This is a genomic window from Pseudomonas sp. SMSB3 (assembly GCF_052041965.1).
Lineage (GTDB): Bacteria > Pseudomonadota > Gammaproteobacteria > Pseudomonadales > Pseudomonadaceae > Aquipseudomonas.
Map to the genome: position 1 here is coordinate 455,190 of NZ_JBKGGV010000002.1, position 56,620 is coordinate 511,809.

The 56,620-nt window shown below is 58.8% G+C and carries 55 protein-coding genes, 1 tRNA gene and 2 pseudogenes (2 of these 58 only partly in view); 38 read left to right on the forward strand and 20 right to left on the reverse strand.

The genetic code is table 11. The features are described 5' to 3' along the window. The 13 genes from ACLEJW_RS05350 to ACLEJW_RS05410 all read left to right on the forward strand — a co-directional run. Positions 1–582: the 3' end of a DNA topoisomerase III gene (locus tag ACLEJW_RS05350; protein WP_440777134.1), read on the forward strand. Its footprint begins 1,398 nt before the window's first position; 582 of the gene's 1,980 nt are visible here — the last part of the coding sequence; its start codon lies beyond the left edge, outside the window; the stop codon is at positions 580–582. 757 nt (positions 583–1,339) lie between these two features. Continuing rightward, complete coding sequence (locus ACLEJW_RS05355; protein WP_440777135.1) at positions 1,340–1,885, forward strand: STY4534 family ICE replication protein; 546 nt, start codon at positions 1,340–1,342, stop codon at positions 1,883–1,885. A gap of 67 nt (positions 1,886–1,952) precedes the next feature. Next, positions 1,953–2,210: a hypothetical protein gene (locus ACLEJW_RS05360; protein ID WP_440777136.1), complete on the forward strand. Its 258-nt coding sequence runs from the start codon at positions 1,953–1,955 to the stop codon at positions 2,208–2,210. Between the two features lie 66 nt (positions 2,211–2,276). Then, the gene (locus tag ACLEJW_RS05365) at positions 2,277–2,771 is read left to right on the forward strand and encodes a JAB domain-containing protein (RefSeq protein ID WP_440777137.1); all 495 of its coding nucleotides are present in this window, start codon (positions 2,277–2,279) and stop codon (positions 2,769–2,771) included. 64 nt (positions 2,772–2,835) lie between these two features. Continuing rightward, positions 2,836–3,549, forward strand: coding sequence for a hypothetical protein (locus ACLEJW_RS05370; protein ID WP_440777138.1), 714 nt, complete (start codon positions 2,836–2,838; stop codon positions 3,547–3,549). A gap of 130 nt (positions 3,550–3,679) precedes the next feature. Continuing rightward, a complete protein-coding gene (locus tag ACLEJW_RS05375; protein WP_440777139.1) occupies positions 3,680–4,189 on the forward strand; it encodes a PilL N-terminal domain-containing protein in 510 nt (169 codons plus the stop codon). Beyond that, a complete protein-coding gene (locus tag ACLEJW_RS05380; RefSeq protein WP_440777140.1) occupies positions 4,186–4,857 on the forward strand; it encodes a hypothetical protein in 672 nt (223 codons plus the stop codon). The genes ACLEJW_RS05375 and ACLEJW_RS05380 overlap by 4 nt, the downstream gene beginning before the upstream one ends. Next, positions 4,829–5,587 (forward strand): TIGR03759 family integrating conjugative element protein, encoded by a 759-nt coding sequence (locus tag ACLEJW_RS05385; protein ID WP_440777141.1) that lies wholly within the window; start codon positions 4,829–4,831, stop codon positions 5,585–5,587. Before ACLEJW_RS05380 ends, ACLEJW_RS05385 begins: the two co-directional genes overlap by 29 nt. After that, positions 5,569–6,123, forward strand: coding sequence for a transglycosylase (locus ACLEJW_RS05390; RefSeq protein WP_440777142.1), 555 nt, complete (start codon positions 5,569–5,571; stop codon positions 6,121–6,123). The genes ACLEJW_RS05385 and ACLEJW_RS05390 overlap by 19 nt, the downstream gene beginning before the upstream one ends. Next, positions 6,120–6,539, forward strand: coding sequence for an integrating conjugative element protein (locus ACLEJW_RS05395; protein WP_440777143.1), 420 nt, complete (start codon positions 6,120–6,122; stop codon positions 6,537–6,539). The genes ACLEJW_RS05390 and ACLEJW_RS05395 overlap by 4 nt, the downstream gene beginning before the upstream one ends. 9 nt (positions 6,540–6,548) lie before the next feature. After that, positions 6,549–8,675: a type IV conjugative transfer system coupling protein TraD gene (gene traD / locus ACLEJW_RS05400; protein ID WP_440777144.1), complete on the forward strand. Its 2,127-nt coding sequence runs from the start codon at positions 6,549–6,551 to the stop codon at positions 8,673–8,675. Between the two features lie 25 nt (positions 8,676–8,700). Further along, positions 8,701–9,429, forward strand: coding sequence for a TIGR03747 family integrating conjugative element membrane protein (locus ACLEJW_RS05405; protein ID WP_440777145.1), 729 nt, complete (start codon positions 8,701–8,703; stop codon positions 9,427–9,429). Between the two features lie 369 nt (positions 9,430–9,798). Next, positions 9,799–10,785, forward strand: a complete 987-nt coding sequence (locus ACLEJW_RS05410) for a LysR family transcriptional regulator (RefSeq protein ID WP_440777146.1) — start codon at positions 9,799–9,801, stop codon at positions 10,783–10,785. Between the two features lie 19 nt (positions 10,786–10,804). Here ACLEJW_RS05410 and ACLEJW_RS05415 read toward each other — a convergent pair whose 3' ends face one another. After that, the gene (locus ACLEJW_RS05415; RefSeq protein WP_196175772.1) at positions 10,805–11,266 is read right to left on the reverse strand and encodes a RidA family protein; all 462 of its coding nucleotides are present in this window, start codon (positions 11,264–11,266) and stop codon (positions 10,805–10,807) included. Positions 11,267–11,473: 207 nt separating this feature from the next. On the opposite strand from ACLEJW_RS05415, the pseudogene ACLEJW_RS05420 reads away from it, so the two are divergent. Together ACLEJW_RS05420 and ACLEJW_RS05425 are read left to right on the forward strand one after the other, a co-directional pair. After that, positions 11,474–12,156 (forward strand): annotated as a pseudogene (locus ACLEJW_RS05420) (hydrolase). Positions 12,157–12,315: 159 nt separating this feature from the next. Continuing rightward, positions 12,316–12,705, forward strand: a complete 390-nt coding sequence (locus ACLEJW_RS05425; protein ID WP_440777147.1) for a helix-turn-helix domain-containing protein — start codon at positions 12,316–12,318, stop codon at positions 12,703–12,705. Positions 12,706–12,712: 7 nt separating this feature from the next. On the opposite strand, the gene ACLEJW_RS05430 is transcribed toward ACLEJW_RS05425, so the two are convergent. Further along, on the reverse strand, positions 12,713–12,946 hold the full coding sequence (locus ACLEJW_RS05430; RefSeq protein ID WP_440777148.1) for a hypothetical protein: 234 nt from the start codon (positions 12,944–12,946) through the stop codon (positions 12,713–12,715). A gap of 160 nt (positions 12,947–13,106) precedes the next feature. Between ACLEJW_RS05430 and ACLEJW_RS05435 the strand changes: the two genes are divergently transcribed. Further along, entirely contained in the window at positions 13,107–13,385 is a 279-nt protein-coding gene (locus ACLEJW_RS05435; protein WP_440777149.1) for a hypothetical protein, read from the forward strand. A gap of 304 nt (positions 13,386–13,689) precedes the next feature. On the opposite strand, the gene ACLEJW_RS05440 is transcribed toward ACLEJW_RS05435, so the two are convergent. The 3 genes from ACLEJW_RS05440 to ligD form a co-directional block, all read right to left on the reverse strand. Further along, positions 13,690–13,980: a hypothetical protein gene (locus ACLEJW_RS05440; protein ID WP_409287291.1), complete on the reverse strand. Its 291-nt coding sequence runs from the start codon at positions 13,978–13,980 to the stop codon at positions 13,690–13,692. A 141-nt stretch (positions 13,981–14,121) separates the two neighbouring features. Continuing rightward, the gene (locus tag ACLEJW_RS05445) at positions 14,122–14,523 is read right to left on the reverse strand and encodes a hypothetical protein (protein ID WP_440777150.1); all 402 of its coding nucleotides are present in this window, start codon (positions 14,521–14,523) and stop codon (positions 14,122–14,124) included. A 62-nt stretch (positions 14,524–14,585) separates the two neighbouring features. Next, positions 14,586–17,366 (reverse strand): DNA ligase D, encoded by a 2,781-nt coding sequence (ligD, locus tag ACLEJW_RS05450; protein ID WP_440777151.1) that lies wholly within the window; start codon positions 17,364–17,366, stop codon positions 14,586–14,588. Between the two features lie 274 nt (positions 17,367–17,640). Here ligD and ACLEJW_RS05455 point away from each other — a divergent pair. After that, positions 17,641–17,835, forward strand: a pseudogene (locus ACLEJW_RS05455) (general stress protein); the annotation flags it as partial. A gap of 343 nt (positions 17,836–18,178) precedes the next feature. Here ACLEJW_RS05455 and ACLEJW_RS05460 read toward each other — a convergent pair. Continuing rightward, complete coding sequence (locus tag ACLEJW_RS05460) at positions 18,179–18,709, reverse strand: hypothetical protein (protein ID WP_440777152.1); 531 nt, start codon at positions 18,707–18,709, stop codon at positions 18,179–18,181. Between the two features lie 116 nt (positions 18,710–18,825). Beyond that, positions 18,826–20,373 (reverse strand): sensor histidine kinase, encoded by a 1,548-nt coding sequence (locus ACLEJW_RS05465; RefSeq protein WP_440777153.1) that lies wholly within the window; start codon positions 20,371–20,373, stop codon positions 18,826–18,828. Positions 20,374–20,555: 182 nt separating this feature from the next. Between ACLEJW_RS05465 and ACLEJW_RS05470 the strand changes: the two genes are divergently transcribed. The 15 genes from ACLEJW_RS05470 (at position 20,556) to ACLEJW_RS05540 (ending at position 33,793) form a co-directional block, all read left to right on the forward strand. Continuing rightward, complete coding sequence (locus tag ACLEJW_RS05470; protein ID WP_440777154.1) at positions 20,556–20,936, forward strand: response regulator; 381 nt, start codon at positions 20,556–20,558, stop codon at positions 20,934–20,936. A 158-nt stretch (positions 20,937–21,094) separates the two neighbouring features. After that, the gene (locus ACLEJW_RS05475; protein WP_440777155.1) at positions 21,095–21,517 is read left to right on the forward strand and encodes a response regulator; all 423 of its coding nucleotides are present in this window, start codon (positions 21,095–21,097) and stop codon (positions 21,515–21,517) included. A 447-nt stretch (positions 21,518–21,964) separates the two neighbouring features. Beyond that, on the forward strand, positions 21,965–22,297 hold the full coding sequence (locus tag ACLEJW_RS05480) for an RAQPRD family integrative conjugative element protein (protein WP_440777211.1): 333 nt from the start codon (positions 21,965–21,967) through the stop codon (positions 22,295–22,297). Further along, positions 22,284–22,523, forward strand: a complete 240-nt coding sequence (locus ACLEJW_RS05485; protein ID WP_440777156.1) for a TIGR03758 family integrating conjugative element protein — start codon at positions 22,284–22,286, stop codon at positions 22,521–22,523. The genes ACLEJW_RS05480 and ACLEJW_RS05485 overlap by 14 nt, the downstream gene beginning before the upstream one ends. 15 nt (positions 22,524–22,538) lie before the next feature. Next, a complete protein-coding gene (locus ACLEJW_RS05490; RefSeq protein ID WP_440777157.1) occupies positions 22,539–22,916 on the forward strand; it encodes a TIGR03745 family integrating conjugative element membrane protein in 378 nt (125 codons plus the stop codon). A gap of 7 nt (positions 22,917–22,923) precedes the next feature. Next, positions 22,924–23,325, forward strand: a complete 402-nt coding sequence (locus ACLEJW_RS05495; protein ID WP_440777158.1) for a TIGR03750 family conjugal transfer protein — start codon at positions 22,924–22,926, stop codon at positions 23,323–23,325. Continuing rightward, positions 23,322–23,960, forward strand: a complete 639-nt coding sequence (locus ACLEJW_RS05500) for a PFL_4703 family integrating conjugative element protein (RefSeq protein WP_440777159.1) — start codon at positions 23,322–23,324, stop codon at positions 23,958–23,960. The genes ACLEJW_RS05495 and ACLEJW_RS05500 overlap by 4 nt, the downstream gene beginning before the upstream one ends. Beyond that, positions 23,960–24,766, forward strand: a complete 807-nt coding sequence (locus ACLEJW_RS05505) for a TIGR03749 family integrating conjugative element protein (protein ID WP_440777160.1) — start codon at positions 23,960–23,962, stop codon at positions 24,764–24,766. Before ACLEJW_RS05500 ends, ACLEJW_RS05505 begins: the two co-directional genes overlap by 1 nt. Beyond that, positions 24,756–26,264, forward strand: a complete 1,509-nt coding sequence (locus ACLEJW_RS05510) for a TIGR03752 family integrating conjugative element protein (protein WP_440777161.1) — start codon at positions 24,756–24,758, stop codon at positions 26,262–26,264. Before ACLEJW_RS05505 ends, ACLEJW_RS05510 begins: the two co-directional genes overlap by 11 nt. Continuing rightward, entirely contained in the window at positions 26,227–26,646 is a 420-nt protein-coding gene (locus ACLEJW_RS05515) for a TIGR03751 family conjugal transfer lipoprotein (protein WP_440777162.1), read from the forward strand. The genes ACLEJW_RS05510 and ACLEJW_RS05515 overlap by 38 nt, the downstream gene beginning before the upstream one ends. Then, positions 26,646–29,387 carry a conjugative transfer ATPase gene (locus ACLEJW_RS05520; protein ID WP_440777163.1) on the forward strand — a complete coding sequence of 914 codons (2,742 nt, stop codon included), beginning with the start codon at positions 26,646–26,648 and terminating at the stop codon, positions 29,385–29,387. The genes ACLEJW_RS05515 and ACLEJW_RS05520 overlap by 1 nt, the downstream gene beginning before the upstream one ends. Before the next feature lie 223 nt (positions 29,388–29,610). After that, the gene (locus tag ACLEJW_RS05525; RefSeq protein ID WP_440777212.1) at positions 29,611–30,588 is read left to right on the forward strand and encodes a TIGR03756 family integrating conjugative element protein; all 978 of its coding nucleotides are present in this window, start codon (positions 29,611–29,613) and stop codon (positions 30,586–30,588) included. Beyond that, on the forward strand, positions 30,588–31,943 hold the full coding sequence (locus tag ACLEJW_RS05530; protein WP_440777164.1) for an integrating conjugative element protein: 1,356 nt from the start codon (positions 30,588–30,590) through the stop codon (positions 31,941–31,943). The genes ACLEJW_RS05525 and ACLEJW_RS05530 overlap by 1 nt, the downstream gene beginning before the upstream one ends. After that, the gene (locus ACLEJW_RS05535) at positions 31,940–32,245 is read left to right on the forward strand and encodes a hypothetical protein (RefSeq protein ID WP_440777165.1); all 306 of its coding nucleotides are present in this window, start codon (positions 31,940–31,942) and stop codon (positions 32,243–32,245) included. The genes ACLEJW_RS05530 and ACLEJW_RS05535 overlap by 4 nt, the downstream gene beginning before the upstream one ends. A 9-nt stretch (positions 32,246–32,254) precedes the next feature. Further along, complete coding sequence (locus ACLEJW_RS05540; RefSeq protein WP_440777166.1) at positions 32,255–33,793, forward strand: conjugal transfer protein TraG N-terminal domain-containing protein; 1,539 nt, start codon at positions 32,255–32,257, stop codon at positions 33,791–33,793. A gap of 4 nt (positions 33,794–33,797) precedes the next feature. Here ACLEJW_RS05540 and ACLEJW_RS05545 read toward each other — a convergent pair whose 3' ends face one another. Beyond that, positions 33,798–34,160 carry a hypothetical protein gene (locus ACLEJW_RS05545; protein ID WP_440777167.1) on the reverse strand — a complete coding sequence of 121 codons (363 nt, stop codon included), beginning with the start codon at positions 34,158–34,160 and terminating at the stop codon, positions 33,798–33,800. A gap of 463 nt (positions 34,161–34,623) precedes the next feature. On the opposite strand from ACLEJW_RS05545, the gene ACLEJW_RS05550 reads away from it, so the two are divergent. From ACLEJW_RS05550 to ACLEJW_RS05560, 3 genes are all read left to right on the forward strand, one after another. Next, the gene (locus tag ACLEJW_RS05550) at positions 34,624–34,989 is read left to right on the forward strand and encodes a DUF3085 domain-containing protein (protein WP_440777168.1); all 366 of its coding nucleotides are present in this window, start codon (positions 34,624–34,626) and stop codon (positions 34,987–34,989) included. A gap of 294 nt (positions 34,990–35,283) precedes the next feature. Continuing rightward, positions 35,284–35,604: a hypothetical protein gene (locus ACLEJW_RS05555; RefSeq protein WP_440777169.1), complete on the forward strand. Its 321-nt coding sequence runs from the start codon at positions 35,284–35,286 to the stop codon at positions 35,602–35,604. Positions 35,605–35,693: 89 nt separating this feature from the next. Next, a complete protein-coding gene (locus ACLEJW_RS05560) occupies positions 35,694–36,632 on the forward strand; it encodes an ArdC family protein (RefSeq protein WP_440777170.1) in 939 nt (312 codons plus the stop codon). A gap of 86 nt (positions 36,633–36,718) precedes the next feature. Here the strand turns inward: ACLEJW_RS05560 and ACLEJW_RS05565 are convergent, their stop codons facing one another. Together ACLEJW_RS05565 and ACLEJW_RS05570 are read right to left on the reverse strand one after the other, a co-directional pair. Then, positions 36,719–37,084, reverse strand: coding sequence for a histone-like nucleoid-structuring protein, MvaT/MvaU family (locus ACLEJW_RS05565; protein WP_440777171.1), 366 nt, complete (start codon positions 37,082–37,084; stop codon positions 36,719–36,721). A gap of 124 nt (positions 37,085–37,208) precedes the next feature. Further along, positions 37,209–37,403, reverse strand: a complete 195-nt coding sequence (locus ACLEJW_RS05570) for a DUF7740 domain-containing protein (RefSeq protein ID WP_440777172.1) — start codon at positions 37,401–37,403, stop codon at positions 37,209–37,211. 222 nt (positions 37,404–37,625) lie between these two features. Here ACLEJW_RS05570 and mobH point away from each other — a divergent pair, with 222 nt between their 5' ends. From mobH to ACLEJW_RS05585, 3 genes are all read left to right on the forward strand, one after another. Beyond that, positions 37,626–39,344, forward strand: coding sequence for a MobH family relaxase (gene mobH, locus ACLEJW_RS05575; RefSeq protein WP_440777173.1), 1,719 nt, complete (start codon positions 37,626–37,628; stop codon positions 39,342–39,344). 101 nt (positions 39,345–39,445) lie between these two features. Continuing rightward, positions 39,446–40,096, forward strand: a complete 651-nt coding sequence (locus ACLEJW_RS05580; RefSeq protein ID WP_440777174.1) for a hypothetical protein — start codon at positions 39,446–39,448, stop codon at positions 40,094–40,096. 3 nt (positions 40,097–40,099) lie between these two features. Beyond that, on the forward strand, positions 40,100–41,023 hold the full coding sequence (locus ACLEJW_RS05585; RefSeq protein WP_440777175.1) for a Kiwa anti-phage protein KwaB-like domain-containing protein: 924 nt from the start codon (positions 40,100–40,102) through the stop codon (positions 41,021–41,023). Between the two features lie 94 nt (positions 41,024–41,117). Here the strand turns inward: ACLEJW_RS05585 and ACLEJW_RS05590 are convergent, their stop codons facing one another. From ACLEJW_RS05590 to ACLEJW_RS05635, 10 genes are all read right to left on the reverse strand, one after another. Continuing rightward, on the reverse strand, positions 41,118–41,582 hold the full coding sequence (locus ACLEJW_RS05590) for an NUDIX hydrolase (RefSeq protein ID WP_440777176.1): 465 nt from the start codon (positions 41,580–41,582) through the stop codon (positions 41,118–41,120). Positions 41,583–41,642: 60 nt separating this feature from the next. Then, positions 41,643–42,293: a DUF7002 family protein gene (locus ACLEJW_RS05595; protein ID WP_440777177.1), complete on the reverse strand. Its 651-nt coding sequence runs from the start codon at positions 42,291–42,293 to the stop codon at positions 41,643–41,645. Between the two features lie 3 nt (positions 42,294–42,296). Beyond that, positions 42,297–43,976, reverse strand: a complete 1,680-nt coding sequence (locus ACLEJW_RS05600; RefSeq protein ID WP_440777178.1) for an adenylosuccinate synthetase — start codon at positions 43,974–43,976, stop codon at positions 42,297–42,299. Positions 43,977–44,786: 810 nt separating this feature from the next. Next, complete coding sequence (locus tag ACLEJW_RS05605; RefSeq protein ID WP_440777179.1) at positions 44,787–46,772, reverse strand: DUF3732 domain-containing protein; 1,986 nt, start codon at positions 46,770–46,772, stop codon at positions 44,787–44,789. Beyond that, positions 46,756–47,259 carry a three component ABC system middle component gene (locus tag ACLEJW_RS05610; protein ID WP_440777180.1) on the reverse strand — a complete coding sequence of 168 codons (504 nt, stop codon included), beginning with the start codon at positions 47,257–47,259 and terminating at the stop codon, positions 46,756–46,758. Before ACLEJW_RS05610 ends, ACLEJW_RS05605 begins: the two co-directional genes overlap by 17 nt. A gap of 281 nt (positions 47,260–47,540) precedes the next feature. Then, entirely contained in the window at positions 47,541–48,455 is a 915-nt protein-coding gene (locus ACLEJW_RS05615) for an ABC-three component system protein (protein WP_440777181.1), read from the reverse strand. A gap of 585 nt (positions 48,456–49,040) precedes the next feature. Further along, entirely contained in the window at positions 49,041–55,088 is a 6,048-nt protein-coding gene (locus ACLEJW_RS05620) for an ATP-binding protein (protein WP_440777182.1), read from the reverse strand. A gap of 533 nt (positions 55,089–55,621) precedes the next feature. Continuing rightward, complete coding sequence (locus tag ACLEJW_RS05625) at positions 55,622–55,831, reverse strand: hypothetical protein (RefSeq protein ID WP_440777183.1); 210 nt, start codon at positions 55,829–55,831, stop codon at positions 55,622–55,624. A gap of 658 nt (positions 55,832–56,489) precedes the next feature. Then, positions 56,490–56,580, reverse strand: a tRNA-Pro gene (locus tag ACLEJW_RS05630). A 16-nt stretch (positions 56,581–56,596) separates the two neighbouring features. Then, positions 56,597–56,620 carry the final stretch of a tyrosine-type recombinase/integrase gene (locus tag ACLEJW_RS05635; protein WP_440777184.1) on the reverse strand. Its footprint extends 1,776 nt past the window's final position, so only the last 24 of its 1,800 coding nucleotides appear in the window; the start codon falls outside the window, past its right edge — the gene reads right to left on this strand; its stop codon occupies positions 56,597–56,599.

Below are 56,620 nucleotides of genomic sequence, written 5' to 3' on the forward strand. Positions count from 1 at the left end.
ATCAGGCTGCTGGGCACCACGGTCTCGGCTCAGCGCACTCAACCGCCGAAAGCCTTTACCGAAGGTACCTTGGTCAAAGCGATGAAGACCATTGCCAATCAGGTGGACGATCCGCGGCTCAAGCAGAAACTCAAGGACAGCATCGGCATTGGTACCGAAGCCACCCGCGCGGCGATCATCCAGGGCTTGATCGATCACGGCTACTTGCAGAAAAAAAGACGCAGCCTGGCGGCAACGGCCGCCGCGCACACACTGATCGAGGCCGTACCGCGGGAGGTCGCCGATCCTGTGCTGACCGCACTCTGGGAGCAGGCGCTGGACCGCATCGAGTCTGGCCAGCTCAGTGTCGATACCTTTTTGGCCAAGCAGGCGGCATGGCTGACCCAACTGGTGCACAACCACCGCTCGCTTACGCTACCGCTACCGCTACCAGCGCCCAAAGGCCCAAGTTGCCCGGTGTGTCGCAGTGCCATGCGCCAACGCAAGGGCCGCACGGGAGACTTCTGGTCGTGCACGCGCTACCCGGACTGCAAGGGCACCAATCCCATCAAGATGAGCAAGCGCTCAGTCAAACCCAAATAGGCGATTGCCTGGATGCTTGACGTCGGCCGACAGCGCTGCTGTAGTGGGACTGCCCATCGCCCCTGGCGATCCCAGACCGATTCGCTCCGGGCAGCTCGGTCAGACTCAATGAGTTCGGAGCCCTCTCTTCCACCGCTCCCAGCGTCAATCTTACGTTATCAGCGTCGGACCGAGGCGGATGACCCGCGCGGCTTGCTCCAGGCCGCAGGGGTCATCCGCTTCGGCGGCCATGCTCAGCCCCGGTGCCCGCCGGCGAAAGACTGGGCGCCTTTTGTGCGCGGATGCGTGCCAGTTGGTTCCGACCCAGGCCACGACAAGGGTCGGTTGATTGCGATGAACGACAGCTCTAGGTTTGCGATGACTCGGCTGTCCGGAGACGAATCAAAGGTGGTCCCTCTCCTCCTAGCCCGATGACCGTCGGGCTATTTTTTCGCCGTCATAAATCCACTGAGAACCAACCACTTCCGCTCGCCCAGACCGCCTGCAATGCCCGGTTGACGCGCCTTTTGCAGCGTTTTATAGATGAGTTGCACTCCGCTGTCGTTGACAGCACCCAGGTAGCCAGGACCTTCAAGGCTACGCCCGCTTCGGGTGGTTCTCCCCAAGTGCGACTCGCGCTCGGCAGCTCGCACGGTCATCGACCCATCGATGATGAGCGCCCTCCACACCGATCACGTTTTTGCACCTCTCCCTTGCGGAACTTACCAGCCGCCAGGGCCGGTGAATGTCCGCGTTTCTGCTGAACAGGAGCTCCACCATGACTACTGCAAGCAATAACGCCCCCACAACCTACTTCAACCTGCACACCCAAGGCATCGGTTATCTGAACCGTGTTCGCGAAGTCCCGGTCCGCCGTGGACAAGCGTTCATGGCCTGTGACATTGCGGCCTTGCACGGTGCCTCGGACGACGTCGAGTACACCCGCTTCGATTGCAAGGTCGCCAGCGGTGAAGCCGACCGGCTGATCCGTGAGCACCTGGAAGACGTCCGTGCGGAACGCAAGGTACTCATCGCGTTTCGCATCGGCGATCTTTGGGTCGATCCGTTCCTGTACGAGAAAGGCGAACGCAAGGGGCAACCCGGCGCCAGCCTCAAAGGCCGCCTGATCTTCATCGAGTGGATCAAGGTCGATGGCCAGTTCAGCTACCGTGCGCCCGTCCGCACCGACGCTGCCGCCGCTGCTGAGGGAGCTGAGCACGCGGAGACGGATGGAGATAAGGCAGACACTGACGGTGACTCCGATCAAGGTCAGCCAACTCCGACCGCCGCGCGCAAACCCACCGCAGCCCGTCAGTCTGCTTGAGGCAGTTCGACCACCAGCAACAGGCGCTCCCAAGAGCGCTTGTTGCTCATTCACGTCGGAGGTCGCCATGGAAAGCTTCTGGCTCTGTGAGGACTGCCTGCAGGCGGTTGTCTACGACGACTTCAGCGCGCTGTCGCTCTACTACAGCGAGGCTGAAGTTGAACAACGCATCGCCCATATGCGCATCGAACTGCAGGCTTTGCTGCCCCTAAGCGCCGATTTCGATCCGCACACCGGCGCAGGCATTCAGGCCTTTTCCACCCACCCGTGCGAGGTCTGCCACAGCCCGCTGCACGGTGCGCGTCATCGTTTTACACGTCTATGACTCACCTCTCTCACCAGCCTGGGGCACTCCCCCAGGGGGCGCTCCGTCTCCCACGAGGAATTGCCCATGAACACTGCCCACAATCGGGTCGAGCGTCTCAACCCCGCATTGGCCCAGCGTGCCCGCGAGGATGCGCTGCTGACCGAAGCGCTGGAGTTGCTGGATCAACGATATTTCCAGCGCGGCGAGCAACTGATCTCACCGTGCGATGCAGCGTCCTATCTGAAACTGCAGCTCGCACCCTATCACCACGAGGTGTTTGCGCTGCTCTGCTTGGACTCGCAGAACCGCGTGCTGAGCTTCGACATCCTCTTCACCGGCAGCATCGACGGTGCCTCCGTGTACCCGCGCCAGGTCGTCGTCAAGGCTCTCGAGCACAACGCCGCTGCCGTGATTTTCAGCCACAACCACCCCTCCGGCTGCTCGGATCCGAGCGGCGCCGATCGGGTGCTCACCAACCGCCTGATCGAGGCCTTGGCCTTGGTTGAGGTGCGTGTGCTGGACCACATCATCGTGGGCGAAGGTACGCCGCTGTCGCTGGCCGATTACGGCTGGATCTGACAATCCCCACCACTTGAAGGGTCACCGCCTGTACGGGGTGACCTTCGCATTTAGGAGCGCCATCATGTCCACTCTTCACAATCCCTTCCTCCGCGGCTTCCAGGACCTGAGCTACGAACGCGTGGTGCAGATCAGCTACGCCGACGATTGCCCACCCTGCTACCGATCCCTTCACCCTGCGCTGCATGACCTGCCGGATGACGGCGTTAATTTCCAGCCGTGCCTGTTCGATGATGACTTCGCGGTGATCACCGACGGCGAAATCGTGCCCGAGTTTGTCCGTATGCAGTGCCCAGCAGACGGCACCGTCAGCCAGGTGCTCTACCAGGTCACAGGGCTGCACCATGGCCGCCGGCAACACGTCAGCGATCTCCCCAACGAGGAAGCTGCACAGCACTTGATTGAGCAGCTGTCCTTCGCCACCGGGCACTACAGCCGCAGCTGGGAGATTAGCAGTGCGCACCTGCCTGCAGAAGAGTTCGAGTACCTGCAGGTGTGCGCCTGGTGTCGTTCACCGTCGGGTTTCTTCGAGTGCTTCGAGCTGAGCAGCAACAACGCGGTGGGCTGCAAGCTGTACTCGACGCCCTGGCTCAAAAACATTGCCGCAGGCGGCAGCTTCTGCTGCACCGAGGAAGTGACTGCACGTCTGCGCGCAGATCACGTACCACCGGTGCTGCTGCGCCTGCTGTTGCTGGCCGGTGAGGCCGATACCCGCCTCCTGATCTTTGACCCCGATGCGGCGCCGTTGCCCGAGCTCTCATTGTTCACCGAAGATTGACTTCAAGGCGCCCCCGGGCGCCTTTTTCATGGTTGCGCCAGCATAATGCGGTCGGCGTGATTCGCTTTTTCAGTGGAGGCGTGTCGTGGATTTTCGACAAGGTGTCGGCATCTTTTGTCGAGACCTGGTCATGCATACCCCCACGCTCTTCACGTTCGGACTGATGCTCACGTTGCTGGGCTGCAGCACGCCGCCACCGGCGCCCGCCCCTGCACAACCCGCACCCGCCCCGGCCTCAGTGGCCAAGCCAAAGTCCCCGGTACCCGCCTGGGTCCGACAGAACCGCTACACCTTGGCCAGCACCCAGCCAACACTAGAGCAGCGCCAACCGCTGTATCAGCTGATCAACGTCCAGATCGCCCCTGCCCTGCACGCGACGGTCGGTGAAGCGTTGCACCACGTGCTGCAGCACTCGGGCTACTCCCTCTGTCCCAACCACCCTGCCGTGGCGCGGTTATTCCACCGCCCCTTGCCTGCCGTGCATCACGACCTCGGTCCGATCTCGCTGCTGGATGCCTTGACCATCATCGGTGGCCCCGCCTGGCGACTCGACATCGATCCGGTCGGGCGGAGCGTGTGCTACGCCCTGCGCCTGCCCACGCCCGAACCACCCTTCTCGACACTGGAGATCGCACCATGAAGGTTCACCATTTTCAGGCCTTGGTGATCGGCGCGCTGTGCCTGGGTGCTGCCGTCCTTGCTGCTGCAAGCTACAACCAGCATCAGCAACTGACTGAACTGCAGACTGCCGCACGCAATGCGCCGGCTGACCCTGGCCCGTCAGTGCGTCGCGACATCGGTGAATTGAGCACCACGCTCGCGGCGCTGTCGCCACAAGTCGCGGCCCTGGAAGACGCACAGCACCAGCAGACCACTGCACAAGCAACGCTCGGCCAGCAACTCGACGAGCTGGCGACCTCCGTCAGGGTCCTGCAAGCGCTACCGCCAGGACCGAGCAGCGCCGATCTGACCGCCCTAGCGCAACGCATGGGCGTGGCAGAAGCGGCACTCGAGAAGCTGTGGACCGCTCCTAAGGTGCCAGAAGCTACCGATGCATCCCAATCTGCCTCCATCCGCGAAAAATCAAAAGCCAAGGCGCTGCTGCCGCCTTTCACCCTGCAGGGTATCGAGACGCGCGGCACCATCAGGTTCGTGACCGCGTTGCCTGCCAGTACCCATGCACTGTCCACCGTGCACCTGCTCCAGCCCGGCGACAGCTTGAACGGCTGGCAACTGCGGGCGATTCACGAGGGCCAGGCCGTGTTCCATGTCCCGGGCCATGGCGATCGCACCCTGCCCATCCCGTGAGGAAGTGAACGTGTATAGGTTCTCCGCGGTTGCGCTCATCCTGTTGTCGGCTTACGTGTTCGCCGACCAGGGCTCGAGTGTCGCCAAGCATGTCGACGCTCAGGTGCAGTTTAGCGAGCAGTCGCCGCTGGCACGGCAGGCGTCTGCAGCAGACCAGGCCAAGGCCTGGGGTCTGACAGATGACGAATGGGCCACATTTCAGCGCCTGCAGACCGGCCCCCGCCATTACTGGTCGCCGCAACTTGACCCGCTCACCACCCTGGGTGTCGAGGCCAACTCGGATCAGGAGCGGCAGCGCTACGCCGAGCTGCAGGTCCGTCTGGAAGCCAGGCGTGCCGAGCGCGAACTGGCCTATCAGAAAGCCTACACCACGGCCTGGGCGCGGCTGTTCCCGGGTCTGCAGCCGGTGCAGGGGATGAGCGACGATGCCGGCCCCTCGAGCAGCAGCCGCACGGCGCTGTTCGTGGAAGACAAATGCGCCGCCTGCGTGACCAGCCTCCAACAGTGGCTGCAGGCCGGTGCGCGGTTGGATGTGTACCTGGTCGGCAGCCAAGGCAACGATGCGCGACTGCGCCAATGGGCGCAGAGCGCAGGCGTCACTGCCGCCCAAGTCAGCGGCGGCCAGGTCACCTTGAACCATGACCGCGGCCGCTGGTTTGCATTGGGTGCCAGCCGGCCCCTGCCAGCCCGCTATCAGCAGGTGGACGGAAAATGGCAGCGCATCGACTGATCCTAGCCCTGGCGATGGTCGGCGCCACCGCCGCTCACGCAGGTACCTTGCCGCCGCCAGCGTATCAATTGGCGGCCGCGCGTGCCGGTATCCCCGCCTCGGTGCTGTTCGCCATTGCCTTGCAAGAAAGTGGCACGCCGCTGCGCGGGCAGCTCATGCCTTGGCCCTGGACATTGAATGTTGCGGGGTCACCGCTGCGGTTTGCCCGACGCGATGAGGCGTGTACCGCACTGAGGGAGGCGCTCAGCCGCCACGATCCCAAGCGCATTGATGTCGGGCTGGGACAGACCAACCTGGGATATCACCCCGACCGCTACCCCAGCGCCTGCGATGCCCTCGATCCCCGCGCCAACCTCGCGGTCACCGCCGAGCTATTGCGCGCGCACTATGCCGACACCGGTGACTGGGTTGTCGCCGCCGGCCGCTATCATCGGCCTGCCGGTGGTCCCCCAGCGGCGCGCTATCGCCGTCTGTTCACCCGTCACTGGCAGCGCGTCCAGCCCGTCGCGACGGCCCCCGGACGGAAACAGCCATGAGCTGTTTGCGCTTGGTGGCCCTGGCCCTCTTTCCGTGGCTGTCGCTTGCCGCGAGCACTGAGTCCAGCAGCTCACCCGACCCCACCACGCTGAACTGGGTGCTGCCGGTGCACAGCGCTCGCCTCTCGCCAGGCGCCGTGCCACCTAGAGCGTTGAGCCTGCCCGGCATGCCCCCCCTGTTTCTGGTTGGGCAGGACACTACTTCTCTGGAGTGGCTGTCGCGGCACGCCCAGGCGCTACAAGACTTGGGCGCCAACGGATTAGCGGTCGAGGTAGACGATGTGCAGGCGCTGCGTCGCATCCAGACGGCAGCGCCCGGGCTGAATATCTGGCCAGTCAGTGGTGACGACATCGCCGAGCGGTTAGAGCTGGAGCACTACCCGGTGCTGATCACGCCCACCGGTCTGGAACAGTGAGGGCACTCCATGGGCGAACATGCGATGGAATCCTTGCTGCGCCCAGCGGTGGAGCTGTACACCGTGGGCATCTGCGCCGGCGCCGGTGCGCTGTGCCTGCACTCGCCCTGGGCTGTGGCACTGTCGCCCGAAGTAGGGACAGGTATGGCGCTGGCCTACACCGCGTTCGGCCTGAAGCGGCTCAATGAGGCGCGGATCGTCCTGCGCTACCGGCGCAATATCCGCCGCCTGCCACGCTACTCGCTGACCAGCCGGCAGATCCCGGTGAGCGGCAAGCGTCTGTTCATGGGCCGAGGCTTCCGCTGGACTCGCCTGCACACCCAGCGCCTACTCGAGGCTCAGGACCCGGCGCTGGCCCGCTATGTCAACCAGTCGGCTGCCCACCAGTGGGCGCGACGGATGGAACGGCTGTTGGAGAAGGCTCCGCCGGGGCTGTCGCAGCTGCCTCGCCTGACCGCCTGGGACAGCCCGTTCAACCCTGTACGTCCGCTGCCACCGGTGGGTGGCTCGCCATTGCTGCACGGCGTCGAACCGAAGGAACAGGAAGCCAGCCTGCCGCTCGGCGAGCGCGTTGGCCATACCCTGGTGCTGGGCACCACACGGGTGGGCAAGACGCGACTGGCCGAGGTGTATATCACCCAAGACATCCATCGATCGAGCCGGGAAGTGGTCATTGTCTTCGACCCCAAGGGCGATGCCGACCTGCTCAAGCGCATGTACGTCGAGGCGCGGCGCGCTGGCCGTGAGCACGAGTTCTATGTGTTCCACCTGGGCTGGCCGGAGATCTCCGCGCGCTACAACGCCATCGGCCGCTTCGGGCGGATTTCGGAAGTGGCCACCCGGATTGCCGGCCAGCTAAGTGGCGAGGGCAACTCGGCGGCATTTCGTGAGTTCGCCTGGCGTTTCGTCAACATCATCGCCCGGGCGCTGATCGAGCTCGGCCGCCGTCCGGACTACCTGCAGATCCAGCGCCATGTGGTGAACATCGACGCGCTGTTCATCGAGTACGCCCAGCACTTCTTCGCCCGCCATGATCCACTGGCCTGGGAAGCGATCGTGCAGATCGAAGGCCGCTTGAACGAGAAGAACATCCCGCGGCACATGGTTGGCCGGGAAAAGCGCGTCGTTGCCATCGAGCAGTACCTGACCGCCAAGCGCATTTTCGACCCCGTCATGGACGGCCTGCGCTCGGCCGTGCGCTACGACCGCACCTACTTCGACAAGATCGTGGCCTCACTGCTGCCACTGCTGGAAAAGCTCACCAGCGGCAAGACCGCGCAACTGCTCGCCCCGAACTATTCCGACCTGGACGATCCGCGGCCGATCTTCGACTGGCTGCAGGTCATCCGCAAACGCGGCATCGTCTATGTGGGCCTGGATGCGCTGTCCGATGCCGAAGTGGCCGCCGCCGTCGGCAACTCGATGTTCGCCGACCTGGTCTCCGTTGCCGGCCACATCTACAAGCACGGCATCGATCACGGCCTGCCCGGTTCCTCCAGCGCCGCGGACAAGGTGCCGATCAACCTGCACGCCGACGAGTTCAACGAACTGATGGGCGACGAGTTCATCCCGCTGATCAACAAGGGCGGTGGTGCCGGTATTCAGGTCACGGCCTACACCCAGACCTTGAGCGACATCGAGGCACGTATCGGCAACCGGGCCAAGGCCGGCCAGGTTATCGGCAACTTCAACACCCTACAGATGCTGCGCGTACGGGAAACCGCCACGGCAGAACTGCTGACCAATCAGTTGCCCAAGGTCAACGTGCAGACACGCACCTTGGTCTCCGGCGCGACGGACACCGCCGATCCTGATGCCCATACCGACTTCACCTCGTCCTCGCAGGATCGCGTCACCACCACTGCGGTACCGCTGATCGAACCGGCGCACATCATCGCCTTGCCCAAGGGGCAGATGTTCTCGTTCCAGGAAGGCGGCCAATTGTGGAAGGTGCGCATGCCACTACCGAAGCCGGCTAGCGATGATGCGATGCCTGCGGATCTGCAGACCTTAGCCGCGCGCATGCGTGAGTCGTACAGTGCAAACGCGGGAAGTTGGTGGAGTAGCGCGGGAGGTGCACCCACGGCCGACTTCGATCCCGAGATGCCTCCACCAGGGCGCAGGCACGCGCCGTAAGCCAGCGATTACTGTGGAGCCCCCTATGCCGACCACTCCAGCCAGCCCACCTCCAGCACCACGACGCTCGGGGCTCATCTTCGGCACGCTTGAGCTTTGTCGGCGGCTGCTCGGTTTGCTGTTCGCTTCGCTGATCTTCTCCATCGTCCTGGAGTTCGTGGGCATGCTGTGGTTCTGGCCCGATCAAGGCTGGCATCACAGCCATGCCATGTGGCTCACTGAGCTGGGGTGGCTCAGCGATCACTTCAAGAACTCGCTGCTCGTGGAGGAACCCGCGCAAGCCACCGCCAGAGTCCTTCAGCACCTGAGCGATTGGGTCGTGGTCCGCTCTGGCTGGGCACAATCAGATACTCAGCTGAAGCTCCTGAGTCACGAAATGTCAGTACAAGGCCAGTTTGCTCGAGCCTATGTCGTGCTGCAGGACTACCTATTGGCCGCCTTATTTACTGTTTTCACCTTCGTCGTGCGCCTGGCCGTCCTCACCCTGGCCATGCCCTTATTCCTGATCGCCGTGATCACCGGCGCCGTCGATGGCTTGATGCGCCGCGATCTTCGTAAATTCAGCGCCGACCGCGAGAGCAGCTTTGTCTACCACCGAGCGAAACGGACATTGTTGCCGTTGATGGTAAGCCCTTGGGTGATCTACCTCTCCCTTCCCACCTCAGTGAATCCCATTTGGGTGCTATTACCGTGCGCTGCGTTGCTGGGGTGGATGGTGGCAATCACGACTACAACCTTCAAAAAATATCTTTAACTATCCGCTCTCGACCCAAGCGCACATACGTCTTGGCTCGAATGCCCGCATGACTGTTGGGCACTCCGCTTGAACATGACAACCTCTATTGGTCATCACCATTCAAACTCCACGCCGGTCACATCGTGAGGACTTTTCCTTCACCCAATTTTCACAACGGATCAGCCACACTTAGGCTATGCCTACGTGATAGTACTTGCCCGCCTAGCAGCGGGCTTTCTTTTGCCTTCAAAAAGTTGAGCCTCTGTTCGAGGTGCAATACCTCGTTCTAGCGGCAACAGTACATCAGCACCTTAGTGAGGGCTTCGCGACGAACACTACCTTGGTTGACCCTTTCGCTTCTCGTATCATTACTTAACCTAAGATGGAATGATTTTAGTGAAGCCGTCACCTGGAAGTGCCAACCCCATCCCTGCAACTGCTAACGGCCCAAAGTGGGATGTCGGCGAAGCGGTCAGCCAGCTGTCTTGGGACGACTTGCGGATCATCAAAACGTTGAGTGACTGTAGCAACCGCGCCGCCACGGCCAAGAAGCTCGGCATCAATGTCTCCACGGTCTCGCGCCGGGTCGCGCAGGTGGAGAAGACGCTTGGCGTCGCGCTGTTCGATCATCGCAAGGCGGGGTATCTGTTGACAGCCGAAGGTGCAGAGCTCCGTGCCTTGGCAGAGCGCGTTGAACTGGACATCGTCAGTGTTACTCGCAGGGTTTCTCGTGCCGGACAAGGCCCGCTGGGGAAACTGCGAATCACCACCAGCGACTCGCTGCTGCTGTACTTTCTCACGCCGATCATCGCGGACTTCAAAGCCCTCAATGAGGGGATCACGATTGAAGTGTTGGTCGGCAACCAGACGTTGAGCCTGGCCCGGGATGAATCTGACATCGCGGTACGCGCAACGAAAAAACCCGCAGATACCCTTGTAGGTCGCAAGCTCGCCAACATTGCTTGGGCGCCATATGGCAGCGTCAAGCAGGCGGCGAGTGCCGATCCCTTCGCTGAGGGGCAGTCGTGGGTGTCCTACTCAGGAGGCCTGTGCGGGTTGAAGGCAACGAGCTACGTCGAATGTCGGGTGCCCCCGGAGCACATTTCTTACCGCACCGATTCTGTGGCGGCAGCCAGCGCTGCTATTGCGGCAGGCCTCGGTTTTGGCTTCCTCCCCTGCATGCTGGGGGACATCACCCCAGGGTTGGTTAGGGCCGGCCCAGTGGTGCAGGAGCTTCAGGATGAGCTGTGGCTGCTTACTCACCAGGACATCAGGAAGTCTTGGCGAGTGAAAGCATTCATGACGTTTTGCGCGGCTGCCGTGGCCGACCTCAAACCGCTGGTCGAAGGTCAGCAGACCATCCCGGCTTACTAGTTGAAACCGGGAGCGCCGGTCACTTGGATTGGGCGCCGATCACAGCACGGCACACGATCTCGATCAGCTGGGGACGTTGGGCAAGCCGCGATACACCGATGATATTGCTGGCCGCCTGCGGGCGTTCTGTGCCGTAGGCTGCCTTACGCACCTTGCCGACGACGGCAAAAGCAGCGTCCATGTCCAGCACATACAGCGTTTCCTCAACGACATCCTGCATCGTGGCGCCATACAGGGCGAGCAACTTGGCAATGTTGTCGTAGGAAACCCGCATCTGTTCACCCATTGACGAGAAATCGCTCGGGCGACCGTCAGCATCCAGTGGCGCCGGCGCTACCAGGTTGCCTTCTTCGTCATGGTTGAACTGTCCCGAGATGAAGATCTCGTTCCCGACTCGCCGCGCCTGCGGATAGCCGTAGCCCTCTTCCCATGAAACGCCCCAGTAGGCGGTGTCGTCGTTGAAAGGTCGTGAAGCGGCCATTGGATTCTCCTTGGCGAAAAATGGATCGAAGTGATCCGACTGGCCGAGATCCTAGCACCGGATTGGACACTACCAGCGGCGCATTAATACGCCCTCAAGAGCGCAAAAGTGCGCCACCGTTTCGCTGAGTGTTTCGCTATCTTGTGCTGGCACTCGGCGACGACTCGCCGAGGAAACTCTCGCCACCGTTCAACAAAGGGAAGAACAATGAGCCATCCACACACTGAAGTCCTGACCCCGCTCAACAGCCAACTGATCTTCATCGATCAGCAACCGCAAATGGCCTTTGGCGTGCAGAGCATTGACCGGCAGACGCTGAAGAACAACACCGTAGGCCTGGCCAAAGCAGCCAAGATCTTCAATGTGCCCACCGTGTTCACCACTGTAGAAACCGAGAGTTTCTCCGGGCATACGTATCCCGAACTGCTCGCGGTATTCCCTGATGCGCCGTTGCTGGAGCGCACCTCCATGAACTCCTGGGACGATCAGAAGGTTCGCGACGCGCTGAAGAAGAACGGTCGAAACAAGATCATCGTTTCGGGTCTGTGGACTGAGGTCTGCAACACCACCTTTGCACTGTCCGCCATGCATGATGCAGGCTATGAGATCTACATGGTTGCCGACGCTTCCGGTGGCACGACCAAGGAAGCACACGACTACGCCTTGCAGCGCATGATCCAGGCCGGTGTGGTGCCGGTGACCTGGCAACAGGTGCTGCTGGAGTGGCAGCGCGACTGGAAAAACCGCGACACGATGCGGTCATGGAACTGGTCAAAGAGCATTCGGGTGCCTACGGCATGGGCGTCGACTACGCCTACACCATGGTGCACAAAGCGCCAGAGCGCGTTCAGCACGGCCCCACCCTGGCACCTGTGGCCGCATCTATCTGAGGCATCGGCCCAGCCTTGGTTTCTGACCAACAATCGGGGGCTGGCACAATCCGGGCTACCAATCGTGACGGGAACGTCCTGAAGCCTCAGAAGAGGCTTCAGCGAACCGTGCTGCCCGGATCAAACTATCTGCAGGTTTTTCAGGATGAATTGATCCCCATGAACAGTGCTAACGGCATCGTTATAGCCACCGTCGCAATTCAGTCGACGGGGCGGCTCAAACCCTGGCAAGTCACCACGGCCAAGCAGATGATGCTGGATCATCTGGATACCGGTATATCTGTCACCGCACTTGCCGAAGCATGCGGTCTGTCACGGAGTCATTTCTCGCGAATGTTCAAAGAATCCACTCAGGTCTCTCCGCAACAGTGGTTGCGTGAGCAGCGGCTCAGGAAGAGTAAAGAACTGCTGGAGGCATCGACGATGATGCTCGCAGAGATCGCCCTTGAGTGCGGCTTCTACGATCAGCCACATTTCTGCCGGACGTTTATGAGATCCGAAGGAACGACGCCCCAGGCATGGCAACAGCAGGCCAATTTAACTGGTTGAGCGGATCCTAGCCTTGCCCTACCAAGCAGCCACCACCTGCACCTTCCTGATTATTCCGACTTGCACATTCGTACTCGGCCTCAGCCCGCGTAGGATAGTTGAAAGCTAGCCGTGTTTTGCCATGGGTATCATAGAGATCGTACCCAGCACCTAGGGCAGCCGGGACGCCAATACGCCGAGGAAATTGCTCTTTCTCTTGTGGCATGGCGGGGATTACAACAAAGCGTGTCTGCATGACCATCCCTCTTCGTAGCAGTCCTTTAGTATTAGTCCGGCTCTGTGAAAGCATCAAGGCAACTGGTAGCTGCTACGACCTTGAAATGCCCCGAGATGATTGAGAGCCCCGATACAGACGAAACGGGCTAGGCTGTTCCTGATGGAGATGTAATCAGGAGGCAAGGATGCGACATCGTGGAACAGTATTTTGGGCTTGGGCCGATCCGAGCCTGCAGCACCATTCCCATGAAGAAATGCTCGTGGACGGAGCGAGACTGGATGTCCAAGGGAGGCTTTCCCGCACCGGCGACACACAGTTGTTCATTGGGATTTATGAGCGCTCTGGCCTTGCCCGGATTGAAGAAGCCTATGCCAAGCGGCCTGGCGAGACAGTTACGCGGGCGATGGTATGGGGCACAGGCAGAGGACGAGCCTTGGCTGAGATTGGGATGGAGTGCAGTTGAGCAAGCTCCCGCCAGAAGGTGAAAGAGGTGGATGCCCATGGCAAATCAGATAGCAAAGCTTGATGCGCACTTAGTGCTTCTTACCCAGGTAGCCGACGAGCTTGAACGGCAAGTAGCACCCTGCCCCACTACTCGACCGATGCTGATCGCCTGGCTCACGGAGTGGATTCGAAGCCCTGAAGCGTTGAGCGAGATCAGACGTGAGCTTCCCCGCCTTCCACAAGTGCTGAAGTCGGCGTATAGCGACTGGAATCATCTGGGTGGCGACCATTAGGTTGCCGCCACCACCTCTTCCACCCGAGCCTTACGCGACCTGCCGTTCAGCAGCTTGCTGATTGGTTGCAAGGCATCGTGCTCGCCCCACACCCCAAGCCAACGACCTTGTCATCGATTCACCTGGCCGCGAGTCGAAGGCTTCTTCATGAAGCGCCATGCCCGTCCCGGCATATACCCCGATAAACAATTGGGTGTTGCCCGTGCGCGACAGTCGCACCTGGATGTCCATGGTCGTACCGTCGTCAAGTGTCTCGTCGTGAGACCTGTGATGAAGCGTTGGGTCTGCCCAGTTCCAGAAAACATCACCGCGAATTCGCATGCCGCCCTCCTACGACTTTAGTCTTATATGTGGGGTGCCTTCACGATAGCGCAGCGAAGCGGCAACGCAATCACCGGCTAGCAGATAATGCCTTGGCATTATGACGACATGTGACGAGTTGCAAATTGACAGAGGGTGGCCTCAGCACAGCGCAGGCTGACCAAGGAGTTTGAAGGCCTTAGAAAGATTGCTTCTGAGCGCCGACTTGGCCCACTTATCCACGCGAAGAATCCCTGCGAGGGAGCGGAGCCGGGTCAGATCAAGCACTACCTGTCGTCCACGTTTTCTCATCACTATTTTTCGAAGGTCAACGAGATCGAAATCATGATCATCGGCACTCGTGAACTGCATTTCTTGGATTGCGCCCACCTCTGCATAGACAGATATCTGCTGTAGACACAGAGCCTCATCGGCCTGTTGCCTCAGCCGCCTTACGAGGTGCCGGTCTTGCTTAGAGGCAGCATTTCCCTCAGCCACCAGGCATGCTGCTGCCAGTACCTCGGCTATCAGGAGCTCGGCTTGGTCTTTGTTCTGTCCTGGCATGGTACTCCCTTACGATTTTTATAAGACTGCGGGCCCTGCATTACACTGAGCCTTGTCGGGGGCTAAGATTTCATTCCGATTATGCGTTTCATCTCCAGCGTGATCAGCTGTGAGGCGTTATCCATACCCTCCCAGGGATCATCACCACCCAGTTCATCCAGCCGCTTCTGAACACTCTTAATGTTCCACTTGGCCGCCGACTGCAGCTCGCCGATCTCCTCCCTGAAGATCGGCACCGATACCGGCAGCCCCTCCCTGGCCCTGACAGAGAAAACATTGGCGGTAGTCGCCCCTTTCCCGTTGCGCAGGTAGTCGATGAAGATCTTGCCGATACGATTCTTTGGGCCTAACACGGCGGAGAACCGATCCGGGATCAGCTTGGCGATGTACTTCACGATGGCTTGGCTGAAGTCCTTCACTTCTTCCCAAGAAGCTTTAGGGGTGAGCGGCACCATGATGTGGATGCCCTTGCCGCCACTGGTTTTAAGAAACGAATGCAGGCCCAATTCATCGAGAACAACCAACGTCAGCTGAGTGGCTTCGACCATAGCCTTCCAAGGCAGTGCCGGATCCGGATCGAGATCCAGCACGAAGCGGTCTGGCTGCTCGATATGTTCGGTCGTGCCGTTCCAGGAGTGCAGTTCGATGGAGCTCATCTGCACTGCACCGACTAGGGCCTCGACGCTGTTGATGACCATGCCCGCTTTGCCGGCCTCGGCCTTGGGCACCATGGTGATATTCGGGATGGCCAGACGGTCAGCGTTCTTCTGGAAAAACAGATCTCCGCTAATCCCTTCGGGCGCCCTGACTAGAGCGATGGGCCGGTTTTTCAGGTGAGGCAGAAGCCAAGGTGAGACCTGCGCGTAGTATTCGGCCAGGTCTCGTTTGGTGAGGCCGCTGGTGGGATCAATCACACGCTCCGGGTGGGTGATCCGAACCTTGGTAGCGGAGCCCTTGTCGTCCGATTTCGCCTTGACTGACCTTCGCTCCTTCTGCGCAGGCGCCGGCTTCTCCTCCGTAATGTCCTGGACAGGCTTGTCCGTTCGGACACCCTGGAACACCGCGTGCCTGACCACACCGTCCGAGGTGATCTCAGCGAAGGTGACCTCGGCCAGCAGGGTCGGCTGCAACCAGTGAATGCCTTTGCCGTCGACACCTTTCGGTGGGTTCATCACCGGCACCTGTCTCTGCTCCAGCGGCAATAGCGTTTCCAGGATGGTGGCGAGGGTCGACTCGGTAAAGCCAGTGCCGACCTTGCCGGCGTATCGCAGCTTTCCGCTGTCTTCGTCAGTGAGGGCCAAGACGAGAGCCCCGAAGCCGCTCCTCGCACCTTTCGGGTCGGTGTAGCCGACAATGACGAACTCCTGGCGATGTTTGCACTTGAGCTTGATCCATGTATCGCTGCGGCGCGATACGTAAGGACTGCCCAAGCGTTTGCCGATGAGCCCCTCCATACGCATCTGGCAGGCACTGTTCATCAAAGCGTCGACGTCTTCGGTGAAGTCTTCGGAGAACCTCAGCAGCGGCTCGGTCGAGTCAGCGAGAAGCTGCTTCAGCAGCGCCCGACGGCTCTCAACCGGCACCTGTCGAAGATCGGCGCCATTGAGGTATGGCAGGTCGAACAGGTAGTAGACGATACCCTGGCTCTTACCGGCGTCGAATGCATTCTGTAGCAGCTGGAAATTGGGCACGCCGTTTTCATCCGGGATGACGATCTCGCCGTCCAGCCAAGCTGATTCAAGCCCGAGCGAGGCGATTGCAGCCGCCTGCTTGGGTAACTTTGCAGTCCAATCATGACCATTGCGAGTGAATAGCCGGAGGTCATCTCCATCGACGCGGCACAGCATGCGGTAACCATCGAACTTGATTTCGTAGCGCCACTCTTCGCTTCGAGGGCTGGAGTCGACCAGGGTCGCTAGCTGCGGAGAGAGCTTCTCTGGCAGTGCTGCAGCCACAGCCCCCTCAGTGCTCGGCGCCGTGACGGTAGTGGAAGATTTGGGCTTGGATGACGATGCCGTCTCCCGACCGCGCTTCTTGGGGATGATGGTACGGTCACTGAGGACACTATTGGGCATCTCGACCACTACGTCGAAATCAGCCAGCGGCTTGGCGACCTCGTCCTGATGCTTGATCAGAAACCACTGCTCCTGTTTACCCTCGATGTTCGTCCGGACAAGGTTCCACAGGCCGGAGAGCTTCTCACCCTGCAGCTCGAACTTCATACGACCTTTCTTGTAGGCCTCAGCCGGGTCGCCTTGAGGAAGCCATACTCCACGATCCCAGACGATGACATCCCCGGCACCATAGTGCCCTTCCGGAATCGTGCCTTCGAAGGAGGCGTAATCAAGCGGGTGATCTTCAACATGCACCGAAAGCCGCTTCACCTTCGGATCCAGGCATGGGCCCTTGGGAATCGCCCAGCTCTTGAGCGTGCCGTCGAGTTCCAGGCGGAAGTCGTAGTGCAGTCGAGTGGCATCGTGTTTTTGAACGCAAAATTGCAAGGCGTGAGCGGATGAACGCTTCGAACGTTTTGGGGATTTCTCCGCACCCGATGGTTCCGGTGAGGCGTGAAAATCACGCATGCGGTTGTACTTTTCCAAGCCTGGAACGCTCGGATCCTCCTCCACGTCGTGCCTGCGGATCAAGGACTGAACCAGGTTATCGAGGGAGACGCCTCGCTTGTTAGCTTCAGCCGTGAGGTTCTGGACAACCATGGTGTCCCTCAAGGCCGACAACGGCTCTCCAGCTTCCAACGCTTCCGCTTCGCTCAAGGCCCGCACTTGGGCGAGTACCTCTGGATGATCAGCCGAGAAAATCATGAATGCCAAACTCGTGTCGTCCATGCGCCGAATCTCGGTTATGACGGTGTTCAATTACGAGGTAGCCAAACAGGCGCCAGTTCAGTGGATCAGCCGAATGACACGCCCTTGAAGCGTTCGCTTAGGATTCCAAGAGTCAGCGCGCCACTAACAGGGGAGCCCTTTTCTTAGCGCAGCCCGTCGGGCAAAACCCAACTCAGGGGAGCGAACTAGCCGCTTTCACCCCTCCGAGTTGAACACAGACTTTCCTGTGTGCCACATGAGGTGAAAGATCATGGCTAACAATCAAGGTAATCGCGGCAATCAAGGTGGGACTTCGCAAACCAACTCCGGCAATTTTGCCAATGACCGCGAGAAGGCGTCCGAAGCAGGTCGTAAAGGGGGTCAGTCGTCGGGTGGCAATTTCGCCAACGACCGGGAGCGGGCTTCCGAGGTTGGGCGCAAAGGCGGGCAAAACAGTCATGGTGGAGGCCGCAACAGCGAAAATCGCTGAGCCGGCATGTGCGCTGCCAGGGTGAATCACACCTTGGCAGCTCCCTACTCGTCTGATTGCTAGAGCGCAATTGGCAGAAGCGGTTTGCTTTTAAACCGGACGCGTCCACCGGCCAAAATCAACAATGCCGATATGGCCCCGCCTACCAGACTTAAAACACCCGCTTGGCCAGGCTGGTCTAGTACGCCGAACACTGCAGCACCGAACAAAATGAGTGATACGAGAAGTCCTGTGCAGCCCACCGCAGTCATCAGCCATCCCCAAACACGCATCGCTCGTTACTCCTCGGTTAACGCTAAAACTGAAGTTCCACCCTCCCCCGTCGCCTTGGGGAGGGGTCGACCTACCATCCGAGACGCTCTGCGAACATCCGTCGGTAAGCGGTGCCGATCTGCGCGGGCACATTCTCTATGTATTGCCTGGCATGCTCTTGGGTGATTGTGTCCAGCGACTCCAGGTACATCAGCGCCTCACGCGCATTGGGTATGCGATTCTCCAAATTCATGAAGCGAGGCGGAAGTGCCGTCCAGATCAACGCGTCCAGCCCTTGGCTAAGCGCCCATCGATTGAGACTGTCATAGCCGTCATCGTCGTGAACCATCAGAACACCGATACCATCCGTGCGATGCGTAGGGACACCCTCTCGGTGAGCTAATTCGTTGTAGGCGTGTTCCAGCGAATGAGTGGCCAGCGCTGCCCAGAATACCCGTACCGGCTCAGCTCCCAGGTAAATTGCAGTAGCAAGCTCACCACCATCTGACACCCTTGAAAACTCGACGGGTACTCTTGGGCCTTCATCCGACCAATCACCGCCTAGGCGCAGTTGGCCTGGCCTCCAAATCAGTGAACCCCACCCCAGACAGCCGATTTTCACGCATCCCTCCCCCGCCCTAGGCGCTATCGAAATCAATGCCGTTCAACACGGCTTGTTTTACGAGACCCTTGCCGCAGGGCAAAGTGCTATCGGCAAAGAGGGAAAGCTAGAGATGGCTAGAGCCTGAAACGGACATGAATGCAGCTTTTGCTGTCTTGGCGATCAATGCTCACTGCCGCGCCACCGTAGCCGGAGTAGCTTTTGACTAGGCGCATGCCCAGGCCTGTACCTGTTGGCTTAGGATAATTGTTGGGGAAGCCATCGCCCTCATCCCGCACCGTGAGTAGCGCATGGTCGCCGGCATGTTTAACGAGCACGTCAATCGTGCCCTTTCCGTACTTGAGAGCATTGGTGATCAGCTCAGAGATGACCAGCCCCAATGGCGCCATCCGCTCCGGCGGTAGGACGAAATCATCTGTCTCCAGCAGGATTCTTCGGTCAGCCAACGCCTTGCCCAGATCCCCCAGCAGTGCATGGAGATAATCTGGAGCACGCACGTCTTGATCTTCAGCAGTCTGGTAGAGGCGCTCGTGGACACTGGCGATGGTCACTACCCGGCCAGCTGCTGTTTCAAGCTGCAGTTTAACGGCTGCATCGGGTGCGAGGTTTGCCTGCAACAGCAATAGCGTGTTCACCAGATGCAGGCTGTTTTTGACCCGATGATGGATTTCTTCGAGATACAGGTCGCTTCGGCTTTGCCTAGAATTCTGTGCCTCAATAAGTGAAAGCAGTTGGGCTTCGTACTGATGTCGCTCGGTGATATCTCGCGAGACGGCGATCACTCGATCAACCTGGCCGTTTACGCCCATGATCGGCGCGACCGTCACATCCCACCATTTGGGTTCATCAGGTGAAACAGGGCAGTAGGCCTCGAACCGCATCGTTTCCCCCGCCCCTACCTTGCCCAGAGCCTCCCAGACAAGTGATCTGGACTCCTCCGGCCATAGGTCATGCCATCGCTGCCCGACGACGTTTGAGGCCTGAGCATTCATGAAGGTCAACCCAGCCTCATTCATGAACTCGATCTCACCGCCAGGGGACATGATCTCCACCCAGTCAGGGCTGGCGTTCAAGATAGTTTCGGAATAGGGATCGGGATGAGTGGCCTCAACGCCGGCGTTGATTCTTTCTACAGCGAGTGAAATGACGGTGGCTATACCTTCGAGGAACACCAGATCGCTTTCAACGAAATCATCCCCGTTACTGCTGTCTGCTTCAAGGACACCGAACGGGCCAAGGACGCCGCGAATCGGGACGTTGATCGCTCGCTCGATTCCATACTGTTTCAGCAGTTCCGGTGTCCGAAAGCGGTTCTCCATCCCCAAATGGTTGGACAGCACTGGCCTGTAGGTGGCCATCGCATACCCAGCCGGGCTGGCCTCATCGCCACCAACCGTGGCTTTTCCTATGTCCGAAGCGTCCCAGCCAACGCCATGCGAGAGGATGAAGCCCTCTCCATCCAGCTCAGGCTGCAGCACCTTGGCATACTGAGTATTCATCCCTTCGGCAACCACTTCGCAGGCTCGCGTCAGCAACTGATCGAGGACTGTGGCCTGAAGCGACATTACCCCAAATTCGACCACCAGTTCGTGTTGGCGGTGCAAGCGAGCATGGGTTCGCTTCAGGGCTGTGCGAATGGTTTCGTCGGTAGGTAGCTGCTGCATAGTGTTCCCTTTGAAGTGTGCAGGAACGCGCCCTACTCCCTTCTGAGCAAAGACGGTTCGCTTACCGCCTTCCTACGATAGCCGCTAATCCATTCAAGCGTCTAAGGGCTCCACTCATCGTTTCAGAGCAACGTAAAAAACACGGGGTGCCCTAATGCATATGAGAAGCGAGTACACCGCTTATGCCAAAAAGCATTCTGATTGTAGAAGACGACGATTTACTGCGAGACCTCACCGCCGAGAGCCTCTCGTCACTCTACGCCGTAAATATAGTGGTCTGTGCAAGCGCTGACGAGGCGTTGCATCGGCTGGCTCATTATCAAACGCCCGCGCTGGTGGTTACGGATATCCATATGCCTGGACAATTGGACGGCCTTGCTCTAGCCCAGGAAATCTGGCGCAGATGGCCATCGCTACCCGTGATCATAACGTCAGGCGATGCAGTTGTTGATGCCTCACAGCTTCCTCCTCATCACACGTTTCTTGCGAAGCCGTGGGCAATTTCAGACCTCGCCACGATGATCGACAAGATAGTGACGCTACCTCGCCAAGGCGGTTGGTGACCGCTGTTGCCGTCAGGCGATTACAAAATTCGGTCATTAGCTTACCTGAATGAATTTTCTCCGAGGCAACGATGTCGTAGTGATATCGCACGTCACCATGCCGCTAGCGGATCAAGGATGGATGGTTTTTCGGACGTGCGCATCTCGCGAGTTCCTTGATGATTGATTTATCTACTGTTGCAGCACACAACGCTGCATCATCTCCCGCTGTCTTGCTGGTTGAAGACGAACCAGCCCTTCGGGATCTGATTACGTTCATGCTGGAAGACCTTGGCGCCACGGTAACCGCAGTGGCTACTGCCGATGAAGGGATTGCCCTGCTTGAGCAAGAGCCGCCATGGGCCGTAGTCATGACAGATGTGCGCACACCCGGGCGAGCTTCGGGGCTCCAGCTCGCTGCCCTGGCTCGTCCGAGACTGCCGAGGGCAGGCATCATCGTCACCAGTGGTTATCATTCGGCAATAAACGACGCGCTCCCCGAAGGAATAAGCTTCTTACCTAAGCCCTGGAGGGTGGAAGCGCTATTGGCGCTGGTGGTACCTCATCTTACTTCCGAGGCCAATCGGCGCCCTGCCGCCTGAATGTGACGGCTGGGTTTGGCTTCGTTGATTGCAGCCGTCAGCTCATCAGCCCAGTGTGATAGAGACCATGGCGATTGATTAGACTCATGCAAGCCACCATGCGACGAGAAGAATTCTCTTCCCGCTAAAAACCGCGAGCAGCCACTTGCATAATGCGTGGCTGGGCAGATCCAATTTGATGCTAACGTCTGCTGCGCTGACCTAGTTCACCGCTTTGTACGCTTCGGGTCCGGAGAACCATTTGCAACCGGTTCAATGGATTCGAAGCGGCAATCTACTCCTCTAGCAACTCCATACCTTCAAGACTCCGCTGTAAAGCAAGCGCACCCCATGAGGACCCAAGCGCCAGTTCGTTAAAATCGAACGCTGTGCATTCCCTTTAGCCCATGCCAATGCCAGCGTAACGGGTCAAGGTGAACACCAGTTACTCAGCTGGATTTCGCCATGATGCTTTCTCCCTATCCCTTACTCATAACCTGCTTGGTTGCGCTCACGGCCGCCGCTCAGGACGAGCGCGAGCGCTCGGATCTCGGCCTGATGCAACGGCAGATCAATGCCATCGAACTGTTGGCCGATCGAGCACGTAGCAGCGCTACAGGCAATGACCAAGTTCGTTATCGCTTCGACTACCCCAGGTTAACGGCGGACTTGGAGCGCATCCGGCACGGTATCAGCAACTACCGATCGCCCTCACGTGCGCAGCCGGCCGATCTGGTCGAACTGGCTGGTGATTATCGTGCTGACGCGCACCACTCGAGCACTTCTGATGAGCATGACTGATGCCCAACTCAGCGCGTTCTCTGCCGTGGCCGGGTTCACCCCGCAGCTCAGTTCAGTGCTCTGGCGCTCATCGGTGCTAGTGCTCGCATTGCTCTGGTGCGCCTGGGCCCTGTGGACCGGCTACCGCGGCTGGGCGGCCGGCAACCTCAATTTTGGCAGTCTCGGCGGCAGCACACTGCGCTTGGCCCTCGTCCTGATCGTACTGATGTTTTTCATGCTGTCGTAACCCGGAGACCTTGCCATGAAACTCTTCCGCCACTGCCTTCGCCCGTTTCTCCTGCTGGGGAATACCTGTTCCAAAGCCCTGTTCGGCGGTCTAGTTTTGCTGAGTTCGACGTTCGCCATGGCCGACCTACCGACTATGGAAGCCCCCTCTCGCGGCGAGGGTTCGGGGCTGATCGATACTATCAAGAACTACGCCTACGACGGCGGCATCCTGCTCGGCCTGTTGATCGCCACCCTCGCCTTTCTGGGCGTGGCCTGGCATTCGCTCACGGTCTACGCCGACGTGCAGAACCAGCGCAAAACCTGGAAGGACCTCGGGGCCGTGGTCGGGGTCGGCGCGCTGCTGGTGGTGGTGATCCTGTGGTTCCTCACCAAAGCCGCGACAATTCTGTGAGGTCTTTATGTCCGACACCCCTGCCACGCTGCCTGACGGCACACTGACCTTCCTCCCGGAACGCCTCAACCGTGACCCGGCCGTCCTGCGCGGCCTCACCAACGACGAGATGTGGGTCGCCCTGATCGTCGGTGCCGCGCTGGGCGTGATTCTCGGTTCACCGCTGGCGGTGGCCACCGCCTCCATCGCGACTTTACCCACCTGCATGTTGTTGTGCATGGCGTTGGTGTTGCTCGGCGGCGGCAAGCTGCTGCGCCGGGCCAAGCGTGCCCGCCCCGAAACCTGGTTGTACCGGCGCCTACAGTGGCACCTGGCGGTGCACTGGGGCATCGGTACCCACCAACTGATCCTGCATTCGGGGCCGTGGACCGTGCGCCGTACGCGCCGGCATAGGAGAGCCAACCCATGAGCCGCTTCCGCAACAAGGTGGATGCGCAGCAGGCGCATATTTTCAGTCTGCGCCTTGCCGTGGCCATCCTAGCGCTGCTCTGCGGCGGGCTGTGGTACGGCTGGCAGGCCGCGCCCTCCGAACTCACCATTCACGTACCGCCTGACCTGCGCTCAGGCAGCACGCGCAAGTGGTGGGATGTGCCGCCCGAGAACATCTACGCCTTCGCCCTGTACATCTTCGGCCAACTCAACCGCTGGCCTACCGACGGTGAGGCCGACTACCACCGCGCCATCTTTGCGCTGCAGCCCTACCTGACGCCCGCGTGCAAGACGTTCTTCGACGGCGACTTTGAATTTCGCAAGGTCGCCGGCGAACTGCGGGGCCGGGTGCGTGGGGTGTATGAGGTGCTGGGCCGCGGCTACAGCGACGACCCCGACCTGCGCGTGAAGCAGCTGGATAAGCACAGCTGGCTGGTCAAGCTCGACCTCAACGCCGACGAGTACTACGCCGCCGAGCCGGTAAAACGCGTGGTGGTGCGCTATCCGCTGCGGGTGGTGCGCTTCGACGTCGATCCCGAGCGCAATAAGTGGGGCCTGGCGCTGGACTGCTACGAAGGCACACCGCAGAAGCTGACACTGCCGGGAGGTGCGTGATGATGCGTGTCTTGATACTGATTCTGGTGATGGCCGGCGGCTGGTGTTCAGCGGTCGGCGCCATCGAGGTCAAATACTGGGAACGCTTACCCTTGGCCGTTCCGCTCACGGTGGGCCAGGAGCGGGTCCTGATGCTCGATGAAGATGTTCGCGTTGGACTGCCCAGTGCGATCGCCAGCAAGCTGCGCGTGCAATCCATCGCTGGCACAGTGTATCTGCGCGCCGCCGAAGCACTCCCCCCTACCCGGCTGCAGCTGCAGTCAGTGAAGACGGGCGGCATCATCCTGATCGATATTGAGGCGCTCGAGGGCAGCGAGGCGCTGGAACCCGTCAAGATCGTGGCCCAGGTTCAGGTGCCGAATGCGGAGACCGAGAAGGGTGCTGCACCCGTGGCAACGCCGGTACCAGTGGTGCTTACCCGCTATGCCGCACAAAACCTTTATGCACCTCTGCGTACCGTGGCGCCATTGCCGGGTGTACGGCGCGTGCCGCTGACCGACTCCATCGCATTCAGCTCCTTGCTGCCCACCGAGCGGGTTTCGATCAAGGCGCTTGCTGCGTGGCGGTTGGGTGATTACTGGGTAACTGCGATAAAGATTGTGAACCGCGGACCCGGCAAGGTCGCGCTGGACCCGCGGCACCTGCAGGCCACGCTGTACGCTGCGACCTTCCAGCACGCAGACCTCGGTCTCGCCGGGACGCCCGAAGATACCACCGTGGCCTACCTCGTCACCCGCGGCGCGGACTTGATGCACGCGATGCTACTGCCGCCACCAACGCCGGAGGCTGCCGATCATGAAAGCTAACGGTCTGCTGAAATGGCTAGTGCCCGTAGTCCTGCTGGGTATCGTGCTGATCATCGGCAGATCCTGGATGGCTGCTCCGGACGGCCAGCCCGCTCATGATCCAGACAAGACCACGCTCAGCGCGGAACAGGCCAAGGCCCTGGGGATCGCGGGCGACACCCCGCGCGACACCGTGGCCACACTGATCGGCCAGGTCAAGGCTATGCGCAGCGAGATGCAGACGCTGAAGAAAGGCAACGATGCGCTGCAGACCGAAAACAATCGGCTGCGCTCGCGCGAAGGCAATATCGACACGCGCATCCAGAGCACCTTGAGCAGCGTCACCCAGCAGGTCACCGAGCAGCGCCAGCAAGCCAACGATGCCCGGCAGAAGGCCGAACAGCAGCACCGCGAAACCCAGAGCCTGCTGTCCAGGCTCAAGGACCAGCTCACCAACAAGCCGGCCGCGAAGTCGGATCTCCCCGCAGGCTTTGGCCTTGAGCCCGGCGACGAACAACAGTTTTCGGGTGCGCAATCAGCGCCTGATGCAGTGCAGTGGATCGAGCCGTCGAATGCGCGCACCGGGCAGGATGGCATCGGCAAGGCCGACGGTCCGTTGTCGTCCCTGACGTCGACGTTCAAGGACCTGCACGGCCTGGACAACAACGTCATTGATCGTGGCCAGGACAGTTTGCGTGCCGTCGCCAAAGGCGAGCGAGACATGGAGAGCGCCCAGGACCGCGCCGAGGGCGCCAAGCCCGTTTACACCCTCCCTGAAAACTCCACACTGATGGGCTCGATCGCCATGACGGCGCTGATTGGCCGGGTGCCGGTGGACGGTACCGTGAATGACCCTTATCCATTCAAGGTGCTGGTGGGGCCGGACAACCTCACCGCCAACGGCATTGACCTGCCGGATTTGGTCGGCGCGGTCATGAGCGGCACCGCCGCCGGCGACTGGACACTGTCCTGCGTGCGCGGCCAGGTCGAGTCGATTACCTTTGTCTTCAGCGACGGGACCGTCCGCACGGTGCCACAGCCGCAGAAGGTCGTCAGCCGCAATCGCAGCAGCGCCCAGACCTCGGACACCGAGAAGATCCGCGGCGGGCTGGGCTACATCTCCGATCCCTACGGCATTCCCTGCATCTCCGGGGAGCGCCGTTCCAACGCCCAGCAGTACCTGGGCAGCCAGAGTCTGATCACCGCGGCCGGCGCGGGCTTCGCTGCGGCCCTGGGCAGCGAGCAGACCAACACCTCGTTCATCAACTCGGCGAGCGGCAGCCTGGGCTTGACCCAGAACAGCGGCAACAGCGCGCTGAACTCGGTCATCAGCGGTGGCATTGGCGATATCCGTGAGTGGATCAACAAGCTCTATGGTGAAGCCTTTGCTGCCATCTACGTGCCGCCTGGGGCCAAGGTGGCCCTGCACCTGGATCACGAGATCACCATCGACTACGAGCCGAAAGGCCGGAGAGTGAACCATGAAAGCCCATCCGTTTCGACACTGGATCTGGATTAGTCTGCTGCTCGCTCTGCACCTGGCCGGCTGCTCTACCAGCAAGGAGGAAATGCTGCCCCACGGCGATCAAACCATGTTGGACATCTGGAACGGCGGTGGCTCAGTGGGCTCACAGCAGCAGTTGCAGGAAGCGCGCGGTGAACTGCGCCGTCCCGTGCTCGACCCTGAGCGCCTGATAGGCGACCAAAGCGCTTACACGCGCACTGCCGCCAACGAAATCCGCGCCCAGTTCCCGCGCCTGCCCAATCCGGACCTGGTCATGTACGTGTACCCGCACCTGGCCGGTACCCAGCAGACACCTGTACCTGGCTACTCGACGGTATTTCCGCTGTACGAGAAGGTCCAGTACGCACTGCCCGGCGAACGCCTGGACGATCTGTGATGGCCGATGACGCAAGTCGCGACTCGCCACACTGGAAGCCCTGGCGCGTTGCTCAGCGCCGGCGTGCGACGCTTGCCGACGAGGCCGCCCAGTATGCGTACCATCCTAGCTTTGCCGATCACCTGCCCTGGGTCGAATACCTCGAGGAGGAGCAGTGCTTTCTGCTCGACGACAACCGCTCGGTGGGCGCGGTGTTCGAGCTGCAGCCGATTGGGACTGAGGGTCGTGAGCCCGAATGGTTGATGGCGGCCCGCGACGCCCTGGAAGATGCGCTGCAGGACAGCTTCGACGAACTGGACCAGGCGCCCTGGGTGGTGCAGTTCTTCTGCCAGGACGACAGTGACTTTGCCCCCTACCTCGAACGCCTGGAGCGCTATATCGCGCCCCGCGCCCGCGGCACACCATTCACCCAGGCCTTCTTCACGTCGATGCAGCGTCACCTCGACGCCATTGCTAAACCGGGTGGGCTGTTCGACGACCATGTCGTGTCCCACCTGCCCTGGCGCGGCAGCAATCGACGGATTCGACTGGTGGCCTACCGCTGGCTCGGGGAGCAGGCCGATAATGATGGGCAGAGCCCGACTCAGCTGCTGAACCGCACCTGCGACCGCTTGGTGGCCTCGCTGCAGGCTTGCGGGGTCTGTCCTCGCCGGTTGACCGGACGCGACTTCTACGCCTGGTTGCTGCCCTGGTTCAACCCGTCCCCTGCCTTAACCGACGAATCCCCCGCGGCGTTCTATCGACGCGTGCCCTATCCGGAGACGGATGACGGCGAGGACCTGCCGCTGCCATTCGACCACGATTTTGCCGAGCGGCTGTTCTTCCAGGAACCGCGCTCCGATAGCGAACAAGGTCTCTGGTACTTCGATCAACAACCACATGCGGTTATGGTGGTCGACAAGCTGCGTAGGCCGCCGCATATCGGCCAGCTGACCGGCGAAACGCGTAAAGGCGAGGCGTTGAACGCCTTGTTCGATCAGTTGCCCGAGCAGGCGGTCATGAGCCTGACCCTGGTGATCACGCCTCAGGATGTACTCGAGGAGCAGCTCAACCGTCTGGCGCGCAAAGCCATCGGCGAAAACCTCGCCTCAACCCAGACCCGCCAGGACGTGGAGGAAGCGCGCGCGCTGATTGGGCGCCAGCACAAGCTGTACCGCGGCACGCTGGCGTTGTACCTGCGCGGTGCGGATGAACAGCAGCTGCGCCAGCGCTCTATTCAGGCCGCCAACGTGCTGCTCGGCGCCGGCCTGCAGCCGGTACGTGAGGGCGACGAAGTGGCAGCCTGCAACAGCTACCTGCGCTGGCTGCCGATGATCTACAACCCGCTCCGAGACACGCGCAATTGGTACACGCGGCTGTTGTTTGCCCAGCATGTCGCCAACCTGCTGCCACTCTGGGGCCGCAGCATCGGTACAGGCAACCCGGGCATCACGTTCTTCAACCGTGGGGGTACACCGCTGTCGTTTGACCCATTGTCACGTTTCGACCGCTCGATGAATGGCCACCTGCTGCTGTTCGGGCCGACCGGCGCTGGCAAGTCAGCTACCTTGGTCTCGATCCTGATGCAGGTCATGGCGGTGTACCGGCCGCGGCTGTTCATCGTCGAAGCAGGCAACTCCTTTGGCCTCCAGGGCGACTATTTCGCCACGCTCGGATTATCCGTTAACAAGGTCCAGCTCAAACCTGGCAGTGGCCTGAGTCTGGCGCCGTTCGCCGATGCTCGTCGGCTGATCGAGCACCCGGATAAGGTGGCCAGCCTGTCGACCGAAGACCTGGATGAAAACGCGCCGGACAGTGATGAGCAGCGCGACGTGCTGGGCGAATTGGAGATTACCGCGCGACTGATGATCACCGGTGGTGAAGCCAAGGAAGAGGCGCGCCTGACCCGCGCAGACCGCAGCCTGATCCGCGAGTGCATCCTCGATGCCGCCCAGCACTGCGCAGCGACCGAACAACAGGTGCTGACGCGCCATGTGCGCGATGCCCTACGCCAAGTCGCCAGCGACGCCCATTTGCCTGACAAACGCCGGGAGCGCGCCCAGGAGATGGCCGAGTCCATCGACCTGTTCTGCCAGGGTTTTGAGGGCGCGCTGTTTGACCGGCCCGGCACGCCCTGGCCAGAGAGCGATGTGACGATCGTCGACCTCGCCACCTACGCCCGTGAGGGTTACGAGGCGCAGATGTCGATCAGCTACATCAGCCTGATGAACACGGTGAACAACCTTGCCGAGCGTGACCAATACCTCGGCCGGCCGATCATCATGGTTACCGACGAAGGCCACATCATCACCAAGAACCCGCTGCTCGCCCCCTTTGTAGTCAAGGGCACGAAGATGTGGCGCAAGCTGGGCGCCTGGTTCTGGCTGGCCACACAGAACCTGGCCGACTTTCCCGACGCGGCACAGACCATGCTCAACATGATCGAGTGGTGGATCTGCCTGAACATGCCACCGGCGGAAATCGAGGAAATCGCCCGCTTCAAGAAACTCACGCTGGCGCAAAAGGCGCTGCTGCTCTCCGCGAGCAAGGCCTCGGGCAAGTACACCGAGGGCGTAGTCCTGTCGAAGAACCTGGAAACACTGTTCCGCGCGGTACCGCCGAGCCTGTACCTCGCCCTGGCCATGACCGAACCCGAGGAAAAAGCCCAGCGCTGGCGATTGATGGAGGAGCACCAGCAGTCCGAGCTGGAGGCCGCCCTGCAGGTCGCAGCGGAGATCGATCGCCTGCGTGGGATGGTGTGAGCGATACCGCCAGGACTGTTCGCAAGCCCTTAGTTCAGCAAAAACTCGACAAGAGCACATTTGTACTCTTTCGGTAATTTGCCTGACTCGCTCTGCGAAATCAGCCCGCCAGCCGAAATCGATAAACCCGGGCTCAGTTTGTCTTCCCTCCTCCGGTGCCGGATACGGGATGCTGAAACTTGGCGCATGGATGCACACCGCTGCCACCTGCCGAGCGTTGCCCATGAACGTGACCGCCTCTACCGCCTGCAGATCACCGAAGCCCAGCAAGACCGGCCGAAGTCGTGCGCTCACTGCGGCGATTCTGCTCATCGCCACCCAGCAATGCCTGGCACTGACCACCCCGACCATCATCGCCTCCGTCACTTCGCTGCAGTGCCTGGAGTACCGGGTCGTCGGCATCTGCTACTGGCTGCTGTGCACGCCGTTCGGCTGCACGGTGCGCACCTCGCCGAAGATCCGTCACTTCATTCCCGAACTGGTGGTGTCGAGCTACACCGACACCGGGGGCAATCCCTGGAGTGAGATGTCTGCACTGTCGACGCCGACGTCAGCATCACAAGGGGGTGGCAACCTGATTACGCCTTCGCCGCAGCGCGATAACCTGCCACGGTTCAAGAATGTCGATGGTATCGGGCACCCCGGCGGGGCTGCACTTACCGCCTTGGCGCATACGTTCGGCTATGCGTGCCCAAGCGGTGCAGTGCCGTTTGCGCCCTACTACCTCAGTACCCTCGACCCGCTGGCTTGGCGCCATGCCATTCCCGAATCTGTCTACCCGCAAGCACTGGTTTCGGGCATGCGCGAGATCGGTAACCAGGCACTCGGCGACATGTGGGGTAGCGTCTACCCACGCCACGGTTTTCTGGTGCAGCCCGACGATTTCAAGGCGGCTGCCGTAATGGCCCAGCGCGCCAGTGACTTCATCACCCGCGCTGGCCAGCCGCATGTCTACCTGCCGTTGCAGCCAATGCCTGCGCCCGGCTACTGGCCGCCGCCGCCGGTGATTGAGAACAACGTCAACAACCACCGCTGGCAATTGCTCGCTCCGGTGATCCAGAACACCTGCGCCATCTTCCCTAGCCCGACGATCCAGAGCGCCGACGGCGCCTACGCCTGGTCGCTGTGGCGGCCCTACCGCTGCTGCCAGCGCATGGGCCAGACCTTCCTGTTCAGCATCGATTTTGACGGAGGCCAATGATGAAGACCCTCTTGCTCGGTCTGCTGTGCTTCCTCGTCTATGCCGTGGGCCACACCGCCGAGAACGGCTACCACCTTGGTGACCAGGCCCAGGTCCTGGACGACCGGGTGATGTACACCATCGGCGGCGGTTCAGCGGCAGGAGCGCCCTCCTCGCTCTACCGACCCAATGGCCTTGGCGTGGGCATGTCTTGGCGCGCCAACATGATGTGCGGAAACATGAACCTCTCGAACACCCTGCAGAACCAGCTCAATGGCGCCACCCAGGGCTTCCAGCAGATCATGGGCAACGTCATTCAGAACGCCACACAGGCGGTGATGTCGCTGCCGGCCATGATCATCCAGCGGGCCAACCCCGGGCTGTATGAGCTGCTCAGCAATGGTGTTCTGCAGGGACGGATCGACTTCGACCGATCCAAGCTCACCTGCCAGGCAATGGCGGCGAAGATGGCCGACAAGGTCGACCAGGCCGGCTGGGGCGCGCTGGCGCAGAACCAGGAGATGCAGCACAACCTCGAGCAATCCGGCGGTGATGCCGTGACGGCAGTGAAGGACACCGAATCCAATAACGGCAACAACGGCGTCAGCTGGGTCGGCGGGCAAAAAGCCGGTGGTAACGGCCAGCAACCCATCCGGGTGACGTCGGACGTCGTCAAAGCCGGCTACAACCTGCTGCACAACCGGGCGGTCGAGGATACCTCAGCTCTGGGTTCGGGTTGCCAAAATGGCGCCATCTGCCAAGCCTGGTCGAGTCCCGAAGAGGCCTCCGAGTGGGCGACGCGTGTGCTCGGGGAAACCGAGGTGCAGACCTGCGACGACTGCGAGACGCTGCGCGTGACTGCCGGTACCGGCCTGTCACCGCTGATCCAGGAAACCTACACGGAAAACCTTGAAGGCTTGCAACGCATGGTCTCGGGTGCCGAGCAGCCGACACCGGAGCACCTGGGCAAAGTCTCCAGCCCGTTGCTGCAGGTCTCCCGAGGTGTCATCGAAGGGCTACGCGACGACCCCGACCAGGACCTGCTGGCCCGACGCCTAGCCAGCGAAACCGCGCTATCGAGCGTGATCTACAAGGCGATGCTGCTGCAGCGCACGCTGTTTGCCGGCAGCCATGAGCCCAATGTGGCCTCGGCGCAGCCCGCTACCACTGCCCTCAACGGCAACGTCGAAACCCTCGAGCGCGAGATCCGCCTGCTGCAAACCGAGCTGCAGGTACGCCAGGCGCTGGCCACCAATACCGCCAGCCTTGTCCTCGATCGCCACGCCGGCGGTGCAGACGCCTCGCGTAGCATCGATCAGCGCGATCCGGAGCCGGATCGCCTGCGCCGAGCCGAACAGGAGAGGAGCACGCCATGATCTCGTTTGGGGTGAGGTCCACGCTCGGGCGTGCACTGATGATACTCGGCGCCATGCTGGGCATTTTGTTGATTGCTTGGATGGCGCTGCATCTGTCCGTGACTCAGTTGCATTGGCTCGAACCAGGGCGAGGGACAGCGTATTACTTCGCGTGCTGGCGCGCGCTCTTGTACACCCTGATGTTCGCCGGTTGGGCCGCAGCGTTGCGCAGACGACCTTCGCCCGCAGATCAGCAACGGCTGAAGCGCCTGGGCTTAATCGGCTTCAGCTCGATCATCCTGGTCGAACTGTCTCGCGTGTGAGGTGCAGACATGAACATGAGCACCAACAGCTACCTCGAGTACTACCTGTCGCTGCTGGCCTGGATCATCAACAACGGCATCTGGAACACGCTGGCAGACACCGGGCTGTTCGCCGCGCCCTTCGGTGCAATCATCCTGCAGGAATGGCTGTCGGCCCGCCAACAGGGTGCCGACGAGGGCAACAAGGGGCTGTTGTCGATCCCTCGCGTCGAGAACCGGCTGTGGATAAGCTACGTGGTCATTCTGTTTGGCTGCATGCCGTTCTTTCCGCTGAACCTGTCCTCCGTGAGCTTTGACGATGCGGCGAGCCAGCGCTGCGGGATTTCCATGGCCAAACCTGCGGATACGGCCTGGGGCACAACCTTCAACACTATCGGCGAGAAATCCGCGAACGTGCCCGTGTGGTGGTTCCTGGTGCATGCCATGAGCAAAGGCATCACCGCCGCGGCGACGGCGTCGATCCCGTGTGCACCCGACATCCGTGCAATGCGGATGGAGATCGACAGCTCGCGGATCAACGACCAGGTGCTGCTGCAGGAAGTTGCCGACTTCACCCGGGACTGCTACGGCTTTTCGCGCTCCCGGCTGTTTACCAATCGGCCCGATTTGGACGAATCCCAGAGCTACGACGCGTCCTGGATCGGCTCGACCTACCTGCTCAGCACACCGGGCTACTACGATACCGATCGCTCGCGAATGCCCAGGGTCGATTGGCCATACGACGAGACGAGAGATACCTCTCTGCCCCAGCTCGACAACGGTGCTGGTTATCCCACCTGCAAGCAGTGGTGGAGCGATGGCACCATCGGATTACGTGATCGTTTGGTGGCCGAGGTCGATCCATCGCTGATGTCGCAGTTGCGGGGCTGGCTGACTGGGCGCACCACCACCGAGATCGAAGACGCTACCTTGCGAGAGCTGGTGAGCCCGCGGCAACAGTCATTGAGCATGGCACCCGGGCAAGTGTTCCTGGACTACGGCAGCAGTGCCAGGGGCGGCTCGCTGACGCAAGGGCTCAACAACCTGGCCACCAACACCGGCCTGGCCCTGGGTTCTTTCAGCAATTTCCCAGCGATGAATGCCTTGCGTGCAGCTTTACCCATGGTTCAGGCCTTCCTGATCATGGGCACCATCATCAGCTTGCCCCTGGTGCTGCTGATCAGCACCTACCAGTTGAAGGCGCTCATGACGATCACGTTTGCGCTGTTCACCCTGCACATGCTGACGTTCTGGTGGGAGCTTGCGCGCTGGATCGATTCGAGCATGCTGGAAACGCTATACAACCAGGTATCAGCCACAGACCAGGCAGTGTTGTCGTTGCCGATAGCAGGATTCATGGATGGGACGGTCACTGCACAGGTCATCGAATACGTGATGGGGGCGATGTTTGTATTACTACCAATGATTTTCATTGGTGCGATGAGTTGGGCGGGATATAACGTTGGTAGCGGTATTCAAACACTTCTTACTCGTGGAACAGAGGCTGCTCAGACACAAGCAGCAAAAGGCACCTCACAGATTATGAGCGGTGTCCAGAAGTTTAAATAAGACATTATCTTAGCGACCCATGCTCGTCATACAGCTCTGGATATTTTTGCTGATGTTGAGGGTGACTAACTTCATGCACTCCGGGCTCATCGTTATCGGGTGCACTGATAGGCAGCGCCGCCATGATCCACAGAGCAACGATTCCCATCGCTAGGACAAGCGCGACAGACGCAACTCCAAGGACGAAGGCTAGCTTGAAGAGTCGCATACCAACCAGGCGATACTTGAGCGGGACAGATGCCAGAATTCTGGATTCTAAAATTTTCGTTTCGAGTCGGCGCACCATTCGCCCGGCTCCTACCGCAGCGTAAATAAAAAACTTGCCGATGCGGATCCGGCCGGAACTGGAAGAAGCTAGAGTCGACATGTGATCACCTCCCTAGCCGTAACTTCGCTCGAAACAGAGCCGCTACAGCTAATTTGGATCCAAGCCTTAGCTTACTCCTTTGCCGCTGATATCAATGACCGTTGATCACTTGGAAGTCGCCGATTATCGCCAGTAGCGCTCAGTGGACCTGCATCTGAAACTCATACGAATAGCACCATTGACGCCATGTCGGTTCGCTTGTTAAACCATTTGTGCAATCGCTGGTTTTCCAGCATCCCAGGTAGCCATAACCTTTGAGGCTACGTCACGCACGTGATGGTTATCCCCAAATGCGATTCGCGTTCGGCAGCTCGCATGGTCACCGTTCCCCGGTGATGAACGCCTTCTAATCCCCATAGCTCTCTGAGCCCGCGTCTTCGACGCACCCAACCCAATCAATTCCAGTGCTGGGAATTCTCCCGCATGGGTGGCATTTCCTCCGCACCTTCTGGAGGATCTCATCATGATGCGTTTCACAGGCACTGAACTTCACGCCGTGTTAGCAGAGGCCGGTATCAACGGTTGCAGAGTGATATTGGTCAAAGACCACGGCGTCTACCTCATGTCAGAGGTTGGCGAAAGCGAGCCGGATGGAGGTGGGCGCAAACGCGTGGCCTATGCCACCGGTTGCAACCCTACCGTCGACGACTTCGACGCCTGGTGGAATCGCGCCCGCGATGAATTTGGCGGCGATGATTTTGCCGAGTACTTTGACATCAATGATCCCGTTCTCGCCAGCCTTCGCGGCACCGCAGGATCGCTGGTGGTGGAGGCCACCTCCACCCACCTTTACCTGGCCGCCGAGGTTGATCCTGCGGGAAAAGCTTGAACGTAAAAGCGAGCACTTCGCGCTTCCCGAGAGGCACCTAGCGGGCCTTTCGGGAGGCATTACACACTACGTTCAGGCTGAGTGGAGATCGCCGCTGGTCAGGAACTCAAGGCCGATAGTCTTCCTTGGAACGCCCTGGATAGACCCGTTCAAAAGAGGTCATGACCGGAGATTGACCCCACGTTCAGGCGCGTTTTAATGGACGGACGCTCCCTGCTCGGTGGGTTGATCGGATCGGGCAATCCACACCAAACCTCAGAAAGGTGACGCGGAATCTGCTAACCGGAGGCCACCATGTCCAGGATGAACCACCTCTCAACTGCCATTGTGCTGAGCCCAGGTGTCTGGCAGCAGTTCATTGAACCTGCCGCAGGCGAGGAGCCGGTTGGACAGTACGCACTGCGCTTGGCTGGCCTACTCAATAGCGCGCTGACTTCTGCACCGCTTGCCCTGCACCGTCCCGTAGCACTGCAACTCGACCTGCTGAGCAACGGCACTTCAGAAATTGCCCATCTGCCGCAGCTTCAGCTGGCTCGTGTAATACCACGCAGCGGCCCGGCTTTTTTACTCGTCCGACTGCCTAATGAGAGCGCGGTAGACATCGCCGCCCTCTGACCCACTCAGCACCGTCACCATCCCCTCTACCCCCACCGGGAACCCTTCCCGGCCGGGCAGCGTTCCCCCCTTCACGACCGGAGAACGCCATGTCCGATATCTACCTGGACGTCACCAACAAGATCGTCAGTGCCCTGAGCCAGGGCGTGATCCCTTGGATCAAACCTTGGACCACAGCAGGTTCGAGCGCTGACTCCCCATTCCCTATCAACGCCATTACCCGGCGCCCCTACGCCGGCATCAACGTTCCACTCTTGTGGGCTGAGGCCCGCCTGCGAGGGTTCACCCATGATCGCTGGCTGACCTTCAATCAGGCACGCAAGGCTGGCGGCCATGTGCGCAAGGGCGAGCAATCCACCCTCGCGGTGCTGTACAAACCGATGAGCAAGGAGGCGCATGACGAGGACGGCCAGGTCGTTCGCGATGAACAGGGCAACATCAAATTGGTGCAGTTCGCACTCCTGCGCACGCACTGCCTGTTCAACATTGAGCAGACCGAAGGCTTGCCTGACGAGGAGCCAGCCTCCATCGAGCACACTGAGCCCGCGGCCTTCATCGATCATGAACCGGCAGAGCAACTGCTGGTCGCCAGCGGGGCGCGCATCGAGCATCGCTACAGCGATGACGCGTTCTATCAGCCGATTCGTGATCTGATCCAACTGCCTACGAAGGCGCAGTTCGAAGACGTCGGCAGCTACTACGCAACGGCGCTGCATGAGCTGACGCACTGGTCGGGCCACCGGTCGCGTCTGAACCGGGAAGGTATTACCGGCGGGCATGCATTCGGCTCTACGGCGTATGCCTTCGAGGAGCTGGTCGCAGAAATGGGCGCCGCGTTTCTCTGCGCACTCACCGGTACCACAGGTGAGTTGCGTCACGAGGAATACCTGGCGTCCTGGCTGAAGATACTCAAGGAAGACAAACGAGCCATTTTCCGCGCCAGTGGTCAGGCCCGGGAAGCGTCTGAGTACCTGTTGGCCTTGCAGTCTGATCAAGCCACGGATATACCAGCTCGTCTCACCGCGTGATTCCACTCATCCAGCAAAAAGGCCCCTTTCCGGGGCCTTTATTTTGCACTGCAGCGCAGCATTCGCCGCACTCATGAAGCCTGTGATTACTTTACCCAGCTCTCAACGGTGTCCGAGCCGTACTCTTGTTTCCACTGTTTGATGGTCTTGTGATTACCGCCTTTGGTTTCCACCACCTCGCCGTTATGCGGATTCTTATAGCGCTTCACCTCACGAGGTTTGCGCTGAGCGGTGCTGGACGCACTTACGGTGGCTACTTTGAGGGCCTTGGCTGGGTCCAAGATGCTGATTACCTGGCGCAGGCCCATGCCGTACTGTTCCAGCAACGCTCTGAGTTTCTGCTCAAACTCGATTTCCTGCTTCAAACCGGAGTCGTTTTTCATGGCATCCAGCTGTTGCAGCTGCGCCGCCAGCTGTGCTTCCAGTGCTTTGAACTCGGCAAGTTTGGACATGAATGATTTCCTAGGCGTGGGACAAGTGCTGGGATAATAACTGAGACCGCGGTTTTAGCCGAGGGTTTACTTAAAGCGCACGCGCTCTTGCACAGCGCCGGTTAAAACGACCTCGCCTGGTCGCTCAATCAGACAAGTGCTGACACAGGTGTGCCACAAGTTCTCGCGGGTTTACGCTGTTCCCGATCTTGAACACAACATCGCGCTGGCTGCGCGGCAGCTTTTTCGCACAGCGCTTGGCCGCAGATCGGATGGCCGCATCCGTGCCATGAATTCGATCGGCCAATAACACGACCAACACTGCATCACTCAACGTCATCCGCGCCCCTGCTCTAGAAATCGTGCTGGGCAGTCTACGCCCTGAACAAAGGGACCGCTATTCCAACCGCCCGCCGATCGCGATGGGCCTGGCTTCGAATTATCCCACGCGCGAAAAAGGCCAAGGCGGTAAAGGGTAACGGCGGCAATGGAAGGGGGCGCAAGGGTAAGAGCTCTATCCGAAAAGGCAAAAGGACCTCCCGAACGAACAACAGGTCATGCGATGAAATGCTGGTGGTTGAAATTTCGAAAAGGGGAGGCGGCAGAGCCCACCCCCACGCCCAACGCCGAGGGCTTCCTGCTTCCCCAGTCGGCCGAATCTCTACTCACCGCCGATCACCGGAGAAAGCTGCTCGAACGCATCTGGCAGTACACGGCCCTCTCCGAAGCGCAGTTTGATCGGCTCTACCTCGAGCCCATCCGCCGCTACGCCAGCTTTGTACAGCAACTCCCGGCGAGCGAAAGCCATCATCACGCCTATCCCGGGGGCATGCTCGATCACGGGTTGGAGCTGGTGGCCTGCAGCCTGAAGCTACGCCAATCCTATCTGCTTCCCAGCGGTGCTGCACCGGAAGACCAAGCCGCTCAGGCCGATGCCTGGAGCGCCGCGATTGCCTACGGCGCCCTGCTCCATGATATCGGCAAAATCGCCGTAGACCTGCAGGTCGAGTGTCAGAATGCCGAACGCTGGCAACCCTGGCACGGCCCGCTGAACCAGCCCTACCGTTTCCGCTACCACCCAGGCCGCGATTACAAGCTGCACGGTGCCGCGGCGGGGTTGCTCTATACGCAGATCCTATCGCCCGCCCTGCTCGACTGGCTCAGCGATTACCCCGAATTGTGGAGTCAATTGCTGTTTCTGCTCGCCGACCACTACGAGCACGCTGGGACCCTCGGGGAGTTGGTGCTGCAGGCTGACCGGGTGTCCACCGCGCAAAACATCGGTGGCAATCCCGCGAAGGCCTTGCAGGCGCCCAAGCACTCCCTGCAGCACCACTTGCTGACGGGGCTGCGCCACTTGGTCAAGAACGAGTTCAAGCTCAACCAGCCCGGCGCGGCCGGCTGGCTGACCGAAGAACACCTGTGGCTGGTCAGCAAGACCACGACCGACAAGCTGCGCGCGCACCTGCTAGCTCAGGCTGTGGACGGTATCCCCTCCTCCAACATAGCTCTATTCGATGAGCTGCAGTCCCATGGATTGGTGGAAGCGACACCCGAAGGCAAAGCGGTGTGGAGCGCCACTGTCACGGACGGTGACTGGCAGCATCGCTTCACGTTCCTCCGCCTGCAACCGCGCCTTGTTTGGCGCGAAGACAGCCGGCCTCAATGTTTCACTGGTACCGTCAAACCTTTGATAGCGCCTGCAGAGCCAGTTACTACTGACGAATCAGCCCCTGATCAAGCGCGGATTTCACTGGAGGTGAAGCGCCCTCAAGACGCCATGCCTTCTGCTCAGGACTTCGACTACGTTAATCACTTCATGAACCTGTTTAGCGACGAAGCCGAGAACGCAGTGGAGCGCCTCGCCGCTGGTACTGAGGCATCAGAGCCGAACTCGCATGATGCCCCTGGGCAGGAATTTCTCGACTGGTTGCGCTCGGGTATCGGCAGCCACAGGCTGCTCGTTAATGACCGCAAGGCCAAGATCCATGCAGTTGCAGGTACGTTTTTCCTAGTCTCACCCGGCATTTTTCAACTTTATATCGCTCAACACCCACGTCTTGCAGGTACGACGGGAGCTAACGATGCCTGGCGACGGCTTCAGCGCGATTTCGAACGGCTGGAGATCCATCAGAAGCTACCCAACGGCCAGAACATCTGGACTTGCAAGGTTCAAGGACCCCGTAGAAGCACATCGTTAAACGGTTATCTGCTATGCGATGCCGTAGCGGCGTGTGGTAAGCCTCCGGCTGACAACCCCTTTCTGAAGATCGACTCCTAGAACTCACAGCTGAGGCTGCACAACAAAATATTTAGCGATCGACAGCCGCACGCTTGCAGAGGAGGCCGCCCACAGGTCATAGAAATTTCTGATGCTTCCAAGTGAGCCAAAAAGTTGCCATAGTGCCATCACTGCTTTGGCTTTTGGCACTGACGGCGCACCAGGGGAATGCGATGAAGGTCAAAATTAGTCCGGCGGTTTTTCTTTTTCTCGGCTCGTACTTCCCGCTGAGTGTAATTTTGCTTCTGCAAGATTTCACTGACGCCAGTTGGTCGCAGTCTGTTTGTTGGTCGCTGCAAAACTGCACCCTACCAACCTTGATGAACGGGGAGCGTTCGCTCGGGTTGTTCATCATATGTTTGCTAAGCTTGGCACTTTTTTCCTACGTGCTCAAAAGCATGCCTGCTGACCATCAGCTCACAGTCAGAGAATCGAAGACAGTTCCAAACGACCTCATCAACTATGTATTTCCTTACGTTGTCTCGTTCATGGGGCTGGATCTAGCCAGCAACGGCAAATTTTACGGCTTTCTTGTCTTCCTTGCGTGGATGTTCCTGATCACCTATCGATCCGGGCAGATCCTCATGAACCCGTTGCTGCTTGCGATCGGCTGGCAGCTTCATGAACTGAGCGTAACGACTGCTGGGAACACACGCAGTGTCGTTGCACTCGCAAAAACGAAGGTTAACCCTGGCGACACACTCAAATTCTGTGTGATCCAAGGAATTTACGTGCTTGCAAAAAAGGAGTGAGCAATGACCGCAGAGCAGGCTTTGGTGAAACTAAGGGCATTTGATCTAGAAAACGCAGACTTGAGCGTGTGGACCTTCAAGAAAAGCTCTAGCCGGAACTCCCGCTTCCGCGCTTATTCCGTAGTAACAACACCTGAGCTGGCAAATGAGTTGAAGAGCTTGGCGGGTAACTGCATTCGCAGGTGCACCGAGGTCGAGGACTATGGGCTGCTCGCCTCGACGAATGAAAACTCATGCCTGCACTTGGAGAGTGATGAGACGGTTTTTTCTGCTTTGGAAGACCTTGTGCGCCAACCGCCTGAAGAGCACCTTATCGAGGACGTGACGGAACTGGAGGGCAGCGACGGATACCTCGTTCGCATGACACAGGGCGGCGATACTCTCCACTGCGTCTGCCGCCTGGCATCCGACTGGAAAGTGAAGAAGCGCTCCCGCATGTTGAATCTGGTGTTGAACCGAAATGAGCTCGACCTTGCAGGTGATCAAGCCTTCAGTATTCCCAAACGGTTTGATTTCTTTGCGATCAATGAAGACATGCTGGTCATTTTCAAACCAGCCTTCGAGTCATTGCTTGAACACAAGCAGACCTACGTAACGTCGTTTACGGAGCTACAAGCAGACGTTGGATTTCAGGGAGTTTTCGCGGACATGGCCGTGTTGGTCGAATACGTCGGCACCAACACCACCCACTTGCGTCGCATGGCTGTAGTGCAAGAGCGTGCCCACTATCTGGACGCTGGTTTCATGGCTCGGCTGCGCCAAGTAAACGAAGCACGTCAATGGAACATTGATTTTGATGCCGACGGGAAGATCATCCCATCCGCTGAAACAGCACGAGCCATCATTCAAGTACTGCTGAATCACCGTCTGCATTCCGAGCTGACCAACAACGATTTTGACGTCGCCTCTGCCAACCCAGTTGGTTAGCTAGAGGCTACCACGGCAGTCAACCTCGCGTTCTAGGCATGAGGCGCACTGGAGTGTGGGTGCACATTGGCTTTTTGCCCCACTGCGTTGTGAATTACCAAGGGACACAGGGGCCTCGAGCTTGAACAAACAGGGTCAGTAGGTTCGCCGGAAATATTTCTTCATGGCAATCTTCCAGCTCGCTTTCTGACCACCACTTTGCTTCCCATACCACTTCACGCTCTTGCTCACTCCACCCGACCGTCGAGCAATGCTCGTTATTTGAGTGCACCACGTAATAGCGTTCTACTGCAATCACTTGCTCCCCATCCGGCATTTGCCAGAGAAACTCACTGCACGCAATGGACTCCCCGACGGACAGAACCTCAATCCCTGTTTCCTCGTGTAACTCGCGAATTGCGGCAGCCTCGAATGACTCCTCCTCTCCCAGCTTTCCGCCAGGTGTGGCCCAGTAACACCTTCCGGCAAGGGCCCCGGTGCAGTAACGAATTTTGAGGAGCAATAGCCGGTCTGCGGGGCTGATCAGCAAGATTCGAGAAGCTAAACGACGTCGTGGCACAATCTACTCCTCGATGAGTGAAAGGGAGGACTCGTGAAAGACTGGGCAGACTGATTGGCGCTACCCAATGACGTCCAGAACGTTACTACCCTTCATGCGGCGAACTTCCAAAACGTAGTCAGCGATGTTAGGGACGGCGTAATCGACTACAAGCTCGACAACAGTCTTGACTGGCTTACCGGAAGGCTTCACAGGGTAATCCGCTATCCGGCGGAACACATCGGCACCTCGCCGATGAGGGATCGGCCACGTATTGCCTGAGTTCATGTGGCAGAGCCATATTTTCTCAGCATAGGCAGGGATGAGCGCCTTGGAGTCAAGGGTCAGCACGTCGTGTTCGAGATGTCGGTAGTCACGTGCTCCAAGCAGACGATGCAGCCTCTCCTCTTCAACCCAAAAGAAGACCTTGTCGTTGATCAGCTCATACCACTCTTTGGGTGTTGTCCCGTCTGTGAGCGCCTGGGCTAAACGCGCTTCTGGCATGGGCTTCTGATCACGAAGCACGATGTTTGACGAGTGCCCCGCCCTCACATCCATTTTCTGATCGCGGTGCTCGCTTTCGAAGCGTGAACGGTTAACCCCTTCAACTTCAAGATGGTCGAGCACCGCGGTTGTGCTCATCAAACCGCGAGTGCGAATACTGTCCCAGGTACCACGCTCAGCCATGTGGTAAACCCGAGGGTGCAGTTCAATCAATTTTTCCAGATTCATCCGTTATTTCCCGCCCGATCGTGCAGTCCAGTTGCGCCTATCGATCAACGAGCGTAGATCGCTGGCACCGGTGTCTCGAGAGAATCGCGTATTAATCAGCGAGACAGGCGCTTGAGAAACGCGCTCCAGCTCTTCCACAAACTTGATGGTGTCTGGATCGAGTTGCTCGAAACGGCGCGCTTGGCTGTTTGTAGACTTGAGGTAATCTGCGAATGTCAGAACGATATCGGTGGGAGCATTGAGCGCACACGCCTTGCGAAATTGATCCCATTCGAACCAGCCTACACGCCTGTTCCGGCGAGTCGTGGAGGTCTTCTCGGCGGTGTTCAGCGCATTGCCATCGAGGCCCGCAAACTGAGCAATTTCGTCAAAGGTCGTTGCATGCTTGAGCTGTCCAGAGGTGTGCCCTTGGTCTCCATCAGGATCTCCAACACGGATAGGCATGGGTCGGATAACCATGAGAATTTTCCGGATACGGCTGGGTGATATGCCAGCCTCCGCAAGACACCCTGCGACGTTGGTATCCCTTGACGTGACATGGGGGTAGTCCCCATGGAAAACACTCAATCCACTGCCCTGTGTGCCCTCCAGCAATATGGAGTGCCCATTGCGGTAGGCCTCCTCTAGCCTATCGGTCGTACACCCATGATAACTCCCAGGCGTACCAACGTAAGGTTGTAGTTCCTCAACATCCCGAGCAAGCCTGATTGTCTTCTTGCCTCTGTTGAGGATACGCCGTGCCGCTGCAGCCCCACTCCCACTGCCCGTGGACGCGATGGTTGAGACCAAATGCACCTGCTCCTCTGCAAGGTCTTCGTCTTCGATGATGGTGGCCTGAGGGTCAATGAATAGCCTATCAGGGCCGATTTGGCACTCTTCAATTTCGTTCAAAAGCCCCGGCAATCGGATCGTCATCCCAGGGCCTAGAAGTAGCCTCGCGCTCACGTCACGCGCGCCCGAAGGCAGGTGGTGGTAGGTGTAAGGGCCAAGAGGGCTAGCCACTGTGTGTCCAGCATTGGGGCCCCCAACTCGAACCATGACGTCATACTCACGAGCGAGATAGGAAACAATGTTGCCTTTGCCCTCGCTTCCGTACTGCCCGCCGATAAGCACATCGACGCATCGAATTTCGGGTGGTGTGAATAGGTGCAAGCGCGCCGCGACACGCACAAGTGTGTCATTGGAGTCAGATCTTTCGGTATAAATGCGAACGTCTGCGTCCGCCTTGAGCAGTTCGATTTCGGCCTGATCTCTGAGTTGGTTGACCTGGTCGTAGGGAGCAGGATCCGTCTGCCCCTCGACGCGCTCTGCGTAACGTTTCTGAAGCGTCAGGTCGCTGGCGTAAAGATGGACATGGATAAGATTCGCCCCGAAGGTCTTTCGAAACTCCAGCACCTGCGCCAGGGTGATCAGATGATCAACCACCACCGGCGAGCCAACTGCGTCCTTAGCGCATCTCGTTCTGGTTTCCTGCAACATCCAATGCTCATGGTCTTCAGTTCCCAGCTCACGCCGCCGATCGAGCATAGCCGGCTGATCGAGTTGTAGATGCCAGTCAGGATTTTGAGAGCCACGACGATCATTGACGACGTCAAAGCCGTACTCCTTTACCAGCAAGTTGGCCAAACCGCTCTTTCCGCTACAAGTCTTTCCACTGATGACCACGACTTGCCGAGTTTCCATGCGTTACCTCTCCCAAGTTCCCATGATTAGATCTGCGATTTCAAATGAGGTGTGCTTATCGGTACCCAAAATTTGGTCGACTAAAGCTGCAAGGGAACGCGCACTTTGCTCATTCGGGTGCAAGAGGTCTGCCTGGTATCGCGCAAGGGGAAGCGCGCTACGACAGGCGTATCTCTGCCACAGCACGTCCTCTGGAGCGACTACATGCACGTGCCTGACCGCGTCTGTGAAACCACTCCTGAAGAACTCCACCTGCCGGGGCTCGCGGACAGCATCCACCAACCAATTGTCACTGTGAGGTCGTTCCTCGAAGACTGGCCTGGCCACCAAATCAATGAGCCATAGAAAGTCGGAAGCTTGGTCCAAGGTGTCGCCTAGGTCCTGAAGGTGCCGTCGTTCATTCGATCTGTTTTGGAGAGCCAGCTGGCTTCGCAAAAATGCACCACTGCTGATGGGCAGAAATCCGTAGCGCTCTTGTAAAACTGCAGATACCGAGGTTTTGCCGCCGGCCATTGGCCCGCTTAAATGGAGTAGTCGCTTCAACGTGAGAACGATCCCTGAATGTGAGATGCGATTTTTCTGAAGCGTAGCTTAGTCTGGAAAGTTTGCTTGCTTCCGGCTGCTGAATCACTCGAACATAGACGTCACTACTTCGCTTGCGGCAATCGCTTGCCGCCAGTAGGCCGAAAGTGCTCGCAGATAGATGTTAGCGCCTAAGCCGATGATCTGTAGGCAATGGATAGGTACCATGAGACGGTTCGCTAGAGCAACTGTATGCCTGCTTCCCCGCCCATGAGCACCTACACAGAATTACATTGCTTGAATCCAACCTTGCGGAATGAGACCGTCACCTTTCAGATCCCAAGCCTCTACAGGGTGAGTGTGGGGTACATCTCTCCAGATGTCAGGCCCAGCATGCTCGAGGACAATTATTTGGAAATAATGACCAGAGCGTTCTACGGCCTTCGAGAGCACCTCAAAGATTCTCCGTGTAGCGATCACATCTGCCGACCTGGTATTCCTGACCGCCTGGAAGCCGTCATCAAGGGCGTTGGAACCTGATGCGCTACTTGGAAAATAGACTTGGCTTGGCTGGTCAATCACAATGAAACTGAACGGTGGAAGGTGTCGATTTTCTTCCAGAGAGAGAAACTCGTGAATCCCCAAGAATGCTGCAATATGATAGCCCATCCAGTTCGCGCCACTACCAATTTCCCAAAGGTAGTCACTATTCTCATCCAGATCAAAGCGCAGCGTCAGCTCCGTCTTATCCAAGACAATATTGGCTCCACCAGCAGCACTAAGAGGAAACTCATCCGCATAATCTTCAATCATTGGCGTGAGTCGAGCATCCAACTTACGCTCCTGCTCCGCCCGATCAACCTTGGACATCGCAAAATTGAAGTGACTGATCAACTTATCAAGTTCCGCAAGTCGAGCAATGACATCTTGCTTACCAGTGGAACCATCTAAGTTCTTGAAAAGCGTACTAATTTCACCAGCAACAAAGTAGATTTGTCCAAGTACGGACTTGAACCGCTCATCTTCGCTGACTAGGCGATTCTGCTCGCGCCGAAGACCGGAAAGAATACGTTCTTCTTCTGCACGCTTTCGCTTCAACCCGTTGATTTGCTTATCCAGAATAGGGTTATTACGGAGCGCATCCGAAATACGGGTAATTTTCGAGATCTTCTCCTCCAGGTTTTCAATCACCATTGGCAAGGCATTAGTGTACGACCCGCACGCTACACAATGCCCGTCGTCCAAGGCACTTTCCTTTAGCCAGTCTAGGCCAACAACATGAGTTTGCTCTGTTGTGACAGCAGCGAAGAACCTCTGATTATTTTTGTTTAGATCGTCCAGACCATCGACCTGTGTATCCAATGCATTAACGATCAATTGTTGGGCGGCGGTGGCCTCGATCGCCTTTTTCAGTTTTTCCGAAAGGTGCAGGCGCTGGGGCTCAAGCAACGTCGCCTCAAGACGCCCCTCAAGGGATGCGGTCAACACAGACCGCAGTTTCTCGACTCGCTCGGTTGGCGATGTGTATTCTTGCCTAGGCAGCAGACCGAGCTGAAGACATCGATCTAAAAGCCTGTCCACCTCGCGGAAATGAGAAGATTTTGCATCTTCGTGCGCTTGCAGCTCCCGACGAAGCCGATCTCTGTCACGCATAGCCTCTTCACGTCGACGCTCGTTGAGCACGTAGCTGCCATCCACCATCCCGAGAGCATATGGCATAGCACGCTTCAAACGCTCGCGGTGATGAACAGTGTCAGTTTTAAAGAACAATGTATTGGGATTCGCGACGATATGTTGGGGCAAAAAATTGAACGCCGCCATGTCCCTATATGAGCTGCGCGTATCATATCCCTTAGGTTTTTCGTCATCCGAATGAGGCAGATCGCTGATTCTAACCATACCGTCCAACGCGGCCTGGTAGTTTTGTTGAGAGTGAGTCCTAACAACCATCGCAGGAATTTCTTCAGCGACAGGCTGCAGGTAAAACTCTGTGGAGGGCTCACCTTTACCTGGCGAGCGCCTTGCCAGTAGATATTGTGAGTCGTGAATCCTGACTTTCAAACCAAACCAGGAAACCATCGTGCGAATTATTCCCACTGGAATATGGCACTTCTTAGACCCCATTACGTAATCAATAATATGTACGATTGAAGACTTCCCAGTACTGCTCAAGCCATGAATAATGTTGATTTTACCCTCAACAAACGGTATGACGCGCGGCGTAAAATCAGAATTACTAGCCCAGAGAACAACTGCATCAATGGTGAACTTCATGAGGGATTCCGAACAATAGCTTGTAGAGGTCTTCAGTCGACAGGGTGGAAAACCACTTTGCGAGCCTTTCCACAGTGAGAAGCATCGAAATCGGGATGGTATTTTTAATCCCCCGAGGCCAGCGCTCCATCAGTAGCTGGAATTTCTCACCCGTAGGGGAGCCCACTTTACCGACCAGGCGTGAGGCAACAGCGAGATTCAACCCTTGCAATGTCGTGGGCAAATGTGCACGAACACGTTTTTCCAAGTCGACTCTAAGAGCGGGATGCTTTCGCAAAATAGACTCTAAGCTGGGGCGCGTATTACCCGCGTTAAGCTTTTCACGATTAGCTTCATTCCACGCCAGTGGGAGTACCACCATAAGCTTTGGAAGGTCAAGCGTAAAAGGTGACCCCACATCTTCGTACTCTTTAACAAAATGAGTCATCAAGAAACACGCCAAAGATGAGTTATGGATAAGTTCCCTATCCACGTACGCTTCACTCATTGCTCACCCTCCTCTTCCTGAGGATGCCAGTGAATGGCGCTATATGTACCTTCACCATTAACCATGCGATGATAAATACCATTGTGCAGGTAAAGCTGATTCGCTTCAACTCGACCAATTTTTATCTTGAAATCTTCAGTGTACAGGGTCGAACTCACAACACCTAAATGGTCATCCTTGTCAAACTGATCCAGCTTCTTCCTAGCAGTGATTCTGTGTTTCCCACGAATAGCCTCCCAACGATCCTTTAGGAAGCGCTCGGTCTTATCAAAATCCGAAACTTAAATATTTCCCGTTGCGAGTAGACGAACTCGTTCAGAATAGGCACCACAGAAGTATGAAAACTGGGTAAGCGCCATGTCATCGTCTAGCTCAACTTGGGCAAGCTGATGCATGAATCGCATATCATCACGATGAATTTCCGACATCAGTTTCGCAAAGCCGGTTTCTTCCAATGGAAGCGGCTCGATCGGGGCGTTCAGGCAGTCTTGGGTTAATGAATAGAGCTGATTGTAAAAGGGTTGAGCATCTGTCCAGAACTCTTCCTGACGCTCCCATTTTTGCTGGCATTGGCGAAACAAAAAACCAATCAAACCATCATAGATTTTTTGACTGTGCTCAACCGCCCCTTCTGGCAAACGCAATGCTTCGATACTCGCTTTTCGGAGCGCCGAGGCATCCTGGCTGTCATGCACTTGCATTCGCTTAATTAGGTAACTCAGATCACCATCATTAAATGCTACAACCTCTGCAGCGATCTGACCTGTTTTCCCAGTCATTTCACCGGCCTGAACATGCAATGCGGAAATTACGCTGGCCACGTCAACGGCATCCGTCGCATTGGACAACCGCTTGGCCAACGAACCGTCTTTAACTGGCCGATTGGTGACCAAAACGAACTCCAGATGCTCATGGACAACGCGCGCTGCGGGCAACCCTCTCAACCAGATTCGAAGCGTTTTCCAAAGGTTCGGACTGGCATCTTGAAGCGCATTGCGTCGCGGCTTGACAACCAACTTCGCCTGCTCGGACACCCGTCGAGAGCCGGATTCAGTCTTCGAAATCTGTTCAACGTCGTCCGCAGTTTCTATGCCGAAACGCGTCGACGCATTTGGAGAATGCAGAATGCGGTAGAGCGCCCGCTCATACTGATATCCATAGCCTGCTGCACTGTGGCTCGCGCCAGGTTCTGTCATCGTTCCGTCTCGTGTTTTGTACGCTGAAAAATCGAAACCAAGAGCCTCAATTCGTTATCCATGCCGCTGGGCGAGTTCGAAATGTACCGTCAACGATGCCATTTGGCCACCAAATGGCATCAACAGGACTAGGAAGAGGAGCTGGAGGCGACCGGGTACCGTAGCCGCAATCAGGTGAGGTGGGTGGCGGATAGGAAGCTGCGGCATCCGTTGGAGGTAGTGCTGGAGTTTACCTGAGCGTTCCAGCAACTCCCGGTTCTAGGGTGCGTAGTTGTAGCAGACATCACTGCAGTGCACGGCGCTGGGGAAAGGATAGCGGCGGGGCCCAGAGTGAGCGTCTGCTATCGACCCAAAGCTGCCTTCTGAAAAGGGCTGCTCACGGCCAATAGCTGCCTGTCCTAATCGGCTCAAATCGACCCAAAGCAGAAGCTCGATTTGGAAAGTCCGATGGCTGCCTCGCAGCGGGAGCGATCGATCGTTAGGGTACTATGAACGCTAGCCACCGGCCGGAAGCAGCCCTCCCGGACAGCCAGCTCAAGCCAGCACGGCCCCTCTCGCTTGACATCGCCGCTGAATCTGCATGGCTTAGATTGAGTAACCATTCTTTACAGTCTTCAAGAGAGACTCCCCGTAGCTGCTCGGTTGCTTGATCTGCCTGCTTGCGAACACGCTGATGTCCAGGTCCGGCTTCCCACGGGCAGTGGTTACCTGTTCGATGCCTAATGGCGTCAGGACGAGGTAGCAACCCTCGCCCCACAGGGACTCCGCATCGATATCAACCGGGCCGGCATCACGCCACCAGCAGAGCCTTGCGACCACAGCGCCACTCGGGTCGAGGAAGACGCTGGGCTCTTCGTCATGCGCGCTCCAGCGAAGTCGCTTCGCCCAGTTCGGGCACAAAGCGAACGAATAGGCCGCTGCGTCAAAGCCCATGTCCACCGAGCAAACAACTCTCCTTACCAGCGTTGGCGCCAGATCATTGTCAAATGCGACGTACTGGCCAAGCCAGACAGCGATCGGCAGCCTGGCATAGCAGTCGTCGAAGTCTTCACTGTCAATCTCAGCAGAGGGTGCTCTAAAGCGGTAGAGGCGGTGCTCCGACAACCGTGGCTTGAGAATCTTGAAGCGGGATACTTCGGCCACGAGTTGGCCGTGGCTGTCTGCTGGGAAGGGGGCAACGTCACCGTCGACTTCGTCAATCCACTTTCGTTCTCGCTCGGACCAACCCGCACTTCGGTTCAACAGCGGCATTCGGATCCACTCGGGGCGCTCTCGTGGGAGCTTCAGCGGTCGAGGCGGAAGCGGGCAGCCCAAACGTTCCAAAAGCGTGGGCATGTCGCTGCCTTTCACTTTGCCGGCAAGCCGCAGTTCTCCCGCGACGTGGCGAAGTGCGGCTATGGCAATGTGGGCGTGGGGTTTCAGGTAAGTGATCTGCATGTCGAGCACGCGAAGCTGAGTCTCAAGCCTTTTGATGCCAGAGGGCCCGAATGCCTCAAGTCCACCCCAATCCTGGATGAACATTGCCGCGCGTCGGCGGACTGCCATCTCCTCAATGCCTGCGGCCCTCGCGATGTGACGTGCCGTCGAGCGCAACATCTCGGTCCAGCCAAGCGGCGACTCGACGCGCATAGCACCAGTTCTTTTGTCCGTGAATGCCTGGTCGCCCTCTGGCGGGTGCTCGAGTTCAAGGCGATAGAAGAGCGGCAGTGGTACCGCGGCCAAGGGGACAGCCTGCCTCCACCGATGCGACAAGAGCGCGGCTGACTCTGCCACCGCGATGTCACGGTGACTGACCAACGCACCCACGACGCTGCCCAGCTCGGGGGCAAGGTCCGCGCTGTCAGCAGCCAGCAGCGTTCCGAGCGCCTGCAAGGGGGCATCTAATTCGCCGGCTATAAGTCGCCGCATGAGGGACTTGAACAAAGCTTGGCCGAATCCGGCTTGCCTTGCCAGGCTCAACGTGCAATTGCGTGCGTGTCGCTGAACTTCTGCAACGGGCAGCCGATAGGCAAAGTGCAGCAGATTTTCCAACAGTTCCGTGTCGCTGAGCGGTAGCTCGCTCGGTTGGAAGGCTCGCCCCAGTTGGAACTCGCGAGTGCAGGCCATCTGCTCCTCAAGTAGCGACCAGATGGCCGGCCAATCCGGCGTCGCGCTGATTACCGGCAGTATCGAATTCAGCTCTGTCAGCAGTAACTGGGTGTTCTCCTGGCCCGCCGTTACTGAATCGACAATGTTCTCGAAGGCGGCTGGGCATGTGGATGGTCCCTGCAATAGCTTCTTCGCCTCAAAGTAAAAGAACTTACCGCCACCCATCCACTGGCTCCAGGAACTCCAGGGGTCCTTGCTTGACTCGTAGCCTTGCATCAGCTTCTTGGCGTACTCGACCTCCCCCGCCGCAGCCAACCTTTTAACCATCAGGAAACGGCAGCGCGCGTCGTCCTGCAAGACCTGCCAGCGCTCAAATATCCTCTGCGCCAGATGAAGCGGGGCCGTTTCGGCCAGATCTCTGAAGCGGTACGGGGCGTTGTAGTCCAGTTCGTCGCCATCCGCTTCAAACGCGCGCTCAAGCTGCTCGAGAGTGGTCTCCGAGTCGTACTTGCTTGGCGTATACGAGTGTCGAGGTTCCGGCGCTTCTGACATCCACCGGGCTACGGCGGCGTCGAGCTCGGCCGATGAAAACTCATGTCTTCCGGCAGCGGTGCGAAGGCGCTGGAGCAGTCCAACCCTCTCGTGTGCCCTGCTGGCTACTTCGATCACCGCCAAAAACATCCGCGCGAGCGGTTCAATCTGTCCAGGCCCTGCGGCGTCGGCGGCGATGTCGATGAAGTCACCGACGTGGTGCGGGTCCCGGTAGTACGGTTCCATGTAGAACGGCAGACACAGACCGCACCAGACCGTCGCGCAAGCCAAGACGAGTTCAGGACTTCGCCGCACCATCCCCGTCATGAGCAGGTCAATACGGTTCGGCCAGCCAATCAGATTCCAATCCGCCAGCCTCTTTGACACCTCGAAGCCGAAGCGAGGTCCGACCTGTGTCGCTTCTTCGATCAGCGACATCGTCAAACGATGCGCGGCCGACGACCCTTCCGTTTCGGTCATGCCGCCGACCTGGCGCATTAAGGTCGATACTCGCTTGACACGGTTCTCCGGGTCAGCGGCGTTCGCAAGGACCAGGATGTCTCGCCAGATTGCGTACTGCGGGTCTTTCTTGGGGGCCAACGCGTAGCCAAGGCATTGCTCGGGAACCGTCGCCAGTAACTGTTTGGCCCGCTCTAAGTCCCCGACCGCAGCCAACGCGATGGCCAGATCGGCCAACCCGTCGATCTGCTCGCTCGGCGTGCTCTCCTGAAGCTCCGCCACGAGTGCGTTGAGTCGATCGACGGCCGCCACCCGGTCACCGTCAACCCTATACGCATCGACGGCCAATCTGCGTCGCAGGTACGCAGTGCCCCCCTGCGTCGATGAGGCGATGGCTGCGTCAATTTCCCGAAGTACCGCACGGTACTCAGTCTCGCCGCGCTTGGCGCCGAGCTTCAGCAGCGCTGGCACGAGCATAGGGACCGCTTTGAAGGCCTGCTGGATGCGATATGACTCGCTGCCGCCTTCTGATGTCAGACGTAGGACGTACCCAAGGGCAATGCGGGCTTCGTCCTGGATGCTGCCGGCCGGCACGGACGCGTTGTCGACGGCGGCGCGACCTAGCAACACGCCTATCGTCGAGGCGTGCTGCTGGAACGGATGAAGGAAGGTGTGCTTCGACGGTGTCGCGCTTGGCAGCGGCTTATTGAGCAGCGTGCAAAGCCTCGCGTGATGCATCACCGCACCGACCAGATTACCCAGCCCAGCCAGGTCCGTCTCGTCGTCGCACATAGAGATCATCGGTGCGACCAGCTTGTCGAACAGGGCCTCGGCTAGGTCACGACGGTTAGCTTCGAATGCAATCAGTGCCATCCGGCGTCGGTAGCCGTTGGGTACCTCTACGAAGCCAGGAAGGGCGGCGGCAGCATCAAACAGGGCAAGCGCTTGGGCAACGTCGCCACGCCGACTGGCCACAAGACCTGCGTGAACCATCACCGAAGGCTTGTCTTCGTTGTCTACCCCGAGCTTGCTGCAGAGGTCTTGTGGATCGGCGCCAACCTTCTGAAGGAGCATCGCCTCTGCGGCTTCCCTCCTCAGATACAGTTGCAGCGCGGAGACAGTTTGCGGATCCACCTTTTCGGGCTGGCGTAACCCCTCTGCCGCGAGGTGGTCAATCGCTATCTGGATCTGCTCGGTGTCTCGGAAGTGGACGGCGCGCCTTGCCCACCTCTCGAATTCCGTTATGTTGTGGTCGTGCCCGTGGTTCTGGAACTTGGACGTATGGAGCTGCGACAGTGGCTCGAGGCTTTCAAACAGTTCCTTCGCCCGCTCGAAGTCCCCTCGCGCCAACAGGGCGTCAACGACCTCGTAGCCCTGGCTGGGGAAGTACTGCACGAAAGAGAGGGCTGAATCAATGTCCCCGACCGCCAGCATCGCCAGCGGAAGCTGGTTGGCGTACTCAAGGGCTGTTTCGCGCCGCCCCACTTCGTCACGACACAGCAGCAGCCGTGAGAAGGCGGTCGCGTCGTGCGTTCCACGTACTGCCAGCAGAGCCAGGCGGATATCGGCGTGGATCTCGGCGATAGCCCCCCCGTCAGCCAGTTGCTGCCTGAAGCGAGCGGGCATAGCCAGCGCAAGTACATCGGCACCGTCGCCGGCACGGGCGCGGTAGCGCAACTCAAGCCAGTACTGCGCCGATTCGGGCGGCGCGCTCTTCGCCAACTGGGCGAGGTCGCGGTACACGCGCTGCGAGTATTCGGCATCGACGCTTCCGAGGCGGGTTCGAGGTTGAGCGATGACGAACAGCCGAAAGCTGTTGTGGAAGACGCTCCACCCCTGGGATGAACTACGGAGCAGGTGCCGTGCAACGATCAGAGCGCGTTCAATCGCGGACTCCTTGACCATTGTGGCCAGCAGCCGCAGGTCCACAGGTGCCTCAGCACGAGCGATGTAGCCCAGCACTTCCATGGCATCGACATCGCTTGCGATCTCGCGCCAAGCAGCGCTGTACAAGGTCTCAATATCGCCGTCGAACGGCATCCCGCCGCTGAGAAGGTGCTTACGGCCGGCTTCGTCCGCGTGCAACAGCGCATGAATTAAGTAGCGCGTTGCCAGCGGGTGGCCATGCGATAGCTTGCTTAGATCCAATCTTGGAATCTCGGCAGGCAGGCCAAGCGCATCTGCCATCCGGGCGACCTCCTCGCGGCCGAGAGGTCCCATGAGAACCTGTCGCTCGCTTTTCTCAGCTTGCTCTCTTACGGCGGGCTTCAGATTCGCGAGATCCAGCCGCTGCGTGCCGAGGATGAACACAACCCCGTTGGGGATGGCAGCGGGAAGAGGTAGCTCGCCCAGAAGCGAATTGGTCGGCCGCTCTTCGCGAGGCACATGGTCGAGCCCGTCGACGACGATGATTGTTCGGATCCCGTCGCGGTCGAAGCGTTCACCAGCCTGCTGTACCAGGACGCCGAACTGCTCTCGGCGCTCATGCAGCGAGTCGTCGCGAAGACGAAGTCCAACCAAACCGCTGTTGCGTAACTGCGTGCCGACGTCAGTCAGGAAGTTGTCGGCCTCCCCGCGACCCACACCTTGAGCAGCACCTGGCACGTACGCCAAGTAGCGAACGAGCCGGATATTAGCCTCAGTGGCCAGCGCAACCTGCAGGAGAGTGGACTTCCCGGAGCCAGGTGGTCCTATGAGTGAGACGTAGCCCTGGTCGGCGGCATGCAGCGCGGCTAGCAGCTTGGCCTCGGTGCCGCGGTTGCGCTGGACATAGGCGCCGACCGGGAACCGGTGGATGAGCAGCGTTTTGGCCGGATCACGCCAGCCAAGCTCACAAAGCAGTTCGTCACGCGTCCACCTGTCTTTGTCGCGTGCATCGGCGACCAGCTTGGGCAGTACGCTTGCAATCTCGGACGCCTGCCGTGCCTGCTCGGCGTTCAACTTGTGCGACTGGATGAAGTCCGCCGCAGCTCCGCACACCACGCGGAGGCTGTGCAAGAACTGTTCGAAATCGTCATCGCCTAGGCCAGCTTCACGGCGCAGGTGGTCGATCAGTCGGCTCCATTCCGCCGCGTACCAATCCGACAGCGATCGATTTGGATGCTGCTGGAACTCTTCAAGGAATGCCGCGCTGTGCGGCGGCGTGCCGTCGCCTGGCTTGTCCGTGATCGATGGAAAGTCGTTGACGACTAGGCGAATTTCGACACGGCTTCCCGCATTGCCCTTACGCAGGCACTGCCAAGCATGAACCAGGGGCCTCAAGAGGCCGTTGGCACCAGTAAACAGCGTCTCAACAGTGAAAGTGCCTGGGAACTTGGACGTCTTGAACTGGTGGCCGACCACCAACCCATCGAAACCGAGCACCAAGTCGTCGGCAATACCCGCGTTGCGGTCTGCGACGCCGATCCAGAGCAGCTCGTCGCGCTCCAGCGCAGCATAAATGGCAGCGCCCGCCCGCTCGTACTGGCCAATGTATCCCCGGAGTGCTCGACGTTCGCCTTCCGCCGGCGCAGTTGCAGGAGCTACAGAGGTTGATGGATTCGGTTTTTTGGACATTTTTGGAGCCATGTAAATGGATTAGGTAGTTGACGCCAACTGATACCAAGATAACTGCTTCACATAACCCGAGGCGTCCAGCAACAGACGGTAGATGCGGCTAAGTCATTGAGCGCTCCTCTGAAACGAAGCCTGGCCAGCCCCAATCGAAGCGGTCATTCACGAGATGGGTCGTGAATGACTAATATCAGCCTATTCATGCCATTCAGTCAGGAAATTCGAGCGACAGGTCGTGGCCGGTAGCAAACATTCTTGAAGGGCTGGGTCGAAAGCAGACATTCACAGGGCGTACCATCTTCCGCGCAACTGCCAATCAGTGATTACTTCCGCCTCCGCGGCCAAAGGCTCTCATTTGATAGTCGGTTACAGCTTGGAACAGAGACTGAGCTATCAGGCGTAGTCTTTCCACCTCTATTGCAGGCGCGTCGCTATCCTGAGCTTCGTGGTACCGGCGCATTGCCTCAATTGCTTCGGTGTAGGCTGGGTGGTCGGGCGGCAAAATCTTCGACTGTTTGGGCATCAGTGCCTCGATATCAGTGAACTGATTCAGACAGACTGCCGGCTTCAAGCACCTGGAAATCCACTACCGCGTGATAAAGAGAGTCAGCCAACACTCTAAGCCGCTCGATTGTCTCTGGAGATGCCCCGTTATCTTGGGCGGTCTGATGCGCCCTTATCGCATCAAGGGCTTCGCGCAGTAGCGGCTCGCCGGCTTTGGTCATACCTTCCAAGGTTCGCTTCATGCTCTGCCCATTCTGCTCTATTGATCCATTATAGGGCGATAGCGACGATATGATGACAGGCATCGATCCAAGGCTTTGTGTTTAGCAGTTCAGTCCTCATCGCGGCAAACCGGTTCCCATAGGAATGTGACCAGCTTCCAAACCTGCGCCAGCATTTGTGAGAGCCGCGCGTATCGGCGATGGGTCGCGAAGCAACCCCAATATGCATGCGCCGGGTCGATATCTGCCAGCAAGAGCCAAGCACACCTCCGCCGCCTTAGAGAAATCTCCCCTTCCTAACGTGAGTCATTAGGCCCCATGAAAAAAGCACGTCCATCACAATCCGCAGCAAACCAGTTAAAGCCACACTAATAATGGGGGACCAGATGGGGGACCAAAAACACATAGGCACAAAAAAGCCCCGAAAAATCAGGGCTTTAATGAGAAATGGTGGCGGAAGCGTAGGGATTCGAACCTTTCAACCGCCCTTCCACTCGGCTAATCGCCACTTCGCAAGAGCGCATGAAAATACCCAAGGTTCTGTCGTTTCTGAATTCTTGACTAACGGCAGTTGAAATTCGGTGGGGCAAAAAGTGGGGCAAAATTGCCAACCAGAGAAAAACGGACAAGCATAAAAAAATCCAGTCACCGCTAAGTGACTGGATTTCTTGGAGTTATTTGGTCGGGACGGAGTGATTCGAACACTCGACCCCTTGCACCCCATGCAAAGGCCATATGGGTCGAAAGCTGCCATTCGCCACATCGACCCGTCGCGGCGATCTTCGCTTAGCGCATAGAGGTCAGAAGGTT

Bases quoted from the DNA above. Each gene is read 5' to 3' on its own strand.
- ACLEJW_RS05355 (WP_440777135.1), top strand. From the start codon at position 1,340: ATGACTACTGCAAGCAATAACGCCCCCACAACCTACTTCAACCTGCAC.
- ACLEJW_RS05360 (WP_440777136.1), top strand. From the start codon at position 1,953: ATGGAAAGCTTCTGGCTCTGTGAGGACTGCCTGCAGGCGGTTGTCTAC.
- ACLEJW_RS05365 (WP_440777137.1), top strand. From the start codon at position 2,277: ATGAACACTGCCCACAATCGGGTCGAGCGTCTCAACCCCGCATTGGCC.
- ACLEJW_RS05370 (WP_440777138.1), top strand. From the start codon at position 2,836: ATGTCCACTCTTCACAATCCCTTCCTCCGCGGCTTCCAGGACCTGAGC.
- ACLEJW_RS05375 (WP_440777139.1), top strand. From the start codon at position 3,680: ATGCATACCCCCACGCTCTTCACGTTCGGACTGATGCTCACGTTGCTG.
- ACLEJW_RS05380 (WP_440777140.1), top strand. From the start codon at position 4,186: ATGAAGGTTCACCATTTTCAGGCCTTGGTGATCGGCGCGCTGTGCCTG.
- ACLEJW_RS05385 (WP_440777141.1), top strand. From the start codon at position 4,829: ATGGCGATCGCACCCTGCCCATCCCGTGAGGAAGTGAACGTGTATAGG.
- ACLEJW_RS05390 (WP_440777142.1), top strand. From the start codon at position 5,569: ATGGCAGCGCATCGACTGATCCTAGCCCTGGCGATGGTCGGCGCCACC.
- ACLEJW_RS05395 (WP_440777143.1), top strand. From the start codon at position 6,120: ATGAGCTGTTTGCGCTTGGTGGCCCTGGCCCTCTTTCCGTGGCTGTCG.
- traD (WP_440777144.1), top strand. From the start codon at position 6,549: ATGGGCGAACATGCGATGGAATCCTTGCTGCGCCCAGCGGTGGAGCTG.
- ACLEJW_RS05405 (WP_440777145.1), top strand. From the start codon at position 8,701: ATGCCGACCACTCCAGCCAGCCCACCTCCAGCACCACGACGCTCGGGG.
- ACLEJW_RS05410 (WP_440777146.1), top strand. From the start codon at position 9,799: ATGATTTTAGTGAAGCCGTCACCTGGAAGTGCCAACCCCATCCCTGCA.
- ACLEJW_RS05415 (WP_196175772.1), bottom strand. From the start codon at position 11,266: ATGGCCGCTTCACGACCTTTCAACGACGACACCGCCTACTGGGGCGTT.
- ACLEJW_RS05425 (WP_440777147.1), top strand. From the start codon at position 12,316: ATGAACAGTGCTAACGGCATCGTTATAGCCACCGTCGCAATTCAGTCG.
- ACLEJW_RS05430 (WP_440777148.1), bottom strand. From the start codon at position 12,946: ATGGTCATGCAGACACGCTTTGTTGTAATCCCCGCCATGCCACAAGAG.
- ACLEJW_RS05435 (WP_440777149.1), top strand. From the start codon at position 13,107: ATGCGACATCGTGGAACAGTATTTTGGGCTTGGGCCGATCCGAGCCTG.
- ACLEJW_RS05440 (WP_409287291.1), bottom strand. From the start codon at position 13,980: ATGCGAATTCGCGGTGATGTTTTCTGGAACTGGGCAGACCCAACGCTT.
- ACLEJW_RS05445 (WP_440777150.1), bottom strand. From the start codon at position 14,523: ATGCCAGGACAGAACAAAGACCAAGCCGAGCTCCTGATAGCCGAGGTA.
- ligD (WP_440777151.1), bottom strand. From the start codon at position 17,366: ATGGACGACACGAGTTTGGCATTCATGATTTTCTCGGCTGATCATCCA.
- ACLEJW_RS05465 (WP_440777153.1), bottom strand. From the start codon at position 20,373: ATGCAGCAGCTACCTACCGACGAAACCATTCGCACAGCCCTGAAGCGA.
- ACLEJW_RS05470 (WP_440777154.1), top strand. From the start codon at position 20,556: ATGCCAAAAAGCATTCTGATTGTAGAAGACGACGATTTACTGCGAGAC.
- ACLEJW_RS05475 (WP_440777155.1), top strand. From the start codon at position 21,095: ATGATTGATTTATCTACTGTTGCAGCACACAACGCTGCATCATCTCCC.
- ACLEJW_RS05480 (WP_440777211.1), top strand. From the start codon at position 21,965: ATGCTTTCTCCCTATCCCTTACTCATAACCTGCTTGGTTGCGCTCACG.
- ACLEJW_RS05485 (WP_440777156.1), top strand. From the start codon at position 22,284: ATGAGCATGACTGATGCCCAACTCAGCGCGTTCTCTGCCGTGGCCGGG.
- ACLEJW_RS05490 (WP_440777157.1), top strand. From the start codon at position 22,539: ATGAAACTCTTCCGCCACTGCCTTCGCCCGTTTCTCCTGCTGGGGAAT.
- ACLEJW_RS05495 (WP_440777158.1), top strand. From the start codon at position 22,924: ATGTCCGACACCCCTGCCACGCTGCCTGACGGCACACTGACCTTCCTC.
- ACLEJW_RS05500 (WP_440777159.1), top strand. From the start codon at position 23,322: ATGAGCCGCTTCCGCAACAAGGTGGATGCGCAGCAGGCGCATATTTTC.
- ACLEJW_RS05505 (WP_440777160.1), top strand. From the start codon at position 23,960: ATGATGCGTGTCTTGATACTGATTCTGGTGATGGCCGGCGGCTGGTGT.
- ACLEJW_RS05510 (WP_440777161.1), top strand. From the start codon at position 24,756: ATGAAAGCTAACGGTCTGCTGAAATGGCTAGTGCCCGTAGTCCTGCTG.
- ACLEJW_RS05515 (WP_440777162.1), top strand. From the start codon at position 26,227: ATGAAAGCCCATCCGTTTCGACACTGGATCTGGATTAGTCTGCTGCTC.
- ACLEJW_RS05520 (WP_440777163.1), top strand. From the start codon at position 26,646: ATGGCCGATGACGCAAGTCGCGACTCGCCACACTGGAAGCCCTGGCGC.
- ACLEJW_RS05525 (WP_440777212.1), top strand. From the start codon at position 29,611: ATGAACGTGACCGCCTCTACCGCCTGCAGATCACCGAAGCCCAGCAAG.
- ACLEJW_RS05530 (WP_440777164.1), top strand. From the start codon at position 30,588: ATGAAGACCCTCTTGCTCGGTCTGCTGTGCTTCCTCGTCTATGCCGTG.
- ACLEJW_RS05535 (WP_440777165.1), top strand. From the start codon at position 31,940: ATGATCTCGTTTGGGGTGAGGTCCACGCTCGGGCGTGCACTGATGATA.
- ACLEJW_RS05540 (WP_440777166.1), top strand. From the start codon at position 32,255: ATGAACATGAGCACCAACAGCTACCTCGAGTACTACCTGTCGCTGCTG.
- ACLEJW_RS05545 (WP_440777167.1), bottom strand. From the start codon at position 34,160: ATGTCGACTCTAGCTTCTTCCAGTTCCGGCCGGATCCGCATCGGCAAG.
- ACLEJW_RS05550 (WP_440777168.1), top strand. From the start codon at position 34,624: ATGATGCGTTTCACAGGCACTGAACTTCACGCCGTGTTAGCAGAGGCC.
- ACLEJW_RS05555 (WP_440777169.1), top strand. From the start codon at position 35,284: ATGTCCAGGATGAACCACCTCTCAACTGCCATTGTGCTGAGCCCAGGT.
- ACLEJW_RS05560 (WP_440777170.1), top strand. From the start codon at position 35,694: ATGTCCGATATCTACCTGGACGTCACCAACAAGATCGTCAGTGCCCTG.
- ACLEJW_RS05565 (WP_440777171.1), bottom strand. From the start codon at position 37,084: ATGTCCAAACTTGCCGAGTTCAAAGCACTGGAAGCACAGCTGGCGGCG.
- ACLEJW_RS05570 (WP_440777172.1), bottom strand. From the start codon at position 37,403: ATGACGTTGAGTGATGCAGTGTTGGTCGTGTTATTGGCCGATCGAATT.
- mobH (WP_440777173.1), top strand. From the start codon at position 37,626: ATGAAATGCTGGTGGTTGAAATTTCGAAAAGGGGAGGCGGCAGAGCCC.
- ACLEJW_RS05585 (WP_440777175.1), top strand. From the start codon at position 40,100: ATGACCGCAGAGCAGGCTTTGGTGAAACTAAGGGCATTTGATCTAGAA.
- ACLEJW_RS05595 (WP_440777177.1), bottom strand. From the start codon at position 42,293: ATGAATCTGGAAAAATTGATTGAACTGCACCCTCGGGTTTACCACATG.
- ACLEJW_RS05600 (WP_440777178.1), bottom strand. From the start codon at position 43,976: ATGGAAACTCGGCAAGTCGTGGTCATCAGTGGAAAGACTTGTAGCGGA.
- ACLEJW_RS05605 (WP_440777179.1), bottom strand. From the start codon at position 46,772: ATGAAGTTCACCATTGATGCAGTTGTTCTCTGGGCTAGTAATTCTGAT.
- ACLEJW_RS05610 (WP_440777180.1), bottom strand. From the start codon at position 47,259: ATGAGTGAAGCGTACGTGGATAGGGAACTTATCCATAACTCATCTTTG.
- ACLEJW_RS05615 (WP_440777181.1), bottom strand. From the start codon at position 48,455: ATGACAGAACCTGGCGCGAGCCACAGTGCAGCAGGCTATGGATATCAG.
- ACLEJW_RS05620 (WP_440777182.1), bottom strand. From the start codon at position 55,088: ATGTCCAAAAAACCGAATCCATCAACCTCTGTAGCTCCTGCAACTGCG.
- ACLEJW_RS05625 (WP_440777183.1), bottom strand. From the start codon at position 55,831: ATGAAGCGAACCTTGGAAGGTATGACCAAAGCCGGCGAGCCGCTACTG.